The sequence below is a fragment of the Streptomyces sp. CY-1 genome (assembly GCF_047218265.1).
Lineage (GTDB): Bacteria > Actinomycetota > Actinomycetes > Streptomycetales > Streptomycetaceae > Streptomyces > Streptomyces niphimycinicus.
In genome coordinates this window covers 3,656,331-3,711,970 of the sequence record NZ_CP178393.1, presented here as the reverse complement: position 1 = coordinate 3,711,970, position 55,640 = coordinate 3,656,331, and the positions used below count along the sequence as shown (strand labels likewise).

The window sequence follows — 55,640 nt, the reverse complement described above, 5'->3', positions numbered from 1 at the left end:
GGGTCCGCGGTGGCCGGACGCAGGGGAATGACGCGGGCTCGGTTCGACGCGTGGCTGCTCACCCCCTCAGGGTAGGAGCGTCGCGCCCGAGGGGAAGGGGACGGCGCTCTGCCCTTGGCGAAGCGGTCACATGTTCGAGTGCTTCTCTCGGTTCGCCGCGACCCCGTTGTCAGTGCCCGGCTCTACCGTATGGCTGTCCTTATTCACGCTTGCTGGGCTGCTTGCGTACTCGGACACGGCGGGGGCCGGGCCCAACAGCGCGGGCCCGGCCCCCGGCGGAAAGCCGGAGGCCGGGGACGGGTTCCGGGCTCAGGAAGTGATGCGCAGCTCCGGCGGATAGCCGGTCCAGCGCAGCGGCGCGGGCAGATGCGCCATGTCGTTGGAGAAGAGCACCGAGGGCGGTCGGCCGGGCGGGGGATAGCGGATGACCGTCAGCGCCGCGTTGCACTGGTTGAGGCCGAGCCAGCGCCACTTCGGGGCGTCGAGCGCGGCTCGGACCAGCCAGCCGATGAGGAAGTTATGGGTGACGACCAGCTCATGGCGGTCCTCGGGTCCGTCCACGGGGCCCGTGAAGCGCTCCTCGGCGGTACGGGCCAGCAGCGGGCCGCGGGCGCGCTCATCGGATGGGAAGCCGTGGACGAAGTCGAGCAGGAAGTCGGCGGAATCGGCGGGCAGTTCGGTTCGGTGGGGCGTGTACGGCACGTAGTCCCCGGCCGGTTCGCAGACATGGGCGGGTACGCCGTCGAGCCGGTCACCGATCAGCCGGGCGGTCTCGGCCGCCCGGGGCAGCGGGCCGTGGTGGACCGCCGTCAGCGGGACGTCCCGGAGCCGCTCGCCGAGCAGCGCGGCCTGGCGGCGGCCGTTGGCGGTGAGCCCGTGTTCGTCCGGCGTGGCCTCGCCGTGGCGGGTCAGATAGAGATAGCGGGTGGCGTGGGTGTTGGTCATGGTCCCCGTCCGTCGAGAGTCGCTGGAAAGGGACGGCCGGTGCGGGGTGGCGGTTCCAAATGCCCGGTTCCGGGCGCCCGGTTCCAGGCGCCCGACGCCGCGCCCGGCGCCCCGTGCCCGTTCCCGGCGGCACCGCCGGACGGCCCCCTACCGCCGGTCCGTCGACTTCCGGTCGCCTTCGGGTGGCCGGGGCTCGTCCGGGGCGAGGCGGAAGACGGCTTCGGCGAGTTGGGCGCAGACGTGTTCGATCTGGCGGCGGGTGGCGTTCCGTTCGGTGATGATCGCCGACAGCAGCAGGGCCGTCAGGGCCGTCGAGCCGTTGAACGCCTGGAGGGTGACCATCCGGGCCGGCAGCGAATGGTGGGAGAACGGGCCGGTGCCCTCCGCCGTGGCGGCGATCGCGAGGACCGAGACGATGAGTGAGCACGGGGCGGCGCCCGCGAGTTGGAAGCGCAGGGCGGCCCAGATCAGGAAGGGGAAGACGAGGAAGAGCAGGCTGACCTCGGTCCGGGTGGCGACCAGGGTGACGCCCGCCGTGCCCAGCAGCAGCGCCGCCGCCTCCAGCAGGCGGTACGGGCTGACGCCACGGTGCGGCCGGGCGCGGTGGAGCAGGCGGTGGAACACGCGGTGCAGCACCAGCAGCAGAGGGGTGATCACCAGCACCCCCATCGCGTCGCCCGTCCACCACACCGACCAGGCGGTCCAGAAGTCACCCACCGGGAGCGCGCCCGACACGACGAGCGCGGTGGTGCCCACCGTGGCGCTGATCAGCATGCCCGCCAGGGCGCCCAGGAAGACCAGGACCAGCGCGTCCCGCAGCCGGTCCAGGGCGGGCCGGAAGTCCACGCGCCGTAGCAGCAGATACGAGCAGATCGGGGCCAGGGTGTTGCCCACGACGATCGCGAGGACCGCCAGGGGCGACGGGCCGATGGGGGCGTTGACCGCGACGGCGCCGAGGGCGATGCCCGGCCAGGCCATGGGGCCGAGCGTCAGCAGACAGGCCAGGGCGATTCCGGTCGGCGGCCACAGCGGGGTGACCTGATCGCGCACCAGCTCCTGTAGCAGTCCGATCCAGGCGCCCACGTAGTAGAGGGCGGCGACGGCCACGAGCCGCAGCGCCGTGGCACCGTGGCGCCGGAGACCGATGTTCCGCCGGATCCCCATATCGCGCGCCACAGCGGCCATCCCACTATGTGCGCCCCGGGCCGACGCGGCTGACACGCGGCCACCGGGTCGGGCTCGCCCGTACGCAGCACAGCATCTCCCGTACGCAGCACAGCATCTCCCGTCGGCAGCACGGCACGCGCACGATGTCAGGCGGGGCCCGGGCCGGTAAGGCGCCCAAGAGCCCGGTGGTCAACGGCTCGAGTGTGATCGGCGATCAACTGTGGATCCGGCGAGCGGCCCCTCCACGGGGCGTATCGCGGGCACGCATATGCGCATCGGGCTTGCCCACCTCTGCGGGAGACGTCACCGTTGAGCCCCACGGGCACGCGCCGCGTCGCCCGTATTCGACTGGGACCGGAGGTGCCATGGGACCGATCGTTCCACCCCTCGTTCCACCGTATGAGACCGTCGGCGACGGGCCGCACCATGTGATGGCGGTGCACGGCTGGTTCTCGGACCGTGCCGCGTACGCCGCGATGCTGCCGCATGTCGACCGGCGCGGGTTCACCTATGTTCTGCCCGATCTGCGCGGCTACGGCGAGGCGCGTGACATCCCCGGCGCGTACACCACCGGCGAGGCCGGGAAGGATCTGCTGGCGCTCGCCGATCACCTCGGCTGGGAGCGGTTCTCGCTGGTCGGCCACTCGATGGGCGGGGCCGTCGTCCAGCGGGTCCTGGCGGCCGCTCCGCAGCGGGTCCGGCGGCTGGTCGGGGTCGCGCCGGTGCCGGCCAGCGGAGTGCCGATGGAGGGCGAGCAGTGGCGGCTGTTCGCGGCCGCCGCCGACCACCCGGAGAACCGACGGACCATCATCGACCTCACCACCGGCGGCCGTCACCCGGCCGCCTGGCTGGATCTGATGGTGCGCCACTCGCTGGAGCACAGCGAGCCCAAGGCGCTCCGCGCCTGGCTGGACTCATGGGCGCTGGAGGACTTCCACGAGGACATAGCCGGTGCCCAGGTGCCGGTCCGGATCGTGGTCGGCGCCCACGATCCGGCGCTCACGGCGGAGATGATGCGGCAGACCTGGCTGCGCTGGTATGTCAACGCCGAGCTGGTGGAGCTGGAGTATGCCGGGCACTACCCCGCCGATGAGACTCCACAGGAACTCGTGCGCGCGGTGGAGGACTTCATCACGGCCGACTCGTAGCCGGCGGTGAGTCGCCGGGGGCGGTCGCGGACGGATCGGTGGAGGGCGGGGTGGAGGACGAGACGGACGGTGAGGCGGAGGCGCTGCTGGTGTGCTTCGCCTCGCTCCGCTGGTATCTCTCCTCGCTCTCCTGGTACTTGGGCAGCAGATCCTTCAAGATCTTGTCGACATAGTCCCGCGTCTCGAGGATCTTCGGGATGCCGCGGGCCCGAAGCACCGCGTTCGGCCCGGCGTTGTAGGCCGCGAGCGCGAGCCGGGTGGCCCCGACTGTGGTCTTGCTGCCCGGGATCACCTTGACCACCTCGTACAGATGGCACATGTAGCGGGCCTGCGAGGGGATGGCGTCGCGGGGCTCCCAGACATCGGCCTTGCCGTCGCCGTCGCCGTCCTTGCCCCATTCCTTCCAGGTGACCGGGGAGAACTGTGAAATGCCCTGGGCGTGACCGGAGTCCGCGTCCGGGCGCCAGCCGCTCTCCGCGTCGATCTGGGCGGCCAGCAGCGGCACGCTCAGCGGGGCGCAGGTGCGCACCGCCGACTCCACGATGGGGCGCCGGGCCTCGGGCACCACCGGAAGCTCCGGTTCCGAGGGCTCTGTGAGATGCCGTACGACGAGCACCGCGGCAACGACCAGTGCGAGCCCGGCGAGGAACGCCGCGACCAGTCCGGCGGCGCGGGTCAGCATGCCAGGGGCGGTACGGAAGGGGTGCGCATGCAGGGACGGTAGCGGGTCTCGCGGGCCGATCCGTAATCGGTCGCCGACACGGGCCTATCGGGCCTGGTGGACCGGGGGTATCGGCTGCCCGGCGGGTGCCGCGGGGAGCGGACCGGCCGCGTCCGCGCCCGGGCGCTTCATCACATACGCCGCCCCGGCGCCCGCCGCGAACAGCGCGAGCACCGAGACCGCCGTGCCCAGCCAGGTGGCGCCGAGCCACTGGCCGCCGACATAGCCGAGGGCCACGCTGTACGCCGCCCAGGCGAGCCCGGCCACCGCGGACCACGGCAGGAATTCCTTCACCCTCCGGTGGGCCGCGCCCGCGCTCAGGCTGACGACCGAGCGACCCGCGGGCGCGAAGCGGGCTATCACCACGAGCGGACCGCCGCCGCGCACCAGCGCGGTGCCCAACTTCTCCTGGGCGGAGGTGAGTCGGCGGGAGCGGGCGATGGCGCGGTCGAGCCGGTCGCTGCCGCGCCAGGCCAGCCGGTAGGCGACCATGTCCCCGAGGACGGAGGCGGTCGCGGCGCACAGGATCAGCCCGAACATGGCGGGGAAGTCGGCGGCACCGGCCTGGCGCACCACGCCGACGGCGTCAACGGTGGTGCCGGCGGCCGCGGTGGCGGCGGTGATGACCAGAACTCCACTGGGCAGAACGGGCAGGAAGACGTCGAGCAGTACGGATGCCCCGATCACCGCGTAGATCCATGGGGTGTTGGTCAGCGACCCCAGATGTTCCAACAACGTTCTACTCCCGATCCCGGTCCCCCCGCTGCGCATGTCGCCGGGAAGCGGCAGGCGTCAGCCTGTAACAGCCATACAGCGTACGCCTGTGACTGTCGAGGATAACGGTAAGGGGCGTGATGATGTTGTTCGAATCACGCCATGCGGGGCGTTCGGCCCCGCATGGCGTGATCGGTCAGGCGATACCGAATGTCGGTCGAACGCGGAGAAGTGACGCCTATCCGACAGTCGACGGCCGGCGCCCCGTTTCGGGCGCCGCTTCGCTTGCGCGGGCCGAGCCGAATATCCGGTCCAGTGCCCAGGGGCCGGGGCCGGTGAAGACGAGCAGCAGCAGCGTCCAGCAGAACATCGCGGCGGGCTCGCCGCCGTTCTGAATGGGCCACAGCTTCTCGGGCTGGTGCTCATGGAAGTACGCGTAGGCCATCGAGCCCGAGGAGATGAAGGCCGCGCTGCGGCTGCCGACGCCGAGCATCACGAGGGCGCCGCCGACGAGCTGGATCACCGCCGCGTACCAGCCCGGCCAGGTGCCGGCCTCGACGGTCTTGCCGGTGCCCATCATGCCGCCGAACCAGCCGAGCAGCGACGAGGCGCCGTGGCAGAAGAAGAGCAGTCCGACGACGATGCGGAAGAGGGAGAGAACGTACGGCCTGGCGCCGTCGAGCGCCTCGCCGAGGGTGCGGGGGGTGGGAGAAGAGGGCATGGGAGGGAGGCTCCTTGCTCCTGGGGACAGGGAACAGCGGAGTGCCAGGTTAGGTTCCCCTCACCTTTTGTTGCAAGTTCAAGTTCATGCCAATGTAGGTGCCCCGGGGACCCCTTCAAGGCGCCCGAAAAGCCGCTCTTCAGAGCCTTGTCGCGCACATCGGGACACCTTCATGCAGGGTCTGCCCCGTATGCGCCACGCGCAGCGCCGCGCGTGCTACCGCGTCCGTGTCGCAGAGGGTGACGGAGTTCACGCCCGGCCGCGCACCCGCGGCCGTCACCCAGTGGACTCCCTCGGTCGGCACGCCGATCGCGAACCGCCGCGGATGCGGGCGGCCATGGGCGTCCACCACCCGGTAGGGGGCGGTGGTGACATCCAGGCCGCCGGTCTCATAGCCCTCCACCCGATGCGGACGGCCCTGCCCGGTCTCCAGCAGATGGATCAGCAACTCATCGGCGGTCCGGCGCACGTCAGGCTCCGGCAGCCGCGCCTCGATCAGGGTCGTGGCCACCACCGGCGGGCCCGGCACCTCGGCCGACCGCGCGGCGAAACCAGCCCCTTCGGCACCCGTCTCCGGGCTTTCCAAGGTCACTTCGAGCCGTGGGCCGAGGACCTCCAGGACGCCCGCCTCGATCAGCGCGGCCATCTCCTCGATCCGGCGGCGCGGCGGGCCGATCGAGAGAAAGGCGTTGAGCGGGGTGTACCAGCGGTCCAGATGGGCCCGGCGGGACGCTCCCGTCAGCCCGCCGTGGTCGACGATCTGCCGCAGTTCGTTGCGGAGGTCGCGCAGCACGTCTAGGGCCGCCTTGACCGGGCCCTCGACATTGCCCAGCCGGGCGTGCACCACATCCTGGTGGGCGTAGGTCAGCAGCCACCGCCGGAACTCGTCACGCCCCGTGAACCGGCGTCCGCGATACGGCTGGGAGACCGCGTCCCAGGACCAGCGCTCCGCGTCCGGTATGCCGTACTCCGCGAGCACGGCGGCCTCTTCGGGGCTGCCGTGCCCGGTGGCCAAAAAGTGACTCCTGAAATGTGCTGAGGCGAACGGGGCGGGGGCGCCGGGCTCGGTCCCGGGCCCGGCACCGGAGGTCCCGGGTCCGGTCCCGGAGGCTTCCGGGGCCGCCGGGGCACGGGTATCGGGTGCCCGGAGGGCCAGCAGCGCCTCGTAGTAGACCGTCTCGGCCTCCTTGGCGACCAATGGCCATATCTCGGCGAGGAAGTCCGGCGGATCGCCGGAGTCCGCGCGCTTGCGGAAGTGGCCGAGCACATCGGGGGTCAGCAGCAGTGGGGTGTGCCGGCCGCACGGCCCCTTCGCGTTGTCGCCCCGCGCGTGGTACGGGATGCCGCGCCGCGACCCCGCGTACAGCCGTGGCTCGCGCCCCGAGGGCCGGTAGACCAGACCGCCGCGCGGATGCGGTGCGAAGGTGCCGCCCCGGCCCGCCGTCAGCAGCGCCATATGGTCGAAGAAGTTGAGGCCGAGACCGCGCAGCAGGACCGGTTCGCCCGGCGCGATGGGCGACAAGTCGACATCGGCGGGGTTGGCGGGCGGGTAGTAGCGCAGCCCGTGCCGCTCGGCGTGGGCCGTGTACCGCCGCTCCGTGGCGTCGGTGGCCGCCGGCAGATGGCCCTGCGCCAGGACGACCGCGCACAGCCCCTCCAGACGGCTCCCGTCGTCCAGCGTCAGCATCTGCTCGCCGTCGGCCCGTTCCTCCAGCCGTACGGCGCGGGCCCGGTGCGTCCGGACCGTCACGGTCTCCGGCGCGCCCCGCACCACCTCGCCGAACACCCACTCCAGATAGCGGCCGTAGAGCGCGCGGCTCGGATAGTCGTCCGGGCCGAGACCGGGCGCCAGACCGCGCGCCGCGACCCATTCGTACAGGCTCGGCCCGGTCCGCACCGGTCCGCCGCATTCGACGCTGGCGTCGGTGAACAGGGTCACCTGCGAGGCCACTGTGTTCATCAGCAGCTCGTCCGGCTGGGCGGTGCGCCACACCCGTCCCGCACCGGGCGGCGAGGGGTCCACCAGGTGCACCGTCAGCGGGATGCCGGGCGCCAGTTCCGGGGCCGAGGCGCACAGGCGCTCCAGCACGCTGGTGCCGCGCGGCCCGGCGCCGACGATGGCTATCGCGTGAGAGTCTCCGGCCAAGGTCGTGTCTCCCGGGGCAGATGTGACGCAGGATGCGCGCCCATCATGCCGCCCGCTCCACGGGAATCGACCTGGTCTCCGGAACGTACGGCTCCGTTGTGGCCTGTATCACGTGACGTACGGCGCGGAACGGTACCCAAGGGACCGGCTACCCGGCCCAGTCCGTCTCCAGGGCCGTCACCAGCCGGGCCCCGCCGCCCGCCGGGTCCGACTGCGCCTGGTCGAGCCGCAGATGGGCGCTGCGGCCCTGGAGGGTCAGCGTCATGAGCTGGTTGCCGAACCAGGGCCCGCCCGTCTTGTGCCAGGTCAAACGGGAGCCGGCCACCCGCCCATGGCGCCGGAAGGCCCGCCCCAGGGCGCGGCCCGCCGCGCTCCAGCCGAAGCGGAAGCCGAGCCGTATCGAGGCGTAGATGCTGTTGTGGACCGGCGAGCAGGTCAACTGCCGCACCTGGCTGCGGGGCGGCCGGGACGACCACCGCGACCAGTCCGGGGCGGCGACATAGGCGTGGTGCACATCGCCGGAGAGCACACTGATCGTGGCCGGTGCCCCCGGTGCGCAGCCCACCTCGGCGATGGTGTCGGTGAGCGCGTCGAAGGACTCGGGGAACGCCGCCCAGTGCTCCAGATCGCCGCGCTGCCGCAGATCCTCGGCGATCCGCGCCCAGCGCCCACCGCGTCTGCCGCCGCACACCGAGGCGTTCCACGCCTCCACGTCATGCACGAAATGCGGCAGCAGCCAGGGCAGCGAGGTGCCGAGCAGCAGATGGTCGTAGCCGCCGAAGGTCCCGGGCCGCTCCTGGCCGGGGGCGCCGGGCTCTTCCTGGCCGGGGTGGCCGGGTGTACCGCCCGCGCCCTCCATGGCCTGCTCGCGCACCCAGGCGAACTCCTTCTCGCTGAGCATCGCCCGCCGGCCCTCCTCCAGCACCCGCGCGGCGCGGGTGTCGACCATCAGCAGCCGGGTGCGGCCGAAGTCGCGGCGGTAGCTCCAGCGGGTGTACGACGGATCGGCGTCGGCGCGGGTGGCGAACTCCCGCAGCGCCTCGGTGCCGTCGTCGGCCGTGCGCACCTGCGCGTAGAGCGGGTCGGCGGCCAGTTCGGTGGGGGAGAGATTGCCCAGGTGCTGATGGACCCAGTAGGACATCAGGCCGCTCAGTATCCGCTCCCGCCACCACGGGGTGGCGCGCATCCGGCGCTGCCATGCCTCGCTGGTGTTCCAGTCGTCGATGACATCGTGGTCGTCGAAGATCATGCAGCTCGGGACGGTGGAGAGCAGCCAGCGCACCTCGGGGTCCAGCCAGGACTCGTAGTAGAGACGGGTGTACTCCTCGTAGTCCGCGACCTGCTCGCCCGGCGGCTCGCTCAGATCGCGGCGGGTGGCCAGCCAGCGGCGGGTCTCGGCGGAGGTCTCGTCCGCGTACACCTGGTCGCCCAGCAGCACCAGCACATCGGGGCGCGGGCGCTCGGGGGCGCGGGCCAGCGCCTGGGCGAGGGTGTCGAGCGCGTCGGGCCCGACCGGGTCGTGCGAGGCGTCCGAGGGCGGCGCGGCCCACCGGCAGGAGCCGAAGGCCACGCGCACGGGCGCGTCCGTCCCCGGGGCGGGGGTGCGGATGGTGCTGTCGGGGAAGGGGGAGTCGGGCAGCGGCCAGACCTGCTCACCGTCGAGCAGCACCCGGTAGGCGGTCTCCGCGTCCGGCCGCAGCCCGGTGACCGGGATCAGGGCGTAGTGATGGCCCGCGATCTGCCAGGTGCGGGCGGTGCCGCCCCCGCCGTCGGCGCACCGCACCTCGGCCTCACAGGGCCGGTCGGCCTCGACCCAGACGGTCGCGCCGGTGCCGGTCTCCCAGTCGACCTGGCGCAGTAGTGGTCCCAGGCGCAGCCCGGCCATCCGGACCTCCTCCGTCGTTCTGTGATGTGCTGGTCATGCGTACGGTACGGAACGACGGAGAAGGTGCGGCGGTTCCACCCGGCGGTGCGCCGGTCGGAAGGCCGGTTGGTGGACCGGTCGGTAGCCGGTTGGTGTGCCGGTCGGTAGCCGGTCGGTGGGCCGTATCAGCAGCCGTTGAGGATGCCGCTGAGCGCGGACTTCTCGGCCGAGTCGAGGCTGAGCTTGTACGTGTACTTCACCGAGACCCACATGCGGGCGTACATGCAGTGGTAAGCGGTCCGGGGCGGCAGCCACTCGCCGGGGTCCTGGTCGCTCTTGGACTGGTTGACGTTGTCCGTCACGGCGATGAGCTGGGAGTGCGTCAGGTCGTTGGCGAACGCCTGGCGCTGGGCGGTGGTCCAGTTGTTGGCGCCGGACTTCCACGCCTCGGCGAGCGGGACCATGTGGTCGATGTCCACGTCGCTGGCGGCGGTCCAGGTCGCGCCGTCGTACTCGGAGTACCAGGAGCCGCTGGTGGCCTTGCAGCTCGAGTCGGTCTGGACGTTCTTGCCGTCGCGCTTGAGGACCTCCTCGCGGGTGTCACAGGAGCCGCTCTGGGTGATCCAGTGCGGGAACTTGTCGCGGCTGTAACCGTCGGTCGTGCCCTCGGCCTTGACGGTCAGCGAGGCGAGCTGGGTGCGGGCGGTGGCGGCGCTCGGCGGGGCGGGCGGGGAAGCCTGGGCGGTGGGCCCGCTCATGACGATCGTGCCCAGCAGGGCGACGAACCCGCCGAAGACGGAGGCGCGACGCGCGTAGACGCGACGGCGAGTGGGACGACGGTGCATGTCTGACATGCGAACTCCCTTGAGGGTGGGGGGTCGTTGGCCGCTGGATGCCCGGCCATGCTTGCGGCGCCGGGTTGCTGTGGGGTGGGCGCCAGGTAACAGGGTGACGACGCGGTCATGTCAACGCAAGGGGTGCTGTGGGGCAGTTGATGTCACGCACCCCCCGGCGCGGCGGTCGCGCGTTCGCGATGCGGCCGCGTATCGCGTGCGCCCGCGCTCGCGTCGGTGGCATCGCCGCCGGTCAGCGCCGCGCCCGGGGCGACACTCGCGGCTCCGTCGCCCGGCGCGCGCGTGGCGGCGGTTGTGGCCGCCTGCGAGCCGGGCGCGCGAACGGCGACGGCGCGACGGGCGGCCGGGGAGGCCGTGCCGCCTGCGGCGGGCTGCTCCCCTCCCCGCCCCTTCCCCGAACTGGGGCTCCGCCCCAGCCCCCGAACTGGGCTTCGTCCGTTTCGCGTGGTGTCGATGTGCGGTCGCGCCGCGTCGCCGGGCTCTGTCCCGGAGCCCGGAGCCCCTGCCACGCGGCGGAGTCGCGCATGCATGCTGCGGGGAGGGGGATACGCGGCTCCGCCGGACATTCGGGCGCGCTGTCGCCGGGGCTCGACCGGACCCTCGGCTTGTGGGGCTGGTCACACATCCCGGTGCCCTCGTCGACATGGCGCGGGGCGGCGGTTTGCCCGTGCGGGCAGGCGTGGTGCGGCTGTTCGGGCCGACGGCGGCGGTCGTGGTGGGTGCCGGGGCGGAGGTCCGGGGGGTCGGGTGCGGCCCGGGGTCCCGTATCCTTGTCGGCAGCAGAAGGGGAGTAGCTCCTCGCCGGACCGTCGACATACTGCCCGCCCCTCGAGGTGCGGGCCGGCGCCCGGAGCGTACGGGACCAACGCGTCACGCGGAGGCCGTGCGCCAGCGAGACCTTCGGCCGCAGTGTCCGACGCTGCCGTGCCGAAGCGATCCCTCCCCGGGGCCCTTGGGTGCGGCCCGATCTACGAGGTATCCATTCCGTGTTCAGCATCACCGTCGCCGCCGTGGTCTTCGGCGTCGTCTTCCTCGCCGAACTTCCCGACAAGACCGCCCTGGCCGGGCTGATGCTCGGCACCCGCTACCGCGCCTCATACGTCTTCGTCGGCGTCGCCGCGGCCTTCGCCCTCCACGTCGGGCTCGCCATCGCGGCGGGCAGTGTGCTCACCCTGCTGCCGCACCGGCTGCTCCAGGCGATCGTGGGGGTGCTCTTCCTCGGCGGAGCGGCGATGCTGCTCCTCAAGAAGGACGACGGGGAGGAAGAGGTCCGCAAGCCCGCCGACCAGAGCTTCTGGAAGGTGTCCGGGGCGGGCTTCATGCTGATCCTGGTCGCCGAGTTCGGCGATCTGACCCAGATCATGACCGCGAACCTCGCCGCCCGCTACGACGACCCGCTGTCGGTGGGCGTGGGCGCGGTGCTGGCGCTGTGGGCCGTCGCGGGTCTGGGCATCGTGGGTGGCCGCACCCTGATGCGATACGTACCGCTCCGGCTGATCACCAAGGTCGCGGCCCTGGTGATGCTGGCGCTGGGCGGATTCAGCCTGTACGAGGCCATCGCGGCCTGAGCGGGCCGCGCGCCCGGCGGCGCCCCCGGCTGTCCGGGGCGTGGCTCCCGGGACGCCCGGGCGCCCGGGCGCGCGTGGCGGCGCGCCGCTGAGCCCCGGAAGCCGGGGGTGCGGCGTGGCGCGGTGCTGAGCCCGGAAGGCGGGGGCGTGGCGTGGCGCGGTGCTCGGCCCGAGATGGCGGGGCGTGAGGCGTGGCGCTCGGCCCGGGACGCCTGCGGGGCGTGGGGGCGTGGGGTCCGGCTGTCCGGGGGTCTGGTTCCGGGGCGCCCGGGCGGCGCGGTGCTGAGCCCGGAAGGCGGGGGCGTGGCGTGGCGCGGTGCTGAGCCCGGAAGGCGGGGACGTGGCGTGGCGCGGTGCTCGGCCCGGGAGGCTGGGGGAGCGTGGGGCGCGGTGCTCGGCCCGGGCGGCCCCGAGAGTGTGGGGGCGAGCGGCCCGAGAAGCCGGGGCGCATGGGGCGTGGCGCTCAGCTCGAGAAGCCCGGCAGGTGTGGGGGTATGGGGCCCGAGAATTCCGGGGGAGTGTGGGTCCCGGTGCTCAGCCGGAGATGCCGGGGGGCGTGAGGCGTGGCGGCGCTCGGCCCGAGGCGCCCGCCGTGCGTGGGGGCGAGGGGCCTGAGGGGTCCAGGGGTGAGTCGTGGCGCGGCACTCAGCCGGAGATGCCGGGGGCGTGAGGCGTGGCGCTCGGCCCGAGGCGCCCGCCGTGCGTGGGGGCGAGGGGCCTGAGGGGTCCAGGGGTGAGTCGTGGCGCGGCACTCAGCCGGAGATGTGCAGCCGCAAGGTGCCGTCGGGCAGGGGCTCGACCCGGACCTGTTCCAGGTCCCGTACATGGGCGTCCGGGGCGTGCGCCGCGGCGCGTGGGCCGACGCCGACGACCCGCATTCCGGCCGCCCGGCCCGCCGCGATGCCGACCTCCGAGTCCTCGAAGACGATGCAGTCGGCGGGGGCGAAGCCCAGCTCGGCCGCGCCCTTGAGGAAGCCCTCCGGGTCCGGCTTGCTCGCGCCGACGCACTCCGCGGTGACCCGCACCTCCGGCATCGTGAGCCCGGCGGCGCCCATCCGCGCCCCGGCGAGCCCCTTGTCGGCGGAGGTCACCAGGGCGTGCGGAAGTCCGGCCAGCGAGGCCATGAAGGCGGGCGCGCCGGGCACCGGCACGACGCCGTCGAGATCCGTGGTCTCCCACTCCAGCATCCGCTGGTTGTCGGCGAGGTTCTGCTCGACCGGCCGGTCGGGGAGGAGTACCGCCATCGTCGCGTGGCCCTGCCGCCCGTGGACGATCTGGAGCACGCTCTCCGCGTCCAGCCCCTGCTCGGCCGCCCATCGCCGCCAGCAGCGCTCGACGACGGCGTCGGAGTTGACCAGGGTGCCGTCCATGTCGAGGAGGAGTGCGCGGGCGGTGAGCGACATCGGGTCTCCTGGGCGCGTGCGCGGAAAGAAACACAAGTGGCTCCGCCCGCCGGTCAGGGGAAGCGGGCGGAACCACTTTGTTCCTTCACGATACAAAGCGTGGCCCGTATGCGCCAGGGGGGGTGCCCCCATGGCTTGTCTCCACGGCTCGTCTCGACGGCTCGTCTCTACGGCTCCTTGGTTCTGGACTCGAGGTCGCGGCGGGTGTTCTCGCCGTAGACACCGTCCGGATCGCCCGTGATGTCGTGCTGGTTCTGGTAGCTGGAGACCACCCTCCGCACCCCGGCGTCGTAGTCCCCGTCCGCGATGCCGATATAGAGCAGTAGCTGGGACAGCCGCTTCTGTAGCTCGGCCACCTCGGGCCCGCTGTCGCCCTCGCGCAGCGCGGGCGGGCCGGTGGGCCCGGGGGGATCGGACGGGGTGGAGGTCGGCGCGCCGGACGCGCTGGGTCCGGGCTTGGTCGCCGAGCCGGTCGCGGACCCCGACGCCGAGGGGTGGGCGCTGGCCGAGGGGCCGGTCTCGCTCGGGGACGCGCTCGCCCGCGTCGAGCCGGACGCGGACGGGTGGGGCGTGGCGCTCGACGACGGGGCGCCGGACGACGGGCTGCCCTCCGCAGCCGGCAGCTCCTCCTCGGCCGGCGCGCTGGCGGTGCTGTCGGCCAGCGCGCGATCGCTCCCGCCCCCGCCCCCGCCGCCACCGTCGTCCTTGTGGTCACCGCCGAGCAGCCCGGTGCCGACCGCCAGCGAACCGGCCACGGCCACGGCCGCCGCCCCCGCGAGTACGGCCGTCACGACCTTGCGCTTGCTCTTGCGGTGCCGGGCGGGGCCGGGTTCCTCCCCCGGCGCGTCCCCGCCGACGCCGATGCCGACGCCTGCGTAGGCGCCTGAGCCGACGCCTGAGCCGACGTCTGAACCGACGCCGACGTAGGCCCCCGCCCCGTCTCGGCCGGGTCTCTCCTCGACGCGGTCGATCACCCGCGTCGCGTCGGTGTCCCCCTTCTCCGCCTCCTCCTTCTCCGCCTTCTTCCTCTCCGCCTTCTCGAAGAGACGCAGATCACGCGGATCGGGCCCGCCCGGGTGCTCCTCCGAGAGCGCCAGAACGGGGTGCGGATGGGTCTGGTCGTCGGTCTCGCCTGCGGTCGCGGTGGACGCGGCGGCGCGTTCGGCACACGTACAGCCGGGCCGCCCGTTGGCGCGTGCCGGTGCGAAGCAGTGCGGGCAGGACTCTGCCGTCACGGAACTTTCCCTCCCTGGAGTTCGCAGCGATTATGCGCATCCGATCCCCTTCCGCGCAGGTGTTCGCCCGCCGTGCGGACCGGCACGGCGGGCCGTAACAGGGCATAAAGGTGAGGATGGGGTGAGGATGAAGAGGGAACGGAGGAGCGAGGAGGAGTCGCCATGGCGCGGGACGGCGGCAGCCCGGCTCCGGCCCCAGGAGCCCCCGACGCCGTGGCCCCCGGCCCGGGAGAGGGCCGGCCGCGGCGTACGGTCCTGGTGGCCATCGGCGCGCTGCTGCTCGGCATGCTGCTCGCCGCGCTCGATCAGACGATCGTCTCCACCGCGCTGCCCACGATCGTCAGCGACCTCGGCGGCCTGGAGCATCTGTCCTGGGTCGTCACCGCCTATCTGCTCGCCTCGACCGCGGCCACCCCGCTGTGGGGCAAGCTCGGCGACCAGTACGGCCGCAAGAGGCTCTTCCAGACCGCGATCGTCATCTTCCTGATCGGCTCCGCGCTGTGCGGGCTGGCCGGGAACATGGCGGAACTCATCGCCTTCCGCGCGCTCCAGGGGCTGGGCGGCGGCGGCCTCATGGTGCTGTCGATGGCCATCGTCGGCGATATCGTCCCGCCCCGTGACCGCGGCCGCTACCAGGGCCTCTTCGGCGCCGTGTTCAGCGCCGCCAGTGTGCTGGGGCCGCTGCTCGGCGGGGTGTTCGTCGACCGTCTGAGCTGGCGCTGGGTCTTCTACATCAATCTGCCCGTCGGCATCGTCGCCCTCCTCGTCGTGGCCTCCGCGCTCCAGATCCCGGTGCGCCGCACCTCGCACACCATCGACTACCTCGGCACCTTCCTGATCGCCGCGGTCGCCGCCGCCCTGGTGCTGATGACCTCCCTCGGCGGGGTCACCTACGGCTGGGGGTCCTGGCAGATCATCGGGCTCGCGGTGGTCGGCATGGCGCTGCTGGCGGCCTTCGTACGGGTGGAGTTCCGCGCGGCCGAGCCGGTGCTGCCGCTCACTCTCTTCCGCAGCCGCACCTTCACGCTGTGCGCGGTCATCGGCTTCATCGTCGGCTTCGCGATGTTCGGCAGCATGACCTATCTGCCGACCTTCCTCCAGATCGTGCAGGGCGTCTCGCCGACCACCTCCGGCCTCCACCTCCTGCCGCTGGTCCTCGGCACGCTCCTCTCCTCCACCGTCTCCGGCCATCTGGTCAGCCGCACCGGCCGCTACAAGGTCTTCCCGGTCCTGGGCACCGCGATCACCGCCATCGGCCTGCTGCTTCTGCACCAGTTGCGGGAGTCCAGCGGGGTCGCGGAGATGAGCGCGTACTTCTTCGTCTTCGGCTGCGGCCTCGGCCTGGTCATCCAGGTGCTGGTGCTGATCGTGCAGAACTCCGTCAGCTATCGGGACCTGGGCGTCGCCACCTCCGGCGCGACCTTCTTCCGCTCGATCGGCGCCTCGTTCGGCGTCTCCGTCTTCGGCACGATCTTCGCCAACAACCTCGGCCCCCAGATCGCCGACGCCCTCGCCGGACGACGCCTGCCACCCGGTATCACCCCCGGCGCCCTCAGCTCCGACCCCCGCGGCCTCGGGCGGCTGCCGCCGGTGGACCGGGCGGCGGTGCGGCACGCGTTCTCCGTCTCCATCACCGACGTCTTCCTCTACGCGGTGCCGGTCGTGCTGCTCGCCTTCGTCCTCGCCTGGTACCTCCGGGAGGAGCCGCTGCGCGGCAGCGTCACGGCGCCCGACGGCAGCGAAATACTCGCCAGCAACCCCGTCCAGCGCTCCTCGCACGAGGAATGCGCCCGGGCGCTGTCCCTGCTCGGCAGCCGGGAGGGCCGCCGGAAGATCTACGTCGACATCACCCGGCGCGCCGGGCTCGACCTCAGACCGGCCGCGAGCTGGATGCTGCTGCGCATCCACCACTACGGCTCGGTCGACCCCGCGATGCTCACGCAGCGCTCGCCCGTACCGCTGCGGGTCATCACCGAGGCGACCCGGCAGATCGAGGAGCGGGGCCTCGGCCGCCGCTACGGACTGGACCTGATCCTCACGGACGACGGCCGCGAGGTCGCGACCAGGCTCTACCGGGCCCGCGAGGCGTCCCTCGCGGAACTCCTGGGCGACTGGTGGTCACCCGACCGCCCGACCGACCTGAGCGAGCTGGTGGACGAGCTGACGCACGAGATGTGCGGCTCCGACGCGGAACAGCCGAGGGACGGCACCCCCCGCCCCGACCACCGCCGCCCCCCGCCACCGCGCACACCCTGACCGCGAGGCACATCGGGAGGCCCTTGATGAGGTAGTTGCGCCATATCAAGCATTTTGCGAAGGGGGTACCCAGACCCCCTCGGTAGCCCACCGGCCCACCGGCCCGCCGCCCGGCGACGAACCGAGGCCGCCACCCCCGGGCCCATGCTCAAAGGCGCCGAAGGCGCGAGACGAAACCCGCACCTGACCGAAGACCGCACAGCGACGCGCACACGCACAGCGACGCGCACACACACCCCGACGCGCACACGCGGCCCCCGCCTCAGCCCAGCTCCTTGACCATCCAGACCTCGGCGTACGGCCCCGTCGTGAAGGGCGGGACATCCCGGTAGCCATGCCGTGCGTACAGCGCGCGGGCCTCGACCAGGTCGAGCCGGGTGTCGAGCGCGATCCGCTCGGCTCCCAGTTCGCCCGCCGCCGTCTCGACGGCCGCGAGCAGCGCGGCGCCGCCGCCCAGCCCCCGCTTGGCGGGCCGTACGTACACCCGCTTCAGCTCCGCCGCCCGGGTCAGCCCCGTCGTACGCTCGTCCATCAGCCGCACCCCCGCACAACCGGCGAGTTCGCCGTCGTGATGCGCCAGCAGGAAGACCCCTCGCGGCGGGGCGAGATCGTCGCTGGGCATCTCCGCGAGCGCCTGCTCGATCTCCTCCGGCGTGGAGTTCCGCTCCTCGTGGAGCTGGTGGTAGCGGTCGGCGACATCGACGAGGTACTCGCGCAGCAGCATGGCCGAGACCGGATGGTCGACGGGCCGCGCGGCGACCGTCCAGCCCGTCGTCGGCTCCGTCGTCGGCTCCGTCGCGGGGGAGGCCGGGGCGCGCGAACCGGCCTGGGTACGTGGCGTGCTCGTCATGCTCGGCATCTTGGCACTCACCACCGGCCTCACGCACCGCAGTTTGAGGGCCGAAGACCGGGCTACCCGAATAGAGGAGCCCCCCGAACGCGGAGGGGGAAGCGAGCGGGAAGGCAGAAGCAGACCATGTCAACTGCTGCAATCAGCATCGTGGTTGTCGTCGCGGTCGTCCTCGCGGCCGCGCTCATCATCCGCGTCGTCCGTGCGGGCGCCAGCCGTAGGGAACGCGCTCTGCGACGCCGCTTCGGGCCCGAGTACGAACTGAACGTCGCCCAGCACGCGGGCGACACCAAGGCGGCCGAGCGGGAGCTGGAGGAACGGCTGCGGCTGTACGGCGATCTGAGGACCCAGCCCCTGCCCGGTGAGCTGCGCGAGCGGTACGTGGCCGAATGGGCGGCCGTACAGGAGATGTTCATCGAGTCCCCGGAACGCTCGGTGACCAGCGCCGACCGGCTGCTGGCCCGCCTCGCCCACGACCGCGGCTATCCGTCGGACCGTTACGAGGAGCAGGTGGCGGCGCTGTCCGTGCACCACTCCGAGCATGTCCAGGGCTACCGGCAGATCCATGACACTGCGGGCCTCGCCCGCGAGGGCCGCGCGGACACCGAGGAGCTGCGCGAGGCCGTGGTGCACGCCCGGCCGTTCTTCGAGGACCTGGTCAGGCCCCCGCACCACGGCGCCACGACCGGCGCCACGACCGGCCACGAGACCGCGCGGCAGCCCTTCGGCGAGCGGCGGAGCGGGAGCGGAGTCCGCCGGTGGCTGCCGGGGACCGGGACCGGATCCGGAACCAGGGCCGGGACGGGCCATACGCGGTTCGGTCACACCAGGAAGGGCGGCGCGTGGTGACGGACCCGACCGACCCGGCGGAGCACGACGGCCGGCGGCGCCATGGAGGGGAGAAGCATGAAGTGGCGCCGCTGTCCCAGGGAGTGGGCAACAGGGACAGCAGGGACAACAGGGAAGCGGCGGATCCGATGACGACCTGGCACTCGCCGACGCCGTCGAACGGATCGCGGCCGTCGAACGGATCGCGGCCGTCGAACGGATCGCGGCCGTCGAACGGAACGAAGCCGACGACACAGCAGCCGTCCGGGTCGTCCGCGTCGTCCGGACCGTCCGCGTCGCCCGCCGAGCAGCCGAGCACCCCGAACGGCCCCAGCTTCCCCGTGCTGCCGACAAGCGAGCACGACGTACTGGCCCAGCGGCTGCGCTACGCGGTCAGCGGCTTCGTGGACTCCCCACGCGGCGCCGTCGAGGAGGCCGATGCCCTGCTCGCGGAGGTGGCCACCCGGCTCGCCGATCTCCTGGCCGAACGCCGCGGCACGCTCCGTGCCGCCTGGCACGAGGATGACGCGGTCATCTCGGAGACGGAAGAACTCCGCCTGGCGATGCGGGGCTACCGCAATGTGCTGGAGCGCCTCATCAGCATCTGACCGCCCGACACCGCCAACACCACCACCAAACCGCCTGGCCGCCGCCCGGAGCTCCGCCGGGTGGCGGCCATGCCTCATGGCCGCCGACCGGGTCGTAAATCGGTCGTACCGGGGGCGGGCCACGGCCTACCGTGGCGCGGTTGTGATCAGGCGGGTTCAGGCAGGTTCAGGCGGGTTCAGGCAGGACCGGCCGGGGGCCGTGAAGGGGCGGGGGCGCGATGGAGCGGTACAGCGGGTGGGCCGATGAGGGGTTCGGCGGTGTCGCCGAGGTGTTCGCGCGGAACTTCGAGGAGTTTCCCGAACTCGGGGCGGCGGTCACCGTCTTCGCCGGTGGTCGCAAGGTCGTGGAGCTGTGGGGCGGGGTCGCGGACCAGGGGAGCGGGCGGGCGTGGGAGAGGGACACCGCCGTGCCGGTGTTCTCGTGCGCCAAGGGCATCGTGAGCGTCTGCGCCCACCTCCTCGCCCAGGAGGAGCGGCTGGACCTCGATGCCCCGGTGAGCCGGTACTGGCCGGAGTTCGGCCGGTACGGCAAGGAGGCGATCACCTGCCGGATGGTCCTCGGGCACCGGGCGGGGGTCCCGGTGCTCGACCGGGTGCTGACATTCGAGGAGATCGCCGACTGGGCGCCGGTGATCCGCGCCATCGAGGGGCAGCCGCCGCTGTGGGAGCCGGGTGCGTCGTACGAGTACCACGGCCATGTCTTCGGCTTCCTCATCGGCGAGGTCATCCGGCGGATCACCGGCCACACCCCGGGCGCGTACTTCCGGCAGGCCGTGGGGGATCCGCTGGGGCTGCGGGCCTGGATCGGGCTGCCGACGGCGGAGCTGGCCGGGCGGGCCCGGCTGGTCGAGGCCGAGGGGCGGCCCGGGATGCCGGGGCCCGAGCATCTGCTGACCCGCATCGTGACCATGAACGGCGCGCTGGCCTTCCCCGGCCTGGAGGAGCCGCACGGCTGGAACGACCCGGCGCTGCTCGGCATGGAGTTGCCCGGCGCGGGCGCCACCGCGTCGGCGAGCGGGCTGGCCGGGCTGTACGCGGCGGCCGTGACCGGTATCGAGGGCCGGCGGCGGCTGCTGAGCCCCGAGACCGTGACGGACGCGGTCCGCGAGCTCTCGTCCGGCAAGGGATGGCTGGGCTTCGACATGGGAGCGCGCTGGGGCTCGGGCTTTCTGCTCGACTCGCCGTCCTTCCGGCCGATGCTGGGGGAGCGCAGCTTCGGCAACGACGGGGCGGGCGGGCAATTCGCCTTCGGCGACGACGAGTTCGGGGTGGGCTTCGCCTATGTGGCCAACCGCATGATCGGCCACGGCGACGCCCGCGCCACCCGTCTCGTCGCCGCCCTGCGGGAGTCTTTGGGCGGCTGATCGGCCCCCACAAGGGGTTTCCCACCCCAGCCTCTCCGGCGTTTGAGGAGCGGGGTCCGGGGCGGAGCCCCGCCGGGGTCTGGGGCGGAGCACCAGTTGTGGGAAGGGGCGGGGAGGGGAAACAGCCGCCGCAGGCGTCACGATCCGGCGGACACCCGCTACGCCGCGCCCCACAGCTCGGTGCGGTGCGCCCCCACCAGCGCGCCGATCCGGGCCAGCGCCTCCGCGACCGGCAGCGGGTCCAGCCGGCGGCCATCCCGCAGCCGCAGGGCCACCCGGCCGTCGGCGGCCTCCCGGGCGCCCAGCACGGCCTGGTACGGGACGAGGCGGGCCTCCCGGATCCGGGCGCCCAGGCTGCCGCGTTCCGGTCCGGCCAGCTCCGCGCGCAGCCCGAGGTCCACGCACCGCCGGACGAGCGCCTCGGCGTGCGGCAGTTCGGCCTCGGAGATCGGCAGGACCATGAGCTGAGTGGGGGCGAGCCAGGCGGGGAAGGCCCCGCCGTGCTCCTCGATGAGATGGGCCACGGCCCGTTCCACACTGCCGATGATGCTGCGGTGGACCATGACCGGACGGTGCCGGGCGCCGTCCGGGCCGATGTAGCGCAGATCGAACTGCTCGGGCTGGTGGAAGTCGACCTGGACGGTGGACAGGGTGGACTCCCGGCCCGCCCCGTCGGCGACCTGTACATCGATCTTGGGACCGTAGAACGCGGCCTCGCCCTCCGCCGCCTCGTACGGCAGACCGGAGCGGTCCAGGACGTCGGTCAGCAGGGCGGTCGAGCGGCGCCACATCTCGGGGGCGGCGACGTACTTGCCGCCGGGGCCCGGGAGGGAGAGCCGATAGCGGGCCGGGGTGATGCCGAGCGCCTCGTACGCCCGGCGGATCATCTCCAGGGCCGCCGCCGCCTCGTCGGCGACCTGGTCCAGGGTGCAGAAGATATGGGCGTCATTGAGCTGGATGGCCCGGACCCGGGTCAGCCCGCCGAGCACCCCCGACAGCTCCGAACGGTACATCCCGCCCAACTCGGCCATCCGCAGCGGCAGTTCGCGGTAGCTGTGGCCGCGGGAGCGGTAGATGACCGCATGGTGGGGACACAGGCTCGGACGCAGGACGACCTGTTCCGCACCGGGCTCCGCGCCCAGGTCCATCGGGGGAAACATGTCGTCGCTGTAGTGCGACCAGTGCCCCGACAGCTCGTACAGCTCCCGCTTGCCGAGCACCGGCGAGTACACATGCCGGTAGCCCGCCCGCCGCTCGGCGTCGCGGATGTACTCCTCCAGGGTGTGCCGTACGGTCGCGCCGTCGGGCAGCCAGTACGGCAGCCCCGCGCCGATCAGCGGGTCGGTGTCGAACAGGCCCAGCTCACGGCCCAGCTTGCGGTGGTCGGACATCACGGTCTCCTCGTCGACGTGGCGGACGTCGGTGGCTGTCGGGCGAGTGACCGCACGGCGAAGCCCCGGGGCACTCGCCCCGGGGCTTCGGATCAGAACATCGATCAGCGCGCCGGGACACTCTCCGGCGTCGTCGTCATGGCAACGAGGGCAACGATGGCGACGAGGGCAGCGATGGCAGCGCGCTTCATGCCGCCGACCGTAGCAAGGCCCGACGCGGCCCGCCCGGCAATTTCTCCGGGCCCGGGCCCCGCCGGGCCGCGGGTCGCTACGCCCCCTCCGGCACCAGTTCTCCCACCGCGTCCCGCCACGCGGCCCGTGTCGCGACCGCCTGCCGCCAGCTGCGGATCGCCTTCGGGGGCATCCCGACGGCCAGCACACCGGCCACCCGGTCCCCGCAGCGGTAGACGGCCAGGAACTTCCGCTCCTCCAGGGCGCCCTCCACGATCGCGACCTCCTCATGGCCGCGCAGATGGCCATGGGCCTGGATCCGGAGGTCGTACTGGTCCGACCAGAAGTACGGCACCGGCGCGAACGGCCGCCGCTCGTCGTCCGGGCGGAGGAGGTTGCGGGCCACGGCCATGCCCTGCTCGGTGGCGTTGGTCCGGTGCTCGATCCGCATCGCCGTACCGAACAGCGGGTTGTGCCAGCGGGCCACGTCCCCCGCGCCGTACACATCCGGCGCGGCGGCGCTGTACTCGTCGCACTCCAGGCCGTCGCCCAGGGTGAGGCCACTGCCCTCCAGCCAGCCGGTGTTGGGCACCGAGCCGATCGCGATCAGCACCTCATCGGCCTCGACCAGCGTGCCGTCCGCCAGCCGCACCCCGCCGTCGGCCACCTCGGCCACCATGACGCCGGTACGCAGATCGACGCCGTGGTCGTGGTGGGCCTGGGCGAGCACCCGGCCGACCCGTTCGCCGACCGCCGGGGCCAGCGGCACCGGCGCCGGTTCCAGCAGCGTCACCTCCGTGCCGAGCCCCCGGGCGACGGCGGCGGCCTCGGCGCCGAGGAACCCGGCGCCGACCACCGCCAGCCGCCGCCCCGGGCCCAGCCGGTCCCGCAGGGCCAGGGCGTCGTCCAGGGTGCGCAGCACATGCGCGCGCTTCCCGCCGCCGCCGTTGCCGTCCCCGCCACCGTCGTCGTCGCCGTCCCCGCCGCCGGGCAGGCGGCGCGGGCGGACGCCGGTGGCGATGACCAGGCCCTCGTACGGCACCCGCGCCCCGTCGGCCAGCGCGACCGTACGGCCCGCGAGGTCGAGGCCGGTCGCGGCGACCCCGAGGCGCAGATCGAGGCCGAGCGCGTCCAGATCGGCGGGCGCGCGCAGCGGCACCCGGTCGGGCTCCCACTGCCCGCCGAGGATCTGCTTGGACAGCGGTGGCCGGTCGTACGGGTGGTACGGCTCATCGCCGATGAGCGTGATCGTGCCCTCGTACCCCTCCCGCCGCAGCGTCTCCGCCGCCGCCAGACCGGCGGCGGATCCACCGACGACCACCACCTGCTTCACTTCTCGATCACCCGTATCGCCGCCGCCGGGCAGACCACCGCGGACTCACGCACATCGGCGTGGAGTTCGGACGCGGGCCGCTCCTCCAGCAGGATCACGATGCCGTCCTCCTCCCGCTGGTCGAACACATCGGGTGCGATCATCACGCACTGACCCGACGCCACACACTTGGGAACATCGACTTCCACACGCATGGTGACTCCTTGCCTCCGCTGCTCAAGACGCCCAGGTGACGGGCAGTTCGTAGACGCCGTAGACCAAACCGTCGTCTTTGAACGGTAGTTGGTCGACCGCGGTCGCCAGCCGCAGAGTGGGGATACGGCGGTAGAGCGTGCCGTAGACCACCTGGAGCTCCACCCGGGCCAGCGGCTGGCCCAGGCACTGGTGGACGCCGAAGCCGAACGCCATGTGGCGGCGGGCGTCGCGGCCGATGTCCAGCCGCTCGGGCTCGGGGAAGACGTCCGCGTCCCAGTTGCCGGTGCCGGTGTAGACGATGATCCCGTCCCCGGCGCGGATGGTCTCGCCGCCGATCTCGATGTCCTCCCGCGCGACCCGGCGCCGGCCGTTGTGCACGATGGTCAGATAGCGCAGCAGCTCCTCGACGGCCCTGGCGACCGCCTTCGGGTCGTCGGTCTCCCGCAGGACGGCGAGCTGGTCGGGGTTCTCCAGCAGGGCCACGGTGCCGAGGGCGATCATGTTGGCGGTGGTCTCATGACCGGCGATCAGCAGCAGCACGCCCATGTTGGCGGCCTCGCGCTGGGTCAGCTCACCGGCCCTGACCCGGGCGGCCAGCTCGGAGAGCATGTCGTCGGCGGGGGCGGCGAGTTTGGCGGCGACCAGGTCGTCCAGATAGTCGGTCAGCGCCTCGTTGGCACCGACCACCTCCTCCACCGAGGAGTGCCGGTTGATCATGAGCGAGCTGTTGCGCTGGAAGAAGTCGTGGTCCTCGTACGGCACTCCGAGCAGCTTGCAGATCACCAGCGACGGCAGCGGCAGCGCGAACGCGCGCACCAGGTCGACCGGGGTCGGCCCGGCCAGCATGGAGTCGATCAGATCGTCGGTGATCCGCTGGATCTCGGGCCGCATCGCCTCGACCCGTTTGATGGCGAACGGTGCGGTGACCATCCGGCGGATCCGGGCGTGCTCGGGGTCGTCCATGGTGATGAAGGAGCGCCGCCGCCCGGCGTTCTCGCGGAAGCCGGCGCTCGCATGCGGAAAGCCGGGCCGGGTGGCCTCGGAGCTGACCCGCGGGTCGCCGAGCAGGGCGCGCTGGTCGGCGTACCGGGTCACCAGCCAGGGGGCGCTGCCGTCCCACAGCCGCACCCGTGTGACCGGCCGTTCGGTGTGCAGGGCCTGTGCGGTCGGGGGCGGGGCGAAGGGGCAGCCGGTCGCCCGCGGCATCGGGAACTCCGGAAGCGGCTCTTCCGCCTCGGCCGTGGTCTCTGCCAGCGTCTCGGTCATGTCTCTCCTCGGGAGGGGGATTCCGATGGGAGCGGAGCGTGAACCTTCGCGTCAGGGGGGACGTGAACCTTCGCGTCACGGGGACGATGACCAGCGAACCCGCTCGACCTGACGCCCTCCGGTCAGTTTCCTGACGAAACGCTGACTGTGGGCAAGGTCACAGTGATCGTGGTGCCGCGGTCCGGTGCGCTGCGCACGCTCACCTCGCCGCCGTGCCGCTCGACCACCCGCCGCACGATGGACAGGCCGAGGCCGCCGCCCAGTTCGATCCGGCCGTCCGCGGAGCGGGGGGAGGTGAGCCGGGCGATGTCGTACGGGCTCATGCCCGGCCCCTGGTCGCTGACCGACAGCTCGACGTGCGGCTGCCCACCGGACCCGGCCACCGGGCCGCGCACCGCCACGGTCACCGGGGATCCGGCGGGGGTGTGCCGCAGCGCGTTGCCCAGCAGATTGCGGATGGCGTGCCGCAGCAGGCGGTAGTCGGCGACGAGGGTCGCCCGGCCGGAGTTCTCGCGGGCGATGGGGCGATCGGGGTCGAGCAGCCCCAGATCCGCCACCGCCTCGTCGGCCACGTCCCGCAGATCCACCGGCTCCGCCTCCAGCGGCCGCACCCAGGAGGCGTCCGCGCGCGGGAACACCTGCTGGACCGCCTGGTGCATATGGTCGGCCTCGTCCTGGATCCGGCGCAGGGCGCGCACCATCAGCTCGGGGTCGTCGCTGAGCCCCTGCAAAGGGAGTTCGGCCCAGCCGCGGATGGTGGTCAGGGAGGTGCGCAGCTCATGCAGCAGGACCTCCAGCCGCTGCTGGCGCTCGTACGCGTCCTCGCCATGGCGCCGGCCGTCCCCGCGGTGCTTATCCACGCTTATCCATACGGGCGCTCGTTCCTGTTCATGGGGAGGCGAGCCGGCCGAGCCAGTAGCCGAAACCACGGCGGGTGTGGATCAGGGCGGGCTCGGTCTCGTCGACCTTGTGGCGGAGCCGGGAGACCAGCTTCTCGATGGCGTTGTCCCCGTAACGCCGGTGGTCCGCCACCCACAGATGCTCGCCGATCTGCTCCTTGGACAGCACCTGCCCCGCGTTGACCAGCAGATAGCGCAGCAGCCGGAATTCGGCCGGGGTCAGCTCCAGCGCCCGCCTGCCGCGCCGCGCCTGACGGGTCGTATCGTCCAGCAGCAGATCCGCGTAGCGCGGCGGGGGCTCCTCGCGGCGCCGGGTGCGGGTGCGCAGCAGGGCCTGCACCCGGGCCAGCACCTCGGCGATCCGGAACGGCTTGGTGACGTAGTCGTTTCCGCCGATGCCGAGGCCGGTGACCAGCGATTCCAGCGAGTCGCGGGCGGTGAGGAAGAGGACGGGCGGATGGTTCTCGTCGGCCGCGACCAGGCGGCGGCACACCGTGAAGCCGTCCAGATCGGGCAGCATCACATCGAGGATCACCAGGTCGGGGCGCTCCCGCCCGACCCGATCGAGCGCCTCTCCGCCGGTGGCCGCGGTGCCGACCCGGTAACCGGCCAGTTCGAGGGTGGTCGAGAGCAGTTCGGCGATTCTCGATTCATCGTCGACGACCAGGATGTGCTGCCCGCTGCCACGGGCGGGCGCTGGTTTCTCGCTGACACTCCCGTACACGCCATGACACTACGTGAACCGACGGTTCCGGGGCATGGGGCCCTGACCGGGACCGATGAGATCCGGACAGGGCGGACAGGGCGGGGCCCATACGGGCCGTGGGGGCGCCTGCCCCCACGGCCCGGGGCCTTTCGCTTTCCTCGGCTTTCGGCTTTGTCACCCCGCGGCTTTGGGCGATCCGAAAGTCAGCGCGGACGCCTCACCGGAATCCGCGTAACAGTGGAACCGGTTGGCCCAGGACTGTTCCTGAAGGGTCTGGACCAATGCACGGGGCACTGCCATATGCACATCGCGGCCACCGGGCTCGTCCGCCGGAGTCGGCGCGATGAGCAGGGTCCAGGGAGTGGGAAGCGCCGGGACGTCGTACCAGAAGGGCGTGCCCGCTCCGAAGTCGAGTTCGTAGAAGGGGAGCTTCGACCAGTTGTTGATGACGATGGTGTTCTCGAATTTGTCGAGCGTCATGGTGGGCAGGATGCGCTTGAGGCGGCCCGCCTCGTATTCGGCACGGAGGAACGCCGTTTCCTGGCGGATTTTCTCCTCCGTGTTCTCGGCATGGCCCGCGCGGACCGCCATGGCGACCTCGCCGAGAGGACGGGAGCGCAGTTCCGCCGCGGCCATCCCGGGCCGGGTGTTGGTGACGGTGTTGCCCCAGTAGCCGTCCGGTACGGCCCCGCCGCCGAAAGCACGGAAGTCGGCGAGGAGGCCCAGCTTTTCCTCGCTGGTGTCGGGGCGGTCCCGCAATGCGCCGAGGACTTTCCAGAGATGGGCGGTCAGCGCGTCATTGGTCGACACCCACCGCTCCGTGCCCGCGAGGTCGGCCATCGCGGCGTCCTTCATGGTGGCCAGTTCGGCGGCGGTGAAGCGGGTGGTCACCATCGTCGTCGTCTTGGCGACCATGCACAGCAGCATACGAGCCACATAGGCGGACTTCCCGCCGCGCTTGGTGACCGTGAAGTGGTCGCTGTCCGGCCGGACGCCATCGGCGACCGGCGCCGCGAGGGCGTCGATGATGGCACGGTCGTGGCCGGGTGCGGGGTACCCGAGCCCTCGATGCTCCTTCGACCAGCTCTCCATGAATCGCATATAGGAGGATCCGTCGGCCACGGCGTGGTTCATGTTGACACCGAGAACGGAGCCGCCGCCTTTCATATGGGTGAGCTTCACCGTGAAAAGCGGTGTGTCGCCGTCGACCACCTGGAGCGGGTTGATCTGACTCAGATAGCGATTGATGCCCTTTTTCGCCGTGTGGTGAGGCCCGTGATCCGGCATGGGCTGGGATGCGTATGTCTCGATGAACCGCACACCGCCGTCGTCGCAGAGCACGCTGAGACGGCCGTCGGGATCCTTCTTCATGCGGCCTGAAACCATCGGGAAGTTGCGCAGCGTTCTGCTGAGGGAGGCGCGAAGCGCTTCGCCGTCGAGCGTCTCGCGGTAGAAGAAGGTACGTGGGGTGTAGACCAATCCGATGAGCATGTCGTAGACGCTCAAACGTATGCGGTCACCGCTCGCCTCTCCGGCGCGTACGGTGGTCGATCGTTTGGTGTCGCCCTCGGTGGCAGTGGGGGATGCCATCATGTGCGCACGTTCTTTCGTTCTGTCCGAGTGTGTTTCTGGGTCGGTCTATTGACCCTACCCCCGGGCCGAGAACTGTCTCCTGGACTAGAACTTGTTTCAGGCAATTTTGAAAAACAGGCGAGCGCACCGAACTACGGTGCCGCCCGCCGGCCCCGAGGGGGCCTCGCGACCGACTGGGTGCTGCCGCGACGACACTCGCCCGCAGCGCTCCGTTAACATGATCGGACCCTCACGACGAGAGCCCCCATCGTCCGCCCTTCGCCGGAAAACGGTGCTATGCGGTATGAAGGGTGACCAATGCCCAACATCTAGCAAATCGGTCAAAGTATTGACATCTATAGCATCGCGGATGATCTCCCGGATAAGCCGCAGTACCGCGTTCACCACGTGGTGTCGACCACGGGTGATGCTGTATGTGGTGGCGAGTGCGGTGGCCCTCGGATTCTTCATCACGCTGGAGATCACCGCGCGTCGCTACGGCCTGCCGGGGCCGATGACAAATCAGGTGCAAGAGATTGTATTTGCCCCCAAATCGGGCTTTCTTTTGTACTCCGGTATGGGCTTGATGATGGTGGTGCTCACCTGGCGGGAGCGGCTCATCGCGGCCGGTGCCGCGATCGGCATCGACATCGTCATCTTCCTGGTGCGGTGGGTGGCCGACGCGAAGGTGACCGAAGGCCACCCCTTCGGCAACGGCGCGTTGTGGGTGATGCTGGGCTGTGTGGTCATCGCGGTCACGCGCCGCACCGGCCGGGAACGCGCCCTGCTGCTGAAGGGCGCCGGGCTGGGCCTGCTGCTGGTGGCCGGCCGCAAGATCGGCGATACCTGGCTGCTCATCACGGCGAAGTCCCGCCCGACGGTGCTCGATCCGTACCTGGCGACCGCCGATCACGCGCTGGGCAACCCGTCGTGGATGGCCGGCCGGATAGTCGAGGCCATGGGGCCGATCGGTGCCCATGTTCTCCACTTCGTCTACGCTCAGCTTCCGGTGGCCGCGGTCATCGTCTCGCTGTATCAACTGCGTAACGTGGCGGTCGAGCGCCGCTTCCCGGGCCACCATCTGGTGCGCACCTTTCTGGCCATCGGGCTCCTCGGGCCGGCCATCTACATGGTCTTCCCGGTGGTCGGACCGATCTTCGCCTACGGCACCGGCGCCTTCGGTACCGGCGGCGAGCTGTGGGCGACGGCCAACCTGTGGCCGCACACGCTGCCGCCCATCAGCGCCCCGCACTCGATACCGTACGACGAGATCACGCCACGCAACTGCATGCCCAGTCTGCATACGGCATGGGCCACCGCGATCTTCATCCATTCCCGCCAGGGCCCACGTCCGCTGCGCTTCGCCGGCACCTTCTGGCTGATCGCGACGCTCGCCGCGACGCTGGGATTCGGCTACCACTACGGCGTGGATCTCATCGCGGGCGTGGTCTTCGCGCTCACGATCGAGACAGCGCTGCGCTCGTTCGCACGCGGCTGGGACCGGTCCGGGATCCGGTTGGTCGCTCACGGCACGACGGTCTTCGCCGCGCTCCTGGTGTCCTATCGCTATCTGCCGACGGAGATGGCCGGACATCCGTGGCTGTTCGGACCCCTTCTTCTGCTGGCGATGGCCTCAGTGATCCACAGCTACGTACGCACCACCAGACTGTGGGAGCCCAAGGCCGCACCGGCGCTGCAACCGGAACCGCAGCCCGGGCTGGTGTGATCACTCCGCCGATCTGGGCTTTTTGCGCTGGTTTGCGTGGAAGCGCGCCTTCTTCTGGCGATTCCCGCACGTGTTCATGTCACACCATCTGCGGCTGCGGCTCTGGCTGGTGTCGAAGAAGGCGGCTTGGCAGGTCGGTGATGCGCACAAGGCCAGTCTTCCGTCTCGTTCGCCCGCGATGATGCTGATCGCGTCGGCGGCGATCACGCCGAGGGCATCTTCCACGCCGGAAGCCGAGCCGAGCCGCCATTGCCGCTTGCCCTCGGGCGTCAGGATCGCCGCGGCCCGGCCCTGAGCGCTGCGGTCGTTGATGACGTGGACGGCGGAGGCGGGGAGAGCGTCCTGGATCGCGGCCGCCGTCGCGGCGGCGTGAATCGACTCCCTCAGTTCCCGGGCGAGATCGAGCTGGGCCGTGGTGCAGGAGTCCACGGCGAGGTCGTTCACCGCCAGCCAGTCGATGAGTCGGTGCGGCGTGGGAATGCGCTCCACGGCGTCGCCGAAACGCTCCGACAGAGTCCCCGTGAAGCTGGTCGCCAGCACGCTGCCGAGGCGGAAGTCAGGGAACCGAGCACGCATGGAACCACCTTAGGGGGTTGCGGCGTGGTTCGGAGGACTGCTAGAACCGCCTTAGCCGGTTCCACGATGGCCAGGAGGTCTCATGCCCCGTCCCACCAGCGATGTGCGGGCATTTGAAGCCCACGCGACCGACGCCGACCTCGACGATCTGCGCGCGCGACTGGCCGCGGCACGGCTGCCGGAGGCCGAGACGGTCCATCGCGCCGGGCCCGACCCTCGCCGATGGGATCAGGGCGTACCGCTCGCCGACCTCGTCGATGTCGTGGACTACTGGCGCACCGGATACAAGTGGCGGTCGTTCGAAGAGCGCCTCAACCGCATCGGCCAGTTCCGCACGACCATCGATGATCTGGGAATCCACTTCCTGCACCGCCGATCCACGCGCGCGGATGCCACTCCTCTGATCTTGACGCACGGCTGGCCGGGCAGCATTGCCGAGTTCATCGATGTAGTGGACGAGCTGGCGGATCCGAAAGACGCGGACGCGCCCGCGTTCCACGTCGTGGTTCCCTCGCTGCCGGGCTTCGGCTACAGCGACAAGCCGGCCACCACCGGGTGGGGACTCGAAAAGATCGCGGCCGCATGGGTGGAACTGATGGGAAGGCTCGGCTACGGCAAGTTCGTAGCCCACGGCGGCGACTGGGGAGGTCCGATCACCACGGTCCTCGGCGGCAGGTTCCCGGAGCACGTTCTCGGCATCCACACAACGACCGCGCAGGCACCGCCCGGGTTGACCACGGAAGGGCTGACGGCGGCCGAGCGCAAGTGGACCGAGGAAACGCGCGATTTCTGGGATGGCCCCCGCGCGGCGTTCGCGAAGCAGCAGGCGACCCGACCCCAGACCATCGGTTACTCGCTCGTCGACTCACCGGTCGGGCTTCTCGCCTGGATCCTCGACAAGTTCGCCGCGTGGACGGACACCGAAGACAGCCCGTTCGAGACGATTTCCATGGACAGGTTTCTTGACAACGTCACCCTGTATTGGCTGACGCGGACCGGCGCATCGTCAGCCCGCATTTACTACGAGAGCCACCTCTCGCTCGACCCCGAACTTCGCGTCGACGTCCCGTCGGCAATCGTTGTGTATCCCTACGACATCGAGAAGTGCCCGCGCCCCTGGGCGCAGGAGCGGTACCGGCAGATCGTCCGATGGAGGTCGCCCGAATTCGGGGGACATTTCCCGTCGCTGGAGGTTCCCGAGTACTTCGTCAAGGATCTACAAGAGGGCCTCGCGGCGGTGCTGGCCGCCGGGCACTAAAGGGTGAAGGGATCCTCATTGAGCTTTTCTCCCAGGTGCTCGAGAGTATCCGTAAGGCTCGGCGGTGCACCGTTCAGCCTTTCGCGCTGCTTGGCGACGTGACCGATGAGGCGGAGGGTCCGTCCCGAGGAGATTCCGGGCGCGGCGGTGACCAGGGACCTGACGACGTCTTCCGCGTCGCGCCAGGCGTTGACGTCCAGTAAGCACTGTGCGAGCCGGGCGGATGACATACTTGCGTAGCCGGTCGCGACGCCACGCCCTGGTTGTGCGGATTGCAGTAGCCGCTCGATGGCTTTCTGTACGTCACCCGCGATCTGAAGTGCGTGACCCCAGTGGCCGTCAATTTCCCTGTCGGTCAACCACCATGACCAGTCCGGTTCGCCAACGTCGTTACCGTCCTCGATGAGCGAGCGGGCGCGTTGAAGCGACTCGATGGCATCCGATGTACGTCCCGTGCCGACCAGTCCCTTCGCTTCACGCATACGGAACATCGCCTCGACGCGCGGGGAGAGCTGCCTTCGGTTGAGTACCGACCGGGCGATGGACAGGGCCTCTTGGTTCCGTCCACGCCATTCACTGTGCATCGCCATGTTCTGAAGCGTCAGCAGGGCGATGGAGCCGTCTCCCGAGAGATTCGCGAGGAACAGCGCCTCTTGGTTGAAGCGCCGGGCGGCGCCATCTCTTTCCGCGTCAAAAAGAGCCCAGCCGGTTATTTCGGCGAGTTCGGCGGCCGCCGACTGAATGTCGCGCTCGTACCGGGGGTCGTAGTCTCCGGCTCCGAGCCGCCGATGCACGACCTTGAACGCGCGGCCTGCGGGCTCTGCGATGGATACTCCGTTGAGTTCGTTGTCCAGGACGACCAGGCGGTGGGAAGTCTCCCGGATGGCCTGTGCGAAGTCGGCTCCGCGTGCCTCGTTGAGTCTGAGTATCCGATCAGTGATGGCCGGTGATTCACCGGCTTCCGGCGAAACTGTCGGCGGTGCTACTCGTGCCGCGATTTCGGCGAGTTCCCCGTTTGTCTCGAGCAGGTTGTCCAGCGCCGTGACGAGTTGCCTCGACGGCTGCTGTTTCCCGCAGAATACGCGGGACAGATAGGCGTGGTCGTAGTTCAGATGGCGGGCGACGGCCCGAACACTCATGTCCCGGTCACGGAGCAGGTCGCGGACTCTTTGGCTGAACTCCCCGCTGTTCATGGTGACCAGAGTACGACTGTCACCACGTAGTCACCAAGTAGTCACCAACCGCGACGGCACATTCGCGGTTGTCTTGGGCGTACGTAAGGACCGAACGGGAGCGACAACGTGTCGGACACCAGCCCAGCCACCCCACCCGCGAACACGCCCAACGACGACTGCGATGTGTGCGGGGCGCTGTTACGACAGCAAGCCGAGGCAAGGCGTAACGGGGATCACAAGTGGGCGACCACCTGCCTCATCGAACTCCAGCGGCACCACGACGGACCGCCGCACACCGAGGCGGTCCGGTGAAGGGCCGCCCGATGATGACGCTGCGAGTGTCGCGGGACAGCGGGAAGACCTACGGGCCGACACGCGTGATCAGGTCCACCGAGCCCCTGATGCCGCTGGAGACGTCGGTGTGGCCGCCGTGCCAGTGCCCCCGATGCGTATCGGCACAAGTGCCCAGCCGCCAACCGGGCATGCGATAAGTTGCCCTGCCATGACCGGGTCGTCGTCCGGGTGAGCGGTCAATGGTCCTTGCGGCGTGGGAGAAGGTATCGGTTGACCAGGTCCGCCGCCGTTTGCGCGTCGTCGATCGTGATGACGAAGCGGGTTCCGCGGGTGAGTTCGAGCCAGAGCGCGTCGCCCTTCCGGAGCGAGACCGCCCGCACGCCCGGCTTCCACCGGTAGCCCCAGCCGCCGATCTCCAGGGGGCGGGTCCAGCGGGCCTTGGCACCCTTGATCCGGTCCATCGCGATGTGCTGCCGCAGGAAGGGGGCGAGAGCTGACGCCACCGTGACGCCGCGTGGGGAGACGGTGACCTTGATGGCCCCGGTGATGAGGAACGCGGCCGCCGCGAGCAGCAGGCCCAGGCTCACGCCACGGTGTGTCTTGTCGATGACGGCGAAGACGATCAGCCCCAGCCCCAGGATCGCGCCGACGGCGAGCATCCAACCGCTGGACTGGGACCGGTTCCAGACCGCCGGCGTGCTGTCGTCATCATGCGGATTCATCGACGCCTCCGTGTGAGTGTGCGACCCACGGCAACGATCGCAGCGTCGGCGGCCAAGGCCAAGGTGATGTCACCGTGCGCACAACCGGTCCAATGCCGACTGGCTCTCCTCATCCGCGGGGCGGAAGATCACCAGTCGCTGATCCGGATCTTGCAGCGGTATCAGCACTTCGAAATCCACCGCGATCACACCGGCGTCAGGATGCCGCATCACCTTGTGCCCGCGGCCGTTGACCTGGATGTCCCGCTCGGCCCACAATCGCGCGAATTCCTCGTCGCGAGTCATGAATTCGGAAATGAGGTCGGTCAGCGTCCGATCCTCCGGATGCCTGGCCCACGCCGCGCGCAGATGGGCGATTCCCTCTCGTACGACGCGTTCCCGGTCGACGTAGAACTCGCGTATCCCCGGATGCATCAGACACAGCCACATCGCATTGCGCTGCGACGGCGGCAGTGCGTCGAAATCCACCAGCAGCCTCGCCATTTCGCGGTTCCAGGCCAGGACGTCGTAGCGGTGGTTCAGCAGCATGGCCGGGAGTGGCGACAAGCCGGTGACCAAATGGGCCAGCGGCGGTGGCGCGGTGGTGGCGGGCTTGTCGGGGTCGCGGGGGCGCTGCTGGGCCAGGTTGAAGAGGTAGGCGCGCTCGACGGGGGGCAGGCGCAACGCTCGGGCCAGCGCGTCCACCACGTCCGCCGAGGGCCGCAGCCCGCGGCCCTGTTCCAGCCGCACGACGTAGTCGACGCTGACCCCGGCCAGCTCGGCGACCTCTTCGCGGCGCAGTCCCGGGGTCCGCCGGGCCTGCCGACGCGACGGCAGACCGAGATCGCGCGGGTCCAGCCGCTCGCGCCGGGCCCGCAGGAACGCGGCCAGCTCCTGTGTGGTGTCCACGGTGTGGGTCGTCATACGCGTTCCAACAGCCAGGGTGGGACTGGCGTTCCCAGGAACTTCCTTCCCTTATCCCCGGCCTGCGGCGGTCACAGCCTTGTGCTCGACAACGGATCACGAGCACAGGAGGACACGATGTCCCTCACTCTCGACACCTACCGGCCGCTGGGCCGCTCCGGGCTGCGGGTCTCACCGCTGGCGCTGGGCGCGGCGACCTTCGGCACCGAGTCGGGCTGGGGAACCGAGCAGGACGAGGCGCGCAAGCTGTTCGACCGCTACGTCGAGCGCGGCGGCAATTTCATCGACACCGCCAACACCTACAGCAATGGCAGTTCCGAGCGCATGCTGGGCGAATTCACCCGCGACAACCGCGAAAGCCTGGTGCTGGCTACCAAATACACGACGCTGCGCCGCCCCGGCGACCCGAATTCCGCGGGCAGCCACCGCAAGAGCCTGTTCACCTCGGTGGAAGCGAGTCTGCGACAGCTCAATACGGACTACATCGATCTGCTCTATCTGCACGTATGGGATTTCACGACACCGGTCGAGGAGATCCTGCGCGGTATGGACGATCTGGTCCGGCAGGGCAAGATCTTGTACGTGGCGATCTGCAACGCCCCGGCCTGGCAGATTTCCCGCATGCAGACGATCGCCGACCTGCGCGGCTGGTCGCCGCTGGTGGCGCTCCAGATCGAATACAACCTGATCGAGCGCACCGGGGAGCGTGACCTGATCCCCATGGCACGCGAGATGGGGCTGGGTGTGCTCCCGTATTCACCCCTGGCCGGCGGGGTGCTCACCGGCAAGTACAGCCGCGACGACCTGACCGCGACGCACGCCGCATCCGACGACGGCACCCGCAAGAGCTTCAACCTCGCCCTGGGCACGCTCACCGAGCGCAACCTCGCCATCGCCGATGTCGTGAAGGAGGTCGCCACGGAGCTGGGCCGCACACCCGCCCAGGTCGGGCTGGCCTGGACCCTGCGGAACCCGAGCGTGACGGCACCGATCATCGGCGCCCGCACTCCCGCGCAGTTGGAGGACAATCTGGGCGCCCTGGCGGTCGACTTCACCGCCGCCCAACTGGCCCGCCTCGACGAGGTCAGCGCGATGGGGCTCGGCTTCCCGCACGACATGCTCGCCAGTGACCACATCCGCAATGTGACGGCAGGCGACCTGAAGATCGAAACCCGCCGCTGATACCCGATCGAGCCCCGAGGGCGGCACCAGCGCCGCCCTCGGGGCGATCTCCGAAAGGGCCCGGCTCAGCGTAAGGGCCCGGCTCAGCCTTGTTTGGGCGCGGCCTGCTGGACGACCTCGAAGGACCACAGGGTGGAGCCGGCCGCGGCGGGCTTCTGCTTCGGGGCGTCCTCGCCGCCGTGCTGGTGGGCCGCCTTCATGGGGCCCTCCATCCACGCCTGGAAGTCCGCCTCGCTGCGCCAGCGCGTATAGACGAGGTACTGGTCGGTCCCCTCGATCGGGCGCAGCAGCTCGAACCACTCGAAACCGTCGGAGCCCTCCACGGCTCCGGCGCGTGACGCGAAGCGCTTCTCCAGCACCTCGCGCTGTTCCTCCGGCACGGTCAGCACATTGATCTTGACTACGCTCATGGCCCCATCTTGCCGTAGCCGATGCCGCGCGTCGGCGGCGCCTCGGCGGTGCCTCACCCTCAGCCGTGCAGCTTCAGGCCCTTGGTCACCTTGTCGACCTGGCCGCGCGGCCCGTAGACGGCGAGGCCGACCAGGTTCAGCGCGTCGGCGTCGATGGCGCGGACCGCGGCGCGGTTGTCGTCCTCGTTGCCGGTGCCGAAGAGCTCCTCGGTGTAGAGGGCCGTCGGCAGGTCGCGGGAGAGGGCGCGGGCGTGGGTGCGGGTGAGGGCGGGCGCGTCGGCGGCGTAGACGAGGACCGGTTCGCGGAACATCGGGAGGTAGACATTGCCCGAGGCGTCCTCGTACGGCTTGCCGACGATCTCGTCCGTGGCGTGCGCCAGGCCGCTGGAGAGGAACGCGGTCACGTTCAGCTTCTGCCAGTCGGCGAGGTCGGTGCGGACGATGACGGCGATCTTGGTGTCGAAACGCATGGACGGCAGTCTCGCCACCTTCCGGCCCGCGGTCTTGAACGCTGGTGCGGGGGCGGCACACGGCACAATGGGGGCGTGGGTGTGGCAGGAGAAGGGGAGCGGGGGCCCGCGGACTGGGTCCGGTACTGGCGCGATCCCGACCGGGCCGTGGAGGCCATGCACGCCCACTTCTTCAGCCATCGCTTCCATCCGCACAGCCATGACGCCTACTCCTTCGCCGTCACCGAGATCGGCGCCCAGCGCTTCCGGTGCCGGGGCGCGCTGCGCACCAGCGGGGCGGGGATGGTGATGGTCTTCAATCCCGACGATCCGCATGACGGGGAGGCGGCCGCCGAACTCGGCTACAAGTACCGCATCGTCCATATGGGTCCCGATGTGATGCGGAATGTCCTCGCCGATATGGCCGACACCGCGGCCGACGGCGCCTCCGGCCGGGCGGCGTTGCCGTTGTTCGACCGGCCGGTGGTCTCCGATCCCGTACTGGTCCCCGCCCTGTTGCGGCTGCACACCGCCCTGGTCGGCGGCGCCGGTCCGCTGGTGCGGGACGAGCGGCTGACGGCGGCCGTCGGGGCGTTGGTACGGCGCGGGGCCACCGGGCCGCCGCGCGCCCGGGAGTTGCCGGGCGGGAGCGGTGAGCAGGCGCGGGCCGCGCGGCGGGCCCGGGCGCTGCTGGAGGAGGCGTATATGGAGGAGATCCCGGCGGCGCGGCTCGCGCAGGCCGCCGGGTGCAGCCGCTTCGCGCTCTACCGGGCGTTCCGCGCCGCGTACGGGATGGCGCCGAGCGACTTCCAGCGGCAGCTTCGGCTGCGCCGGGCGCGCGGGCTGCTGGTGGCGGGCCGTAGCGCGGCCGAGGCCGCGGCCCAGGCGGGGTTCGCCGACCAGAGCCATTTCCACCGGTGGTTCGTGCGGTGCTTCGGAGTGACGCCGGGAACATTTCAGCGCGCCGCGGGTCCCGATTCGCGGCGCACCCCGCAGCCCTGGTGAAATTGGGCCGGACCGTACGGACTCATGCGGAGCGCGAGCACCCTGCCACAGCCTGACATCTTTCGGACAACCTCGGACGACAGTCAGGTGAAGCGGGAGTGTTCGGCGTCTGAGTAGTGGGCTCAGTAGGGTCTTCAAAACATCCAGGACAGGTGAAAAGGGCGAGTGGGGGAGCGGCACGGCGTGGCGAACGTGGAGCGGAGCGGACTGGGGAGAAGCCCGGACTCGGGGCCGGGCCCCGGTGCCGTCGGGGCGCGGACGTCACGGACCAGAATGGGGCTCGCGGCCCTGTGGCTCCTGGCCGGTGTGCTGGCGGTCCGTCAGGCGGCGGCGGTGCTGCGGCTGCCCCCCAACGAGCGGCTGACCGACCTGGAGACCTGGATCGGCGACGAGGGGGTGCTGCATGTCAGAGGGTCGCTGTACGACGGGGACTCCTTCACCGGCACACCGTTCTCCGGGCTCGTCCTCAAGCCCCTGACCCGGGCCGCCGAGCAGAGCCTCGGGGTCGCCTGGACCTTCGGCACCCTGCTGCTGGTCGTGGTCCTCGGGCTGGTCGTGGCCCGGTCGCTGCCCGGCCCGGTCTCCCGCCGCACCTCGCTGATCGCCGCACCGCTGGCCATCAGCCTGCTGGTGCTCTCGCTTCCGGTGCGCAACACCTTCACCCTCGGCCAGACCAGCATCATCCCGGTGCTCCTGGTCGTCCTCACCGTGCTGCCCAGAACCTCCGGGCGGCAGGCCGGTGTGCTCATCGGGGTGGCCGCCGCGCTCCAGCCCGCGCTGCTGCTGTTCGGCGTCGTGCTGTGGCTGATCGGACGGCGCCGGGCCGCCGCGCTCGCGGGCGCCACGTTCGCCGTATGCACCGCGCTCGCCTGGGCGGCCATGCCGCACGACTCCTGGACGTACTGGGGCCACCACATCGGCGGCGCCGGGCTCGGCGCGCCCGCCGACAGCCTGGCCAACCAGTCGCTGCACGGGCTGCTGCTGCGCATCGGCCTGGAGGGCCCGGTCGAGCTGGCGCTGCTGGCCGTGCTCGCGGTCGCCGTCGCGGTGATCGGTCTGCGCCGCGCGGCGCACTACGCGAAGGACGGGCAGTTGCTGCTCGCCGCCGCCATCACCGGCAGTGTCGCGCTCGCGGTCTCGCCCACCTCCTGGCAGCACCAGCAGCTATGGATCCTGCTGGCCGTGGTCGGCCGGGTGGGGCGGCGCGGCTCCGACCGGCTGGTGTGGCCGGTTCTGGTGGTGCTGGTCATGTCGCTCAGCCGCACCGCGCTGCTGCCCGACATCGAGATTCTCGGACATATCGGCTACAATGCGCCGCTTCTTGCCGCGCTCGCCGCCGCCTGTGTGGTGCCGTTCCACTCCCGCACCTCGCCGCGCTGGGACGACCCCGAGCCGACGCCGCTCGCCGAACCGGCCAAGAGCCGCTTCGCCTGGGTGCCGGTGCTGCGCTTCCTCAAGCGGCCGCTGTCCCGCCCGAACCTGATGCTCGAGCTGATGCTGATCCGGGTCGGCTACTTCGCCTACTCCTGGATCCGCGGCCATGCCCCGGACGAGCGCGGCGTGGCCGAGGGCCACGGCGACCAGGTGCTCACCCTCGAGGGCTGGCTGCATATCGACATCGAGCACTGGTTCAACGCCATCGTGGCGGACACCGCATGGCTCAAAGACTTCATGAACTGGTACTACAGCACCTTCCACTTCCTCATCCCGCTGTCCCTGCTGGCCTGGCTGTATCTGCGCCGCCCGGCGACCTACCGCTGGGCCCGTACCCCGCTGGCCTTCGCCACGATGCTCGCCCTGGTCGGCTTCTGGCTCTACCCGCTGGCCCCGCCGCGGCTGATGGGGCTCGGGTACGTGGACACCGCGCACGGCCCGCAGGATCTGAACAACCCGGACTTCGGCGCGCTCACCAAGCTGTCCAACCAGTACGCGGCCATGCCGTCGCTGCATGTGGGGTGGTCGCTGTGGTGCGGGGTGGTCATCGCGATCGTGGCGCCGTACGTATGGGCGAAGGTGCTCGGCATCCTGTACCCGCTGCTGACGACGGCCGTCATCGTGGGCACCGCCAACCACTATGTGCTGGACGCGATCGGCGGCGCGGTCATCGTCTCGGCCGGGTTCGGGCTCCAGTACGTGCTGCTCGGGGTGGGCAAGCGCCCGCGCGAGGAGGCGCCACCGCTGTCGGCGTCGATGGGCGCCGCGCTCGAACGGGCCAGAGGGCTGGTGCCGGGGCTGGTGCGGCAGCGCAGCGGACAGCATGACGACGCCGAGCCGGCCGACGCCGAGCCCGCGGATGCCGCGGACGGGCCCCCGAAAGGGGGACGGGCTCGCGTTGAGCGGCATGACCAGCGGGTCTAGCGTGGTGAGAAGGGGGCGGAAAGGCGTGAAAGCGCGTTAAACGGGGGGATCCGGGAATCGAGACGGGGAGCGGGGTCCCCGACCGAGGAGGGTTCAACGATGTCCCTGGTGAAGGCAGTAACCGCGGCGGTCGCGATGGGCGCTTCGATGGCCATAGCGACCCCCGCGGCCGCCGCGCCGCCGCACCCCTTCGTCATCGTCCACGACAGGTTCCAGCCGGCGTCGGAGGCGAAGCACGCCGATGCGGTGACGTACGACAAGTCACTGGTGCCGACGTCCGCGTCGGTGTTCATCGCGGAAGCACGGCTGAGCGGCGAGGCATTGAAGAAGCACCACGAAGGTGGCGAGGGCCACGGCCACTACCCGATGCACAAGGGCACGTTCGTGTTCGTCAGCGTGCGTGGCCTGGCGGCCGACCACCACTTCGGGATCCATGTGCACACGAAGCCGTGTGGCACCAAGCCCGACTCGTCGGGGCCGCACTACCAGAACAAGAAGGACCCCAAGCAGCCCTCGACCAACCCGAAGTACGCCAACCCGCACAACGAGGTGTGGCTGGACACCACCACCAAGAGCGACGGCAAGGGCTGGGCCAAGTCCTGGGTGAAGTGGAACTTCAGGTCCGGTGAGGCCCGTTCCGTGGTGATCCACAAGCATGCGACGGACACCACGTCGGGCAAGGCAGGGATGGCGGGCGCCCGGGTGGCGTGCGTCAACGTGCCGTTCAAGTAGCGGCGTTGCCGTTCGAGTAGCGGCGTTCCGGGGCGCCCGGTGGGGCGGCGGGGCTCAGGGCGGCAGCAGCCCGCCCTCCACCGAGGCGTTCCTGATCTCCTCGTACAGCGCGCGCAGCGTCTCGCTCACGGCGACCCGTGGCAGATGCAGCCCGTCCAGCGCCTCGGCGTCCACGGGAGCGTGGCTGTCGGTGGCCATATCGCCCCAGCCCTGGCCGGTCAGACAGCGCATCAGGGTGGGGTTGAGCCGGTCCACCCCGCGCACCAGACACGCCTCGGGCGTACGGCCCTCCTCGTACTCCCGCCACAGCGCGGGTAGTTCGGTGCCGAGCGGCGCGGGGAGCGCGGCGAAGCGCGGGGGCTCACCGCTATCGGCGCCCCGCTCCACCGCGTCCATCTCGACGAGGTCGTGCATCAGGCACAGCTTGAGCATCTTGGTGAGGTCGAGCCGCCGCCCGGCCTCGCGTTCGAACTCGCCGTGCAGTATCCAGCTCACCATCGCCAGATGCCAGGAGTGCTCCGCGACGCTTTCCTTGCGCTCCGGGGTGGCGTTGTTGGCGCGCTCGATCTCACGAAGGCGGGCGGTCAGGGCTATGAAGTCGAAGAGTCTTCGCCGATCGCCCGCCGCGCCGTGCGGACCGTACATCTCGCTCATGGCGGTCAGTGTGCCCGCGTCCGGGGGGTTGTGGCGAGCAATGTACGGGCGGCGTCTTCCAGCGATCCGAGCAGCGGGTCGGGGTCGTCGGCGCGCGTGACGAGCACGACCTCGCAGGGGTCGATGTCGATGACCGGCACCAGGGCGATGTCCTCGCGCACGGCGGCGCGTCGATCGCCGGCCGGGAAGATCGCGACACAGTGGCCGGTGGCGATGAGTTCCAGCTTGTCCTCGTAAGCGTCGTCGATCGTGGGCGGGGGTGGTGCCGGGCGGTCGCCGACCGGCTTCGGCGTGCTCCAGACCACCGGAGTGCTGGCGCAGGCCACCAGTTCCTCGTCCGCCAGAGCCCGCAGGCTGACGGCCTTCTCGTGCGCCAGATGATGACTCGCCGAGGTGAGAAGTACCCGCGATTCCTCATGGAGCTTTGTCACCCGGAAGCCGTCCGTGGGGAAGGGCAGGGGCCGGTACGCGACGAGGGCCTCGATCCGCCCCTCGGCGAGGGCGTGCGTATCCCGCCAGTCGAGGTGCCGGGTGCGGATCCGGTCGTCGGGGTGGCGGCGGCGCAGTTCCTGCACCCAGGCGGTGATGACCAGTCCTTCGGCGCAGCCGACGGTGATGGTACGGGGCTGGACGGCGGCTCTGGCGGTGCGAGCGGCCTGCTCGGCCTCGTGGAGCAGTGTCCGGGCCCCGGGCAGGAATGCCCGGCCGGCGTCGGTGAGGCTGGTGCCCTGCGGCGAGCGGTCGAAAAGCCGGACCCCGAGCTGAGCCTCCAGACGCTGGATCTGGCGGCTCAGCGACGGCTGCGCCAGGTGCAGCCTGATGGCGGCCCGGCCGAAGTTGCCGTACTCCGCCACGACCGTGAAATAGCGCACGAGCCGCAGATCGACGTCCATTCGCCCAGCGTACGTCGCGAGCCGTCATGCGGCTGGGGCATGGCGGCATGCGGAACAGGTCTTGGACAGGGTGTGCCGGTGGATATTTGGCTTGTGGGCATGACCACTTATGACGGCAAGAAGATCGTGATCACGGGCGGAAGCAGCGGTATCGGCCTGGCCGCGGCCCGGTTGTTCGCGGACGGTGGGGCGCAGGTACTGATCACCGGCCGCACCCGGTCCACCCTGGACACCGCGCTGGAGCAGTTGGGGGACAAGGCGATCGCCGTCCGCAGCGACGCCGCGTCCCTGACGGACATCAAGGCGCTGGCCGGCACGGTCCAGGAGCGGTTCGGCGAGGTGGACGCGCTGTTCGTCAACGCAGGCGTCACCGCGTCCGCGCCGTTCGACTCGACGACGGAGGAGATGTACGACGCGCTGTTCGACATCAACACCAAGGGCCCGTACTTCACGGTGCAGGCGCTGGCGCCGCTGCTGCGCGAGGGAAGCGGCGTGGTCCTCACCACGTCGGTGGTGAACGTCCTGGGCGTCGACGCGCTCAGTGTCTACTCGGCGAGCAAGGCGGCCCTGCGGTCGATGACCCGCACGCTGGCCCGTGAGCTGCTGCCGCGCAAGGTGCGGGTCAATGCCGTGAGCCCCGGTCCGATCGACACGGGCATCCTGGACCGCTCCGTCCCCGCCGACGTCCTCGAGACGATGAAGGACACCTACCGGAGCACCATCCCGATGCAGCGGCTGGGGTCGTCCGAGGAAGTGGCCGCCGCGGTGGCGTATCTGGCGTTCGGTGCGACCTTCTCGACGGGAACCGAGTTCCCGGTCGACGGCGGGGGTTCGCAGCTCTAGGCGTGGAATCCCCGGACTTCGGGCCGGGGAAGACGTCAGGTGTAGGTCACCCTCAGCTCCTTGATCCCGTTCAGCCAGGCCGACCGCAGCCGCCGGGGCTCACCCGCGAGCCGGATGTCCGGGAGGGTGTCCGCGATGGCCTGGAAGATCAGCCGGATCTCCAGTTGCGCCAGGCTCTTGCCGAGGCAGAAGTGCGGTCCGCCACCGCCGAAGCCCAGATGGGGGTTGGGGTCGCGGGTGATGTCGAACTCTTCGGGGCGGTCGAAGACGTCGGGGTCGTTGTTGGCGGAGGAGTAGAAGACCCCGACCCGCGCGCCCGCCCCGATGCGCTGTCCGCCCAGTTCGGTGTCCTGGGTGGTGGTGCGCTGGAAGGACATCACGGGGGTGGCCCAGCGCACGATCTCGTCGGCGGCGGTGGCGGGGCGCTCGGCCTTGAACAGCTCCCACTGGTCGGGGTGGGTGAGGAAGGCGTGCATTCCGTGGCTGATGGCGTTGCGGGTGGTCTCGTTGCCCGCGACGGCCAGCAGCAGCACGAAGAAGCCGAACTCGTCCGAGCCCAGATTGCCCTCGTCCTCGGCGGCCACCAGCCGGCTGACGATGTCCTTGGCCGGGCACGCCTTGCGGTCGGCGGCGAGGTTCATGGCGTACGAGATCAGCTCCATGGCCGACTCGGCGCCGATCTCCTCGGTGATGGCCAGTTCCGGATCGTCGTACGCGACCATCTTGTTGGACCAGTCGAAGATCTTGGACCGGTCCTGCTGGGGGACGCCGATCAGCTCGGCGATCGCCTGGAGCGGCAGTTCGCAGGCGACATCGGTGACGAAGTCCCCGCTGCCGCTCTCCCGGGCCCCTGCCACGATGCGCTCCGCGCGGTCGCGCAGGGCGTCCTCCAGGGCGCGGATGGCGCGCGGGGTGAAGCCGCGCTGGACGATCTGGCGGACCCGGGTGTGCTCGGGCGGGTCCATGTTCAGCATGATCAGCTTCTGGACCTCGATCTGGTCCCGCTGGATGTGCTCGTTGAAGCGGATGATGGCGGTGTTGGCGTGGGAGGAGAAGATCTCCGGCCGGGTGGAGACCTCCTTGACATCGGCGTGGCGGGTCACCGCCCAGTAGCCGTCGTCGCCGAAGCCCGCGACGCCGTGTGGCTGGGGGATCCAGCACACCGGGGCGGTCTGCCGCAGCCGGGCGAGCTCCGGGAGTGGCACCCGATGCTGATGGAGGTCGGGGTCGGTGAGGTCGAAGCCTTCGGGGAGCGCTGGACAGGACATGGCCACTCCAGAGATCTGACTGGGAGATCTGACGGCCTATCAGAAGTGTCCGCAACGTAGTAACGGGTTCTACAAGTCGCAAGAGAGAACGCGGCCATTGTTTCGGGGGATTGATGCCGCTCCAGGTCCGCTCAACCCCTGCACAACCCTTGCGCCGCCGGGCCGGGGCTCAGCAGACTGAGCTGAAGAACTAGAACGCGTACTAGTTCTGGCGCGGGCGCTGCCGGGAGCCCCGCGGATGCGATGAGAGGACGAGACAGCCATGGCCGCGGAACCCGTCATCGTCGAAGCCGTACGCACCCCCATTGGCAGGCGCGGGGGCGCGCTCGCCAATCTCCACCCCGCCTATCTGCTCGGCGAGACCTACCGCGAACTCCTCGCCCGTACCGGCATCCAGCCCGACTGCGTCGAGCAGATCGTCGGCGGTACGGTCACCCATGCGGGGGAGCAGTCGATGAACCCCGCACGCACCGCCTGGCTGACGATGGGTCTGCCGTACGAGACCGCGGCGACGACTGTGGACTGCCAGTGCGGCTCGTCGCAGCAGGCCAACCATATGGTGGCCAACATGATCGCCACCGGTGTCATCGACATCGGCATCGGCTGCGGGGTCGAGGCCATGTCGCGGGTGCCGCTGGGCAGCGGCTCCAAACACGGTCCGGGCAAACCGTTCCCGGAGGAGTGGAACGTGGATCTGCCCAACCAGTTCCAGGCGGCCGAGCGGATCGCCCGCCACCGCGGCCTGACCCGCGAGAACGTGGACGCCCTCGGGCTGATCTCCCAGGAACGGGCGGCGCGGGCCTGGGCGGAGGAGCGGTTCAAACGCGAGACCTTCGCGGTCCAGGTGCCCACGACGGAGGACGAACAGACCGCCGGAGAGGGCATGTGGCGGGCCGTCGACCGGGATGAGGGGCTGCGCGACACCAGCATGGAGGCGCTGAGCGGACTCAAGCCCATCATGCCCGCCGCCGTGCACACCGCCGGCAACTCCTCCCAGATCTCCGACGGCGCGTGCGCGGTGCTGTGGGCCTCCAAGCGGATGGCCCGCGCGCTGAAGCTGCGCCCCCGCGCCCGCATCGTGGCCCAGGCCCTGGTCGGCACCGATCCGCACTTCCATCTGGACGGGCCGATCGACGCCACGAAGGCGGTGCTCGGCAAGGCCGGGATGACGCTGAAGGACATCGACCTGGTCGAGATCAACGAGGCGTTCGCCTCGGTGGTGCTGTCCTGGTCGCGGGTCTTCGAGCAGGACCTGGCGAAGGTGAACGTGAACGGCGGCGCGATCGCGCTCGGGCATCCGGTGGGGGCCACAGGGGCGCGCCTGATCACCACGGCACTGCATGAACTGGAGCGCGTGGACAAGGAGTTCGCGCTGATCACGATGTGCGCGGGCGGGGCGCTGGCCACGGGGACGATTATTCAGCGGCTCTAGGGGCTGCCGCCGAGCCACTTCGGATCCTGACATGGTGATGCATGTAATGTCGGTGTTTGATCAATCGTCTCGTGGCTTGGAGGAAGCACTTATGACGAAAGCTCCATTCGTCGCCACCGCCGGCGCTACCGCGGCGCTTGGGACTGCGTTTGGTTACCTCGCGCTTCAGTTGCGCGCGGAAGGCAACGAGCTGTACGTCGAGTCCGTGGCCAACTTCAGCGTCGTCATGTACGTCACCGCGGCTCTGATTCTGGTGACCTGGTTCCGGGACGCCCGCTCGCGCTCGAACTGACTTCACGCGCCCTGGGGCGTCGGAAGGGTCGAGGTCTCGACGGCGGCCGGGCCGTTGGAAGTGGTCGGGGCCTCGATCGCGCCCGGCGCTTCGAAGGCGGCTGGGGCTTCGAAGGTGGTCGGGGCTTCGAAGGCCGCGGTGATGGTCACGCACCGCACAGAAGTCGGCAACCTTCCCGGTGATTATGGCTCGGTCGGTGTTCATGCGGGGTTGCGGTCCACTCGCTTCGATGAGCGGGTTGCACCATCCATCCCCGACTGTCCATGCTCATGTGAGGAGCCTCCATGACCCCTGATCCGATCATGCCGACGCCCGGGTCCGAGCCCGGCGACAGACCCGGGACGGCGACCGGCACCACCCGCCGTCGGTTCCTCCAGGGCACGGGGATCGCCGCCGGGGCGCTGGTGCTCGGCGCCAACTCCGCGGCGGGCGACGCGTACGCCGCTACGCGGCCGGGGCACAACCTGCCGAAGGGCTTCAACGGCGACATATCCGATCTGAAGCATGTCGTGATCCTGATGCAGGAGAACCGGTCCACCGACCACTACTTCGGCACATTCCCCGGCATACGCGGCTTCAACGACAAGCAGGTGCTGCGGTTCCAGGACGGCACCACCGTCTTCCAGCAGAAGGACGGCAAGGGCGAGATCGTCACCCCGCAGGTCGACGACGGCGCCTGGGGCAACGACCACGGACCGTGGGGCGACGTCGACCATCGCAGGTGGGATCTGTGGGTGCGGCACAGCGGCGCGAGCTGCATGAACTACCACAGCGACGCCTACATGAGCTTCTACCACTCCGTCGCCGCCCAGTACACCATCGCCGACCAGAACTTCTGCTCCGAGTTCGGGCCGACCGACCCCAACCGGAAGTACCTGTGGAGCGGTACCGCCAACAGCGAGACGGGCAACACCGATGAGTCCAACTACTCCCGTCCCTGGACCACGGTGGCCGAGCAGCTCCAGCAGGTCGGCATCGACTGGCGGCTCTACTCCGACAACAGCGGCAACGGGCGACAGGGCTACATCAGCACCTGGGTCGGCGACTACGGCGACAACGAGCTGAAGTACTTCAAGGGGTTCGAACCGGAGGGGCTGAGCCCCGACGACCCGAAGCTGCGGCCCGGCACCGGGCTGATCTGGCGCGGCAACGCCATGTACTACTCCGGCATGACCTCGCCGAACGACGACTCCGACGAGAACCTCGACGCGGTCCTCAAGGACCTCCACGACGCCTGTCAGCCGGGCGCGGAACACCCGCTGCCGGCGGTCTCCTGGATCGTGGCACCGTACGGCTGGTCCGAGCACCCGGACGCGGACACCCTGCACGGCGAGCGCTACACCAAGAAGGTGCTCGACATCCTCCAGAGCAACCCCGATATCTGGAACCACACCCTCTTCATCCTCAACTATGACGAGAACGACGGGAAGTTCGACCACGTGCTGCCGCCGTGGCCCGAGCCGGGCACGGCACGCGAGTACGCCGGCGACTATCCGCTCGGCCTCGGTCCGCGAGTGCCGATGCTGCTGGTCTCGCCGTGGACCCGTGGCGGGTACGTCGCCTCGGAGGTCTTCGACCACACCTCGACGATCAAGTTCCTCGAGACCTGGGCGGCCCACCTCGGCAAGCCGTTCCGCTGCCCCAACATCAGCGATTGGCGGCGCTCGATCGCGGGCGACCTGACCAGCGCGGTCGACTTCGCCCACCCGCAACCGGGACCGGCCACCTTCGCGGACCCGGTCGCCGAGCAGCGGCAGTCGATCGCCGCCGACCACATGAAGCCGCGCCCGCTGACCTTTCATCCGCACGCGGTGATCTCGGAGGACCGGGCGTCGGGCAAGGTCACCGCCAAGATGACCCTGACCGGCGGCCCGAAGGGCAAGGCCATGAGCTTCCAGGTCTTCCCCGACAAGTACCAGGCATTCTCCAACACGCCGTTCACCGTCACCGCGAGCGATCCGCGTGAGTACACCTGGGACGCCAAGGCCAACGACGGCAAGTACGCGTTCTCGATCTACTCCAACGACGGTTTCGTGCGCTCCTTCGCCGGCCAGATCGCGCCCGCCGGAAAGCGGGCCGGTGGCCTCCCGCGCGTGGAGGTCGACCTGCTGAAGGGCGGGGGCACCAAGCGCGAGGCTCAGGTGAGGCTCACGTTGCACAACGACGGCACCGAGCCGGTGAACTACACGCTCACCGCCAACGACTACCTCGGCGGCACCCAGAACGTCACGGTGGCTCACGGCGAGACGAAGGTCGTCATGTGGCCGACCCAGGAGGGGTACTACGACGTGGTCGTCACCGCCGACGCCGACGCCGCCTGGACGCAGCGCTACGCCGGCCGCGTCGCCACTGCCTGAAAGGGCTGAGCGGCCGAGGCATCCGTGGCGACGGCGGCCGTCCTGGCCACCGTCGCCACGGTGCCCGCCGTGCCGGGCAGGGGGCTTCGCCGGTGACGCCTAGGGGGCGTCGGAGGGGGCGCCGGAGGGGGCCGGGGTCTCGACGGCTGTCGGGGTCTCGAAGGTGGCCGGGGCCTCGAAGGCCGCGCGGCGGGTCGCTCGGCGCAGGGCCTTGAGGATGGCGCCGCCGAGGGCGAGGGTGAGCACCATCGTGACCACGGCGCGCGGCAGATCCCAGCCCAGCGAGGTGGTCAGGCAGTACGCCACGAAGCGGGCGAGGTTGTCGCCGAGCGGATCGCCGGGGACGTAGGAGATCCCCGAGGCCATGCCCTGCATCAGGGTCCAGCCCTGGAGGTTCATGGCCGTCCCGTACGCCACGGACGCCACCGCCCCGTACCCGGCGAGCAGCAGCGACTCCGCCCGGCCGCGCAGCCGGGCGGCGCCCGGCAGCAGCCCCGCGCCCATCGACACCCAGCCCATGGCCAGCATCTGGAACGGCATCCACGGCCCCACGCCGCCGGTGAGCAGCGCGGACGCGAACATCGACACGGCGCCGAGGACAAAGCCGAAACCGGGGCCCAGCACCCGCCCCGAGAGCACCATCAGGAAGAACATCGGCTCGATCCCGGCCGTCCCCGCGCCCAGCGGCCGCAGAGCCGCCCCCGCCGCCGCCAGCACCCCGAGCATCGCGATGGCCTTGGCGTCCAGACCGGTGTCCGCGATGGTCGCCACGACCACGGCCAGCAGGAGCGGAAGCAGCGCGGCGAACAGCCAGGGCGCGTCGGCGGCGTGGGTGGTGATCCCGGAGTCGCCCGGGGCGAACAGCGGCCACCCGAAGCCGACGACACCGATCGCGGAGACGAGGGCGAGCGCCGCCACGGAGCGGGGGCCGAGGCGCACGGCCCGGATGCGACCGGTGGAGGTCGCGGTCGGCGCCGTGTCGTGAGTCGCGGTCGGCTCCATGCCGTACGCCCCGGCCCGGTGTGGCCCGTCGCTCGGGGGGCGCCGCCCGCTCACGGTGTTCCCTCCAGCGCCTCGCGCACCTGTGGCACCGTCAGCCAGGGCAGCGGCGCCAGCACCTTGGCCACCTGCGGGGCGAACGCGGGGGACGACACCACAACCTCCGCCGTGGGCCCGTCCGCGACCACCTCGCCCTCGGCCAGGATGACGACGCGGTGGGCGAGTTCGGCCGCCAGCTCCACATCGTGGGTGGCCAGCACGATCGCATGGCCGTCCGCCGCCATTCCCCGCACCATCTCCACCAGCCGCGCCTTCGCCGCGTAGTCGAGCCCGCGCGTCGGCTCGTCGAGCAGCAGCAGGGGTGGGCGGGCGGTGAGGATGACGGACAGGGCCAGCGCCAGCCGCTGCCCCTCCGACAGATCGCGGGGGTGGGCGGTGTCCGCCACCTCCGGCAGCAGTCGGCCGACCAGCTCACGGCAGGTGCCGGGCACCGCGCCCGCGTCCTGGTCGGCCGCCGCGCATTCGGCGGCGACCGTGTCCGCGTAGAGCAGATCGCGCGGCTCCTGCGGTACGAGGCCGACCTGGCGCAGGAGTTCGGCGGGGCGGGTGCGGTGCGGTACGGCGCGGGCCGGGCCGACCCGTACCGACCCCGAGGCGGGTTCGTACAGCCCGACCAGACTGGCCAGAAGCGTGGACTTGCCCGCCCCGTTGCGTCCCATCAGCGCCACCGTCTCGCCCGGCCGCACGGACAGGTCCACCCCGCGCAGGGCCTCGACCCGGCCGTGGCGCACGGACAGCCGCGCCACCTCGCCCACCGGATCGCCCGGCGGCGGATCGGCCACCGTTCGCGGGGTGAGCGATGCCAGTCGCTCCCGCAGCGGCCCCGCCTTGCGGCGCGCGTCCCGTACGGACAGCGGCATCGGCGACGGCCACCCCGCGAGGCCGCCCAGCGCCACCACGGGCGGCTGGACGGGCGACACCGGCAGCAGCTCGGCCGGTGCGCCGGACAGCGGGGCGGCGCCGGGGGAGGGCAGCAGGATCATCTGGTCCGCGTACTGCACCACCCGCTCCAGGCGGTGCTCGGCCATCAGGATCGTGGTGCCCAGGTCGTGCACCAGCCGCTGAAGCACGGCCAGCACCTCCTCGGCGGCGGCCGGGTCGAGGGCGGAGGTCGGTTCGTCGAGGACCAGGACGCGGGGGTGGGTGGTGAGCACCGAACCGATCGCCACGCGCTGCCGCTGACCGCCGGAGAGGGTGGCGATGGGACGGTCCCGCAACTCGGCGAGGCCCAGCAGATCGAGGGTCTCCTCGACCCGGCGGCGCATGGTGTCCGGCGCGATGCCGAGGGACTCCATGCCGTAGGCCAGCTCGTCCTCGACGGTGTCGGTGACGAAGTGGGCGAGCGGGTCCTGGCCCACGGTGCCGACGACGTCGGCCAGCTCGCGCGGCTTGTGGGTACGGGTGTCCCGGCCCGCGACGGTGACGCGGCCGCGCAGGGTGCCACCGGTGAAATGCGGTACGAGACCGGAGACGGCACCCAGCAGTGTCGACTTACCGACCCCGGAGGGGCCGACGAGCAGACACAACTCCCCCTCGGGAACGGTCAGATCCACCCCGGAGAGGGCGGGCCGCGCCGCCCCGTCGTACTGGACCGACACCTGCTCGAACCGGATCACGGGCTGGCCTCCTCGGCCCCCGCCCCGGCTCGCTCGTCCTCTCGCTCGCCGGGCGGGGTGTGTGCGGTGGGGATGGGGTGGTTGTCGGGGGCCTCGTCCGGCGGGATCGGTTCGCGGGCCGGAGCCCGTGCTGGTGCTGGGGACGCGAAGGCCGGGAGCAGGCCCAGCAGTACCCCGGCCGCGGGCCACAGCGGCAGCGTCGGGGCGGTGAGCGGGACGACCGACGGCTGGAGGGCCCCCGGGGCGTAGGAGGCGGCCCGGATCATCAGTGCCGCCACCGCCGCACCCGACCCCGCCACCAGCCATGCCCGCACGCCCCAGCGGTCCGGGCGGTAGCGGCTGCGCACCGAGCGGCGGCCGCCCAGCCACAGTCCGCCGAGCGCGGCGGCGAGGCCCGCGAGCAGCAGCGGCAGACCGTAGCCCGCGCCCTCGGCCGCGAGCAGGCCGTACGTACCGCAGCAGACACCGAGCAGCCCGCCCAGCGTCAGCGCCGTGGTGGTACGGGCGACGGCGGGCGGGACCTTTGCCGTACGGCCGTAGCCGCGGGCGTCCATCGCCGCAGCCAGGGCCACCGACCGTTCCAACGCGCCCTCCAGCACCGGCAGTCCGACCTGAAGCAGCGCCTTCACCCCGCGGTCGGGGCGGCCGCGCAGCCGGCGGGCGGAACGCAGCCGCTGGACGTCCGCCACCAGATGGGGTGCGAAGGTCATCGCCACCACGACCGCCACCCCGGCCTCGTAGAGCGCGCCGGGCAGCGACTTGAGCAGCCGCGCCGGGCTGGCCAGCGCGTTCGCGGCACCGACGCAGATCAGCAGGGTGGCCAGCCGCAGCCCGTCGTACAGCGCGAACGCCAGCCCCTCGGCCGACACCCGGCCGCCGATGCGCACCCCCTGCGCCCAGTGGGGCAGCGGGACTTCGGGGAGCGTGAAGAGCACCCGCGTCCCGGGGATCGGCGAGCCGAAGAGGACCGCGAAGAACAGCCGGATGGCCAGCACCACAAGGCCCAGCTTGAGGAACGCGGTGTACGAGCGGGCCCACGGGGCGTCCGTGCGGCGTACGGCCACCACATAGCCCGCGACCGCGATGAGCAGCGCAAGCAGCAGCGGGTTGGTGGTCCGGGACGCGGCCGTGGCCAGCCCGAGCGCCCACAGCCACCAGGCCCCCGCGTGCAGCGCGCCTCCGCTGCGCGGCATGGCGGGCATCCGCGCGCTCATACGCGACGGCGGCGCGCCTGCCACACCGCCGCGGCGCCGAGCAGGACCACGGCGGCGAGCCCGCCGATCAGCCCGGCGGAGGGGCCGGAGCCGCCATCCGCCTTGCCGCCGTCGCCCTTCGGGGCGGCGTGGGCGTCCACGGAGGTGCTCACCTTGTCCCCGCAACCCGTCTCCGGATAGCCGGAGACGGCGCACAGCAGCGCGGCGGAGTTGTAGCGCAGCGGCTTCGCGACGGCGGCGAGCGCCTCCCCGGCGGACGCGTCCTCGCCGACCCGTGCGCACTCGGTACGGGGCGTGGGCGGCGTCCGGTGGTCGGGTGCGTCGGTGGCCGTGCCGAAGTCGATGACCACCGCGACCCGTTTGGTGCCGTCCGTGGCCGGGGTGTCGGCGCAGACGGCGGCGAAATCGGCCATGCCGCGCGGCCGGGTGGCGTCGTTCGAGTCCTCGCTGACCGCGAAGCGGAAACCGATCATGTCGCCGTCAGCGGGCCGCGCCGAGGAGGGCCCCTGGGTGGCGTAGCTCCACCCCCCGCCGTCCCCGCCCCGCTGCCAGAACGACCAGTAGCGATACCCATCGGCAGCCCGCGCGGGCGCCGCGCCGAACATCGCGAACAGAACGAGAACGGGCAGCAGCAGGGCGACGACGGGCAACAGCAGCCGGGCGACGCGGGCTCGCGGGGCGAAGGGCGCGTGTGTGCGTGGAGTCGAGGTCGCGTAGCCGCGCGGGGCCCAGGCCGCGCGGGTGCGTAGGACCCGCGCCGGGCGGGCGCACGGCACCCATGCCGCGTACGCGTACCGCGCCCAGGCCGCCTGGGTGTGCGGGGCCGAGGCCCCATGCGTGCGCAAGCTCAAAGCTGCCGCCTCTTGCGGCCGCTGAGCAGGAAGCCGATGCCCACACCCGCGACCGCGCAGACGCCGACGGTCCACCACACGCCGCCGACCCCGCCGTCGTCGTCGCTCTTCTTCTCGCTCTTCTCGTTCTTGCCGTCCGACTCCGCGCCCTTGGCCGCCGCCTCGGGCTTCGGGCCGGTGGCGTTGAGCTGCTGTACGAGGTCGGCGCCGCCGAAGTCGCGCGGGTTGGCGCCGGCCGCGTGGGCCGCGAGGATCAGCTTGGCGAGCGCGCCCGGGTCGCCCTTGGCCCAGGCCGCCGCGCCGCTGTCCTTGCCCTGAAGCCACTGAAGCGGCTTGCCCGCGGTCGCGCTGTGCTCCCCGGCGGCGAGCGCCACCACGGCGTCGGCGGTGCCGCCGAAGTCGGGCTGGTCCTTGGCGCCGGGCATAGCGGACTTCAGATGCATATCGGTGTCGGACATGACACGGGACAGATGGGCCAGCGCGGCCTCGGCGGCCTTCGTCGTGTCCTTCGTCGTACCGGCCCCGCCCTTCCCGTCCGCGCAGCTCAGCGGCTCCGGCGCGGCGCCGCGGTCCTTGCCGACCGTCTCGAAGACGAAGCCCTTGCCCTGGACGGCCAGCGCGGCGCTCGCGGTGGCCAGCTCATTGGCGACGGGCTTGCCCTTGTCCGCGGTGTACGCGAACGCCCCGCGCTCCGCCGCCTTGGCCGAGCACCCGAGTTGCAGCGCGAGCAGCGCGTCGTACGGGCTCTTGCCGCCCTTGGCGCTCACCTTCGCCGGGTCCTGACCCGTGGCGGCGAAGGCGCCGATCGCCGCCGAGGTGGAGTTGGCGTCGCTCGGCCCGCCCGGGTTCATGCCCCAGCCGCCGTCCTCGTTCTGGTGGCTCTTCAGCCAGCCGATGCCCTTCTCCACGGTATCGGCGCGGCCGCCCACCGCGGCCAGCGCCTGGATCGCCGCCGCCGTCGCGTCGGTGAACTCGCCCTTCTTCGGGTCGCACGCCTTCGAGGTGTCCGCGCGATACGCCGCGAAACCGCCGTCCGCGCAGCTCTGCCCGGTCAGCCAGTCGATGGCCGACTTCGCCGGGGTGACGCCCACCGCGTCCTGGGCGAGCAGCGCAAGCGACTGCCGCCACACCCCGTCGAACTTCGGGTCCTTGGCGCCGTAGAGCCCCTCGGAACGCCCGGCCGGGCTGTCGTCGGCGACAGCGGCAGGCGCGGCGGCCGCGCCCACGGCGGCGCAGAGGGAAAGAGCCGCCACGCTGCGGCGAATGTTCATGGCTGTGGTGCCTCTCGGTCGGTGGACGGGCGCACGCAGCCGCGCACGGCCGTCCATCGGCGCGCGGAACGCTCCGCGACACGTCCGGCACCCGGCTCAGCTCAGCTCCGCATACCTCGACGGTGCCGCCACCGGTCCTCCGGTGGCGGGAGCCTGCGTCGTCGCGCCCGCCCGGGTGTTCCGGCTCGTACGCCCCGCGGGGCGTACTCACGGTTGCGGGTCAGCGCCGGAATCGCACCGGCTTCCCCCGATCGGACGCGTATGAAGTTTACGGACAGCTTATCCGCCGACTTATCGGGCGACCTCAGCCGCCCTCCGTCGGCCTCGGTTCCCACGGACCCCGGTCGGCCCGGACGAGCGTGAGACAGCGCGTCGTGGTGCCGTCGTCCTCCTCGATGTCGCGGCGGTGCGCGAAGCCGAGCCGGGTGAGCAGGGCCAGCGACGCGTCGTTGGCCGCCGTGACCGTGGCGTGCACCGCGCTCAGGCCGAGCGCGCCGAAGCCGTGGCCGACGACCGCCTCGGCCAGCTCCGTCCCCAGACCGCGCCCCCACGCCTCCGGGGCCAGCGCGTAGACGATCTCGTGGCCGCCGGTGACCTCGGTCGGCTTGATCTCGGCGTGGCCGACGTACCGGCCCTCCTCGCGGACGGCCCAGACGTCGAACAGCCGCCGGGCGTAGACCTTGGTGAAGATCCGCCCGAACAGCGCCCGGTCCGCCGCCTCCGGAACGGGCTTCCCGTCGCCCATCCAGCGGGACACCCGCCGGTCCTGGAACAGCGCCACGAAGTCGTCCTCGTCCTCGGGCCGGTACGGCTCGAGCAGCAGGCGCGCGGTGCGCAGCGTCGCGATCATGCGCCGCGACGCTACGTGGCCGGGCACCACCCGGCAATCCGATAACGCGGGGGGCCGGGGGGCCGGGGACAGCGCGCTCCGTGCTCTCCGCTACCCGCGGCGCCACCACTGGGCCAGGGACTTCCACCAGCGGCGCCGGGCCTCGCGCTCGGAGCCGGATTCCGGCGCCGTAGCACTGGACGCCGTGTCGTCCGCCGACGGCGCCGTCTCAGCGGGACCGTCGTTCCCGGTGTTCTCCCCGGCGGCCGGCGGCGTGCTGCCCACCGCTCCCGCGCCCGTCTCCGTCGCCGCGGCGACCATCTCGGCCAGCGCCTCGTCGGACTTG

Annotated in this window: 51 protein-coding genes, 1 pseudogene and 1 riboswitch (2 of these 53 cut by a window edge); of the genes and pseudogenes, 16 read left to right on the top strand and 36 right to left on the bottom strand. The window is 71.2% G+C overall.

All coding sequences use genetic code 11. The features are described from left to right. The 3 genes from ACK1X7_RS16090 to ACK1X7_RS16080 form a co-directional block, all read right to left on the bottom strand. A protein-coding gene (locus ACK1X7_RS16090) for a helix-turn-helix domain-containing protein (protein WP_385143972.1) crosses the window boundary here: on the bottom strand, positions 1–62 show its start. It extends 523 nt beyond the left edge of the window; 62 of the gene's 585 nt are visible here — the first part of the coding sequence; the start codon lies at positions 60–62; its stop codon lies beyond the left edge, outside the window. A gap of 247 nt (positions 63–309) precedes the next feature. Then, positions 310–945, bottom strand: a complete 636-nt coding sequence (locus ACK1X7_RS16085) for a histidine phosphatase family protein (protein WP_413115230.1) — start codon at positions 943–945, stop codon at positions 310–312. A 147-nt stretch (positions 946–1,092) separates the two neighbouring features. Continuing rightward, positions 1,093–2,130: an MASE1 domain-containing protein gene (locus tag ACK1X7_RS16080; protein WP_385143968.1), complete on the bottom strand. Its 1,038-nt coding sequence runs from the start codon at positions 2,128–2,130 to the stop codon at positions 1,093–1,095. 347 nt (positions 2,131–2,477) lie between these two features. On the opposite strand from ACK1X7_RS16080, the gene ACK1X7_RS16075 reads away from it, so the two are divergent. Next, positions 2,478–3,260: an alpha/beta fold hydrolase gene (locus ACK1X7_RS16075; RefSeq protein WP_385143966.1), complete on the top strand. Its 783-nt coding sequence runs from the start codon at positions 2,478–2,480 to the stop codon at positions 3,258–3,260. On the opposite strand, the gene ACK1X7_RS16070 is transcribed toward ACK1X7_RS16075, so the two are convergent. The 6 genes from ACK1X7_RS16070 to ACK1X7_RS16045 form a co-directional block, all read right to left on the bottom strand. Further along, complete coding sequence (locus ACK1X7_RS16070) at positions 3,244–3,942, bottom strand: lytic transglycosylase domain-containing protein (RefSeq protein WP_385143964.1); 699 nt, start codon at positions 3,940–3,942, stop codon at positions 3,244–3,246. The genes ACK1X7_RS16075 and ACK1X7_RS16070 overlap by 17 nt on opposite strands. An 84-nt stretch (positions 3,943–4,026) precedes the next feature. After that, on the bottom strand, positions 4,027–4,716 hold the full coding sequence (locus ACK1X7_RS16065; protein ID WP_385143962.1) for a DedA family protein: 690 nt from the start codon (positions 4,714–4,716) through the stop codon (positions 4,027–4,029). A gap of 217 nt (positions 4,717–4,933) precedes the next feature. Further along, positions 4,934–5,416, bottom strand: coding sequence for a DoxX family protein (locus tag ACK1X7_RS16060; protein WP_385143960.1), 483 nt, complete (start codon positions 5,414–5,416; stop codon positions 4,934–4,936). Between the two features lie 139 nt (positions 5,417–5,555). After that, a complete protein-coding gene (locus ACK1X7_RS16055) occupies positions 5,556–7,562 on the bottom strand; it encodes an FAD/NAD(P)-binding protein (protein WP_413115229.1) in 2,007 nt (668 codons plus the stop codon). Between the two features lie 148 nt (positions 7,563–7,710). Continuing rightward, complete coding sequence (locus ACK1X7_RS16050; protein WP_385143956.1) at positions 7,711–9,447, bottom strand: alkaline phosphatase D family protein; 1,737 nt, start codon at positions 9,445–9,447, stop codon at positions 7,711–7,713. 164 nt (positions 9,448–9,611) lie between these two features. Further along, positions 9,612–10,280 (bottom strand): HNH endonuclease family protein, encoded by a 669-nt coding sequence (locus tag ACK1X7_RS16045; RefSeq protein ID WP_385143954.1) that lies wholly within the window; start codon positions 10,278–10,280, stop codon positions 9,612–9,614. Positions 10,281–11,266: 986 nt separating this feature from the next. Between ACK1X7_RS16045 and ACK1X7_RS16040 the strand changes: the two genes are divergently transcribed. Further along, positions 11,267–11,848 carry a TMEM165/GDT1 family protein gene (locus tag ACK1X7_RS16040; RefSeq protein ID WP_216348189.1) on the top strand — a complete coding sequence of 194 codons (582 nt, stop codon included), beginning with the start codon at positions 11,267–11,269 and terminating at the stop codon, positions 11,846–11,848. 752 nt (positions 11,849–12,600) lie between these two features. Here ACK1X7_RS16040 and ACK1X7_RS16035 read toward each other — a convergent pair. Together ACK1X7_RS16035 and ACK1X7_RS16030 are read right to left on the bottom strand one after the other, a co-directional pair. Further along, positions 12,601–13,251 (bottom strand): HAD-IA family hydrolase, encoded by a 651-nt coding sequence (locus ACK1X7_RS16035; protein ID WP_385154932.1) that lies wholly within the window; start codon positions 13,249–13,251, stop codon positions 12,601–12,603. Between the two features lie 167 nt (positions 13,252–13,418). Further along, complete coding sequence (locus ACK1X7_RS16030) at positions 13,419–14,486, bottom strand: peptidoglycan-binding protein (protein ID WP_413115228.1); 1,068 nt, start codon at positions 14,484–14,486, stop codon at positions 13,419–13,421. Positions 14,487–14,648: 162 nt separating this feature from the next. Here ACK1X7_RS16030 and ACK1X7_RS16025 point away from each other — a divergent pair, with 162 nt between their 5' ends. Beyond that, the gene (locus ACK1X7_RS16025; RefSeq protein WP_385154938.1) at positions 14,649–16,742 is read left to right on the top strand and encodes a DHA2 family efflux MFS transporter permease subunit; all 2,094 of its coding nucleotides are present in this window, start codon (positions 14,649–14,651) and stop codon (positions 16,740–16,742) included. 262 nt (positions 16,743–17,004) lie between these two features. Here the strand turns inward: ACK1X7_RS16025 and ACK1X7_RS16020 are convergent, their stop codons facing one another. Further along, on the bottom strand, positions 17,005–17,592 hold the full coding sequence (locus tag ACK1X7_RS16020; RefSeq protein WP_385154941.1) for a GNAT family N-acetyltransferase: 588 nt from the start codon (positions 17,590–17,592) through the stop codon (positions 17,005–17,007). Between the two features lie 126 nt (positions 17,593–17,718). Here ACK1X7_RS16020 and ACK1X7_RS16015 point away from each other — a divergent pair, with 126 nt between their 5' ends. The 3 genes from ACK1X7_RS16015 (at position 17,719) to ACK1X7_RS16005 (ending at position 20,392) form a co-directional block, all read left to right on the top strand. After that, on the top strand, positions 17,719–18,441 hold the full coding sequence (locus ACK1X7_RS16015; RefSeq protein ID WP_390794813.1) for a hypothetical protein: 723 nt from the start codon (positions 17,719–17,721) through the stop codon (positions 18,439–18,441). After that, entirely contained in the window at positions 18,435–19,028 is a 594-nt protein-coding gene (locus ACK1X7_RS16010; protein WP_413115227.1) for a hypothetical protein, read from the top strand. The genes ACK1X7_RS16015 and ACK1X7_RS16010 overlap by 7 nt, the downstream gene beginning before the upstream one ends. Before the next feature lie 218 nt (positions 19,029–19,246). Beyond that, complete coding sequence (locus ACK1X7_RS16005) at positions 19,247–20,392, top strand: serine hydrolase domain-containing protein (protein ID WP_413115226.1); 1,146 nt, start codon at positions 19,247–19,249, stop codon at positions 20,390–20,392. 158 nt (positions 20,393–20,550) lie between these two features. On the opposite strand, the pseudogene thrS reads toward ACK1X7_RS16005, so the two are convergent. The 7 genes and pseudogenes from thrS to ACK1X7_RS15970 form a co-directional block, all read right to left on the bottom strand. Continuing rightward, positions 20,551–21,789, bottom strand: a pseudogene (thrS, locus tag ACK1X7_RS16000) (threonine--tRNA ligase); the annotation flags it as partial. A gap of 262 nt (positions 21,790–22,051) precedes the next feature. Further along, on the bottom strand, positions 22,052–23,287 hold the full coding sequence (locus tag ACK1X7_RS15995) for an NAD(P)/FAD-dependent oxidoreductase (protein WP_413115225.1): 1,236 nt from the start codon (positions 23,285–23,287) through the stop codon (positions 22,052–22,054). Continuing rightward, positions 23,284–23,481, bottom strand: a complete 198-nt coding sequence (locus ACK1X7_RS15990) for a ferredoxin (protein ID WP_385143717.1) — start codon at positions 23,479–23,481, stop codon at positions 23,284–23,286. The genes ACK1X7_RS15995 and ACK1X7_RS15990 overlap by 4 nt, the downstream gene beginning before the upstream one ends. 22 nt (positions 23,482–23,503) lie before the next feature. Further along, positions 23,504–24,748, bottom strand: a complete 1,245-nt coding sequence (locus ACK1X7_RS15985; RefSeq protein WP_385143719.1) for a cytochrome P450 — start codon at positions 24,746–24,748, stop codon at positions 23,504–23,506. Between the two features lie 122 nt (positions 24,749–24,870). Next, positions 24,871–25,608, bottom strand: coding sequence for a sensor histidine kinase (locus tag ACK1X7_RS15980; RefSeq protein WP_385143721.1), 738 nt, complete (start codon positions 25,606–25,608; stop codon positions 24,871–24,873). Positions 25,609–25,636: 28 nt separating this feature from the next. Next, a complete protein-coding gene (locus ACK1X7_RS15975) occupies positions 25,637–26,371 on the bottom strand; it encodes a response regulator transcription factor (protein WP_385143723.1) in 735 nt (244 codons plus the stop codon). Positions 26,372–26,527: 156 nt separating this feature from the next. Continuing rightward, complete coding sequence (locus ACK1X7_RS15970) at positions 26,528–27,946, bottom strand: acyltransferase (RefSeq protein ID WP_390794816.1); 1,419 nt, start codon at positions 27,944–27,946, stop codon at positions 26,528–26,530. Positions 27,947–28,352: 406 nt separating this feature from the next. On the opposite strand from ACK1X7_RS15970, the gene ACK1X7_RS15965 reads away from it, so the two are divergent. After that, positions 28,353–29,651 (top strand): phosphatase PAP2 family protein, encoded by a 1,299-nt coding sequence (locus ACK1X7_RS15965; RefSeq protein ID WP_385143727.1) that lies wholly within the window; start codon positions 28,353–28,355, stop codon positions 29,649–29,651. On the opposite strand, the gene ACK1X7_RS15960 is transcribed toward ACK1X7_RS15965, so the two are convergent. Next, a complete protein-coding gene (locus ACK1X7_RS15960; RefSeq protein ID WP_385143729.1) occupies positions 29,652–30,227 on the bottom strand; it encodes a CGNR zinc finger domain-containing protein in 576 nt (191 codons plus the stop codon). 82 nt (positions 30,228–30,309) lie between these two features. On the opposite strand from ACK1X7_RS15960, the gene ACK1X7_RS15955 reads away from it, so the two are divergent. Continuing rightward, positions 30,310–31,485 (top strand): epoxide hydrolase family protein, encoded by a 1,176-nt coding sequence (locus ACK1X7_RS15955; RefSeq protein WP_413115224.1) that lies wholly within the window; start codon positions 30,310–30,312, stop codon positions 31,483–31,485. On the opposite strand, the gene ACK1X7_RS15950 is transcribed toward ACK1X7_RS15955, so the two are convergent. The 3 genes from ACK1X7_RS15950 to ACK1X7_RS15940 all read right to left on the bottom strand — a co-directional run bounded on the left by ACK1X7_RS15950 (position 31,482) and on the right by ACK1X7_RS15940 (position 34,579). Beyond that, positions 31,482–32,678: a helix-turn-helix domain-containing protein gene (locus ACK1X7_RS15950; protein WP_413115223.1), complete on the bottom strand. Its 1,197-nt coding sequence runs from the start codon at positions 32,676–32,678 to the stop codon at positions 31,482–31,484. The genes ACK1X7_RS15955 and ACK1X7_RS15950 overlap by 4 nt on opposite strands. A gap of 512 nt (positions 32,679–33,190) precedes the next feature. After that, positions 33,191–33,676 carry a hypothetical protein gene (locus ACK1X7_RS15945; RefSeq protein WP_390794820.1) on the bottom strand — a complete coding sequence of 162 codons (486 nt, stop codon included), beginning with the start codon at positions 33,674–33,676 and terminating at the stop codon, positions 33,191–33,193. A 69-nt stretch (positions 33,677–33,745) separates the two neighbouring features. After that, the gene (locus ACK1X7_RS15940) at positions 33,746–34,579 is read right to left on the bottom strand and encodes a helix-turn-helix transcriptional regulator (RefSeq protein ID WP_385143739.1); all 834 of its coding nucleotides are present in this window, start codon (positions 34,577–34,579) and stop codon (positions 33,746–33,748) included. 117 nt (positions 34,580–34,696) lie between these two features. Here ACK1X7_RS15940 and ACK1X7_RS15935 point away from each other — a divergent pair, with 117 nt between their 5' ends. After that, a complete protein-coding gene (locus ACK1X7_RS15935; protein WP_413115222.1) occupies positions 34,697–35,761 on the top strand; it encodes an aldo/keto reductase in 1,065 nt (354 codons plus the stop codon). A gap of 83 nt (positions 35,762–35,844) precedes the next feature. Here the strand turns inward: ACK1X7_RS15935 and ACK1X7_RS15930 are convergent, their stop codons facing one another. After that, entirely contained in the window at positions 35,845–36,171 is a 327-nt protein-coding gene (locus ACK1X7_RS15930) for an antibiotic biosynthesis monooxygenase family protein (protein ID WP_398160185.1), read from the bottom strand. Positions 36,172–36,230: 59 nt separating this feature from the next. After that, entirely contained in the window at positions 36,231–36,641 is a 411-nt protein-coding gene (locus ACK1X7_RS15925) for a DUF2000 domain-containing protein (protein ID WP_216346148.1), read from the bottom strand. Positions 36,642–36,797: 156 nt separating this feature from the next. On the opposite strand from ACK1X7_RS15925, the gene ACK1X7_RS15920 reads away from it, so the two are divergent. The 3 genes from ACK1X7_RS15920 (at position 36,798) to ACK1X7_RS15910 (ending at position 40,715) form a co-directional block, all read left to right on the top strand. Beyond that, positions 36,798–37,625: a helix-turn-helix domain-containing protein gene (locus tag ACK1X7_RS15920; protein WP_385143783.1), complete on the top strand. Its 828-nt coding sequence runs from the start codon at positions 36,798–36,800 to the stop codon at positions 37,623–37,625. Positions 37,626–37,898: 273 nt separating this feature from the next. Further along, positions 37,899–39,983 (top strand): bifunctional glycosyltransferase 87/phosphatase PAP2 family protein, encoded by a 2,085-nt coding sequence (locus ACK1X7_RS15915; RefSeq protein ID WP_385143743.1) that lies wholly within the window; start codon positions 37,899–37,901, stop codon positions 39,981–39,983. A 99-nt stretch (positions 39,984–40,082) separates the two neighbouring features. Then, entirely contained in the window at positions 40,083–40,715 is a 633-nt protein-coding gene (locus ACK1X7_RS15910) for a superoxide dismutase family protein (protein ID WP_413115221.1), read from the top strand. 54 nt (positions 40,716–40,769) lie between these two features. Here the strand turns inward: ACK1X7_RS15910 and ACK1X7_RS15905 are convergent, their stop codons facing one another. Beyond that, complete coding sequence (locus ACK1X7_RS15905; RefSeq protein ID WP_385143747.1) at positions 40,770–41,369, bottom strand: HD domain-containing protein; 600 nt, start codon at positions 41,367–41,369, stop codon at positions 40,770–40,772. A 5-nt stretch (positions 41,370–41,374) separates the two neighbouring features. Next, complete coding sequence (locus tag ACK1X7_RS15900) at positions 41,375–42,262, bottom strand: LysR family transcriptional regulator (protein WP_385143749.1); 888 nt, start codon at positions 42,260–42,262, stop codon at positions 41,375–41,377. Between the two features lie 99 nt (positions 42,263–42,361). Between ACK1X7_RS15900 and ACK1X7_RS15895 the strand changes: the two genes are divergently transcribed. Further along, positions 42,362–43,105 (top strand): SDR family oxidoreductase, encoded by a 744-nt coding sequence (locus ACK1X7_RS15895; RefSeq protein ID WP_385143751.1) that lies wholly within the window; start codon positions 42,362–42,364, stop codon positions 43,103–43,105. A 35-nt stretch (positions 43,106–43,140) separates the two neighbouring features. On the opposite strand, the gene ACK1X7_RS15890 is transcribed toward ACK1X7_RS15895, so the two are convergent. Further along, a complete protein-coding gene (locus ACK1X7_RS15890; RefSeq protein ID WP_385143753.1) occupies positions 43,141–44,373 on the bottom strand; it encodes a cytochrome P450 in 1,233 nt (410 codons plus the stop codon). A 262-nt stretch (positions 44,374–44,635) separates the two neighbouring features. On the opposite strand from ACK1X7_RS15890, the gene ACK1X7_RS15885 reads away from it, so the two are divergent. Together ACK1X7_RS15885 and ACK1X7_RS15880 are read left to right on the top strand one after the other, a co-directional pair. After that, positions 44,636–45,805 (top strand): steroid 3-ketoacyl-CoA thiolase, encoded by a 1,170-nt coding sequence (locus ACK1X7_RS15885; protein ID WP_382946114.1) that lies wholly within the window; start codon positions 44,636–44,638, stop codon positions 45,803–45,805. 91 nt (positions 45,806–45,896) lie between these two features. After that, positions 45,897–46,097: an SCO3870 family protein gene (locus ACK1X7_RS15880; RefSeq protein ID WP_385143755.1), complete on the top strand. Its 201-nt coding sequence runs from the start codon at positions 45,897–45,899 to the stop codon at positions 46,095–46,097. 2 nt (positions 46,098–46,099) lie between these two features. Here the strand turns inward: ACK1X7_RS15880 and ACK1X7_RS15875 are convergent, their stop codons facing one another. Continuing rightward, entirely contained in the window at positions 46,100–46,246 is a 147-nt protein-coding gene (locus tag ACK1X7_RS15875; protein ID WP_390794821.1) for a hypothetical protein, read from the bottom strand. Between the two features lie 135 nt (positions 46,247–46,381). Between ACK1X7_RS15875 and ACK1X7_RS15870 the strand changes: the two genes are divergently transcribed. Next, positions 46,382–48,454, top strand: coding sequence for an alkaline phosphatase family protein (locus ACK1X7_RS15870; protein WP_385143759.1), 2,073 nt, complete (start codon positions 46,382–46,384; stop codon positions 48,452–48,454). 99 nt (positions 48,455–48,553) lie between these two features. Here the strand turns inward: ACK1X7_RS15870 and ACK1X7_RS15865 are convergent, their stop codons facing one another. From ACK1X7_RS15865 to ACK1X7_RS15835, 7 genes are all read right to left on the bottom strand, one after another. Beyond that, entirely contained in the window at positions 48,554–49,456 is a 903-nt protein-coding gene (locus ACK1X7_RS15865; protein WP_398160189.1) for an ECF transporter S component, read from the bottom strand. Positions 49,457–49,506: 50 nt separating this feature from the next. Then, the gene (locus tag ACK1X7_RS15860; RefSeq protein WP_413115220.1) at positions 49,507–51,129 is read right to left on the bottom strand and encodes an ABC transporter ATP-binding protein; all 1,623 of its coding nucleotides are present in this window, start codon (positions 51,127–51,129) and stop codon (positions 49,507–49,509) included. Beyond that, positions 51,126–52,331 carry an energy-coupling factor transporter transmembrane component T gene (locus ACK1X7_RS15855; protein ID WP_385143765.1) on the bottom strand — a complete coding sequence of 402 codons (1,206 nt, stop codon included), beginning with the start codon at positions 52,329–52,331 and terminating at the stop codon, positions 51,126–51,128. Before ACK1X7_RS15855 ends, ACK1X7_RS15860 begins: the two co-directional genes overlap by 4 nt. An 8-nt stretch (positions 52,332–52,339) precedes the next feature. Then, positions 52,340–52,948, bottom strand: coding sequence for an SCO2322 family protein (locus ACK1X7_RS15850; RefSeq protein WP_385143785.1), 609 nt, complete (start codon positions 52,946–52,948; stop codon positions 52,340–52,342). 242 nt (positions 52,949–53,190) lie between these two features. Then, on the bottom strand, positions 53,191–54,465 hold the full coding sequence (locus ACK1X7_RS15845) for a prenyltransferase/squalene oxidase repeat-containing protein (protein ID WP_385143767.1): 1,275 nt from the start codon (positions 54,463–54,465) through the stop codon (positions 53,191–53,193). Positions 54,466–54,638: 173 nt separating this feature from the next. After that, positions 54,639–54,713: riboswitch (cobalamin riboswitch) on the bottom strand. Between the two features lie 56 nt (positions 54,714–54,769). Next, positions 54,770–55,315 (bottom strand): GNAT family N-acetyltransferase, encoded by a 546-nt coding sequence (locus tag ACK1X7_RS15840; protein ID WP_385143769.1) that lies wholly within the window; start codon positions 55,313–55,315, stop codon positions 54,770–54,772. A gap of 90 nt (positions 55,316–55,405) precedes the next feature. Then, positions 55,406–55,640, bottom strand: the 3' end of a protein-coding gene (locus ACK1X7_RS15835; RefSeq protein ID WP_413115219.1) for a cytochrome P450. Its footprint extends 1,304 nt past the window's final position; only the last 235 of its 1,539 coding nucleotides appear in the window; its start codon lies beyond the right edge, outside the window — the gene reads right to left on this strand; its stop codon occupies positions 55,406–55,408.

Excerpts from the sequence above, each read along its gene's own strand:
- ACK1X7_RS16085 (WP_413115230.1), bottom strand. The coding sequence starts at position 945 with ATGACCAACACCCACGCCACCCGCTATCTCTATCTGACCCGCCACGGC.
- ACK1X7_RS16080 (WP_385143968.1), bottom strand. The coding sequence starts at position 2,130 with ATGGCCGCTGTGGCGCGCGATATGGGGATCCGGCGGAACATCGGTCTC.
- ACK1X7_RS16075 (WP_385143966.1), top strand. The coding sequence starts at position 2,478 with ATGGGACCGATCGTTCCACCCCTCGTTCCACCGTATGAGACCGTCGGC.
- ACK1X7_RS16070 (WP_385143964.1), bottom strand. The coding sequence starts at position 3,942 with ATGCTGACCCGCGCCGCCGGACTGGTCGCGGCGTTCCTCGCCGGGCTC.
- ACK1X7_RS16060 (WP_385143960.1), bottom strand. The coding sequence starts at position 5,416 with ATGCCCTCTTCTCCCACCCCCCGCACCCTCGGCGAGGCGCTCGACGGC.
- ACK1X7_RS16050 (WP_385143956.1), bottom strand. The coding sequence starts at position 9,447 with ATGGCCGGGCTGCGCCTGGGACCACTACTGCGCCAGGTCGACTGGGAG.
- ACK1X7_RS16045 (WP_385143954.1), bottom strand. The coding sequence starts at position 10,280 with ATGTCAGACATGCACCGTCGTCCCACTCGCCGTCGCGTCTACGCGCGT.
- ACK1X7_RS16035 (WP_385154932.1), bottom strand. The coding sequence starts at position 13,251 with ATGTCGCTCACCGCCCGCGCACTCCTCCTCGACATGGACGGCACCCTG.
- ACK1X7_RS16025 (WP_385154938.1), top strand. The coding sequence starts at position 14,649 with ATGGCGCGGGACGGCGGCAGCCCGGCTCCGGCCCCAGGAGCCCCCGAC.
- ACK1X7_RS16020 (WP_385154941.1), bottom strand. The coding sequence starts at position 17,592 with ATGACGAGCACGCCACGTACCCAGGCCGGTTCGCGCGCCCCGGCCTCC.
- ACK1X7_RS16015 (WP_390794813.1), top strand. The coding sequence starts at position 17,719 with ATGTCAACTGCTGCAATCAGCATCGTGGTTGTCGTCGCGGTCGTCCTC.
- ACK1X7_RS16005 (WP_413115226.1), top strand. The coding sequence starts at position 19,247 with ATGGAGCGGTACAGCGGGTGGGCCGATGAGGGGTTCGGCGGTGTCGCC.
- ACK1X7_RS15990 (WP_385143717.1), bottom strand. The coding sequence starts at position 23,481 with ATGCGTGTGGAAGTCGATGTTCCCAAGTGTGTGGCGTCGGGTCAGTGC.
- ACK1X7_RS15985 (WP_385143719.1), bottom strand. The coding sequence starts at position 24,748 with ATGACCGAGACGCTGGCAGAGACCACGGCCGAGGCGGAAGAGCCGCTT.
- ACK1X7_RS15970 (WP_390794816.1), bottom strand. The coding sequence starts at position 27,946 with ATGATGGCATCCCCCACTGCCACCGAGGGCGACACCAAACGATCGACC.
- ACK1X7_RS15965 (WP_385143727.1), top strand. The coding sequence starts at position 28,353 with ATGCTGTATGTGGTGGCGAGTGCGGTGGCCCTCGGATTCTTCATCACG.
- ACK1X7_RS15960 (WP_385143729.1), bottom strand. The coding sequence starts at position 30,227 with ATGCGTGCTCGGTTCCCTGACTTCCGCCTCGGCAGCGTGCTGGCGACC.
- ACK1X7_RS15955 (WP_413115224.1), top strand. The coding sequence starts at position 30,310 with ATGCCCCGTCCCACCAGCGATGTGCGGGCATTTGAAGCCCACGCGACC.
- ACK1X7_RS15950 (WP_413115223.1), bottom strand. The coding sequence starts at position 32,678 with ATGAACAGCGGGGAGTTCAGCCAAAGAGTCCGCGACCTGCTCCGTGAC.
- ACK1X7_RS15945 (WP_390794820.1), bottom strand. The coding sequence starts at position 33,676 with ATGAATCCGCATGATGACGACAGCACGCCGGCGGTCTGGAACCGGTCC.
- ACK1X7_RS15940 (WP_385143739.1), bottom strand. The coding sequence starts at position 34,579 with ATGACGACCCACACCGTGGACACCACACAGGAGCTGGCCGCGTTCCTG.
- ACK1X7_RS15935 (WP_413115222.1), top strand. The coding sequence starts at position 34,697 with ATGTCCCTCACTCTCGACACCTACCGGCCGCTGGGCCGCTCCGGGCTG.
- ACK1X7_RS15930 (WP_398160185.1), bottom strand. The coding sequence starts at position 36,171 with ATGAGCGTAGTCAAGATCAATGTGCTGACCGTGCCGGAGGAACAGCGC.
- ACK1X7_RS15925 (WP_216346148.1), bottom strand. The coding sequence starts at position 36,641 with ATGCGTTTCGACACCAAGATCGCCGTCATCGTCCGCACCGACCTCGCC.
- ACK1X7_RS15920 (WP_385143783.1), top strand. The coding sequence starts at position 36,798 with ATGCACGCCCACTTCTTCAGCCATCGCTTCCATCCGCACAGCCATGAC.
- ACK1X7_RS15915 (WP_385143743.1), top strand. The coding sequence starts at position 37,899 with ATGGGGCTCGCGGCCCTGTGGCTCCTGGCCGGTGTGCTGGCGGTCCGT.
- ACK1X7_RS15910 (WP_413115221.1), top strand. The coding sequence starts at position 40,083 with ATGTCCCTGGTGAAGGCAGTAACCGCGGCGGTCGCGATGGGCGCTTCG.
- ACK1X7_RS15905 (WP_385143747.1), bottom strand. The coding sequence starts at position 41,369 with ATGAGCGAGATGTACGGTCCGCACGGCGCGGCGGGCGATCGGCGAAGA.
- ACK1X7_RS15900 (WP_385143749.1), bottom strand. The coding sequence starts at position 42,262 with ATGGACGTCGATCTGCGGCTCGTGCGCTATTTCACGGTCGTGGCGGAG.
- ACK1X7_RS15895 (WP_385143751.1), top strand. The coding sequence starts at position 42,362 with ATGACCACTTATGACGGCAAGAAGATCGTGATCACGGGCGGAAGCAGC.
- ACK1X7_RS15890 (WP_385143753.1), bottom strand. The coding sequence starts at position 44,373 with ATGTCCTGTCCAGCGCTCCCCGAAGGCTTCGACCTCACCGACCCCGAC.
- ACK1X7_RS15885 (WP_382946114.1), top strand. The coding sequence starts at position 44,636 with ATGGCCGCGGAACCCGTCATCGTCGAAGCCGTACGCACCCCCATTGGC.
- ACK1X7_RS15880 (WP_385143755.1), top strand. The coding sequence starts at position 45,897 with ATGACGAAAGCTCCATTCGTCGCCACCGCCGGCGCTACCGCGGCGCTT.
- ACK1X7_RS15870 (WP_385143759.1), top strand. The coding sequence starts at position 46,382 with ATGACCCCTGATCCGATCATGCCGACGCCCGGGTCCGAGCCCGGCGAC.
- ACK1X7_RS15865 (WP_398160189.1), bottom strand. The coding sequence starts at position 49,456 with ATGGAGCCGACCGCGACTCACGACACGGCGCCGACCGCGACCTCCACC.
- ACK1X7_RS15855 (WP_385143765.1), bottom strand. The coding sequence starts at position 52,331 with ATGCCCGCCATGCCGCGCAGCGGAGGCGCGCTGCACGCGGGGGCCTGG.
- ACK1X7_RS15850 (WP_385143785.1), bottom strand. The coding sequence starts at position 52,948 with ATGTTCGGCGCGGCGCCCGCGCGGGCTGCCGATGGGTATCGCTACTGG.
- ACK1X7_RS15845 (WP_385143767.1), bottom strand. The coding sequence starts at position 54,465 with ATGAACATTCGCCGCAGCGTGGCGGCTCTTTCCCTCTGCGCCGCCGTG.
- ACK1X7_RS15840 (WP_385143769.1), bottom strand. The coding sequence starts at position 55,315 with ATGATCGCGACGCTGCGCACCGCGCGCCTGCTGCTCGAGCCGTACCGG.